60 protein-coding genes and 1 pseudogene (1 of these 61 running past the window's edge) are annotated in these 55,118 nt (G+C 62.7%); 20 read left to right on the top strand and 41 right to left on the bottom strand.

All coding sequences use genetic code 11. The features are described 5' to 3' along the window. Positions 1-230: the end of a PLP-dependent aminotransferase family protein gene (locus IVB50_RS28920; RefSeq protein ID WP_247298646.1), read on the top strand. The gene continues 1,003 nt to the left of window position 1, outside the view; the window shows 230 of its 1,233 coding nt (coding positions 1,004-1,233); the start codon falls outside the window, past its left edge; the stop codon is at positions 228-230. Between the two features lie 4 nt (positions 231-234). On the opposite strand, the gene IVB50_RS28915 is transcribed toward IVB50_RS28920, so the two are convergent. Beyond that, the gene (locus IVB50_RS28915) at positions 235-507 is read right to left on the bottom strand and encodes a helix-turn-helix domain-containing protein (protein WP_018456224.1); all 273 of its coding nucleotides are present in this window, start codon (positions 505-507) and stop codon (positions 235-237) included. Positions 508-664: 157 nt separating this feature from the next. Between IVB50_RS28915 and IVB50_RS28910 the strand changes: the two genes are divergently transcribed. Next, positions 665-1,117: a hypothetical protein gene (locus tag IVB50_RS28910; protein WP_247298644.1), complete on the top strand. Its 453-nt coding sequence runs from the start codon at positions 665-667 to the stop codon at positions 1,115-1,117. A 96-nt stretch (positions 1,118-1,213) separates the two neighbouring features. Then, positions 1,214-1,441 (top strand): hypothetical protein, encoded by a 228-nt coding sequence (locus tag IVB50_RS28905; protein WP_026233110.1) that lies wholly within the window; start codon positions 1,214-1,216, stop codon positions 1,439-1,441. A gap of 346 nt (positions 1,442-1,787) precedes the next feature. On the opposite strand, the gene IVB50_RS28900 is transcribed toward IVB50_RS28905, so the two are convergent. The 18 genes from IVB50_RS28900 to IVB50_RS28815 all read right to left on the bottom strand — a co-directional run bounded on the left by IVB50_RS28900 (position 1,788) and on the right by IVB50_RS28815 (position 20,657). Then, positions 1,788-3,755, bottom strand: a complete 1,968-nt coding sequence (locus IVB50_RS28900; RefSeq protein ID WP_247298641.1) for an Mbeg1-like protein — start codon at positions 3,753-3,755, stop codon at positions 1,788-1,790. A 568-nt stretch (positions 3,756-4,323) separates the two neighbouring features. Next, a complete protein-coding gene (locus tag IVB50_RS28895; protein WP_247298640.1) occupies positions 4,324-4,575 on the bottom strand; it encodes a hypothetical protein in 252 nt (83 codons plus the stop codon). Next, positions 4,575-4,898, bottom strand: a complete 324-nt coding sequence (locus IVB50_RS28890; RefSeq protein WP_247298637.1) for a transposase — start codon at positions 4,896-4,898, stop codon at positions 4,575-4,577. Before IVB50_RS28890 ends, IVB50_RS28895 begins: the two co-directional genes overlap by 1 nt. A 6-nt stretch (positions 4,899-4,904) precedes the next feature. Then, the gene (locus tag IVB50_RS28885) at positions 4,905-5,996 is read right to left on the bottom strand and encodes a phage major capsid protein (RefSeq protein WP_247298634.1); all 1,092 of its coding nucleotides are present in this window, start codon (positions 5,994-5,996) and stop codon (positions 4,905-4,907) included. A gap of 334 nt (positions 5,997-6,330) precedes the next feature. Then, positions 6,331-7,371 (bottom strand): ParA family protein, encoded by a 1,041-nt coding sequence (locus tag IVB50_RS28880; RefSeq protein WP_247298631.1) that lies wholly within the window; start codon positions 7,369-7,371, stop codon positions 6,331-6,333. Between the two features lie 338 nt (positions 7,372-7,709). Next, complete coding sequence (locus IVB50_RS28875; RefSeq protein ID WP_247298629.1) at positions 7,710-8,012, bottom strand: hypothetical protein; 303 nt, start codon at positions 8,010-8,012, stop codon at positions 7,710-7,712. A gap of 276 nt (positions 8,013-8,288) precedes the next feature. After that, positions 8,289-10,529, bottom strand: a complete 2,241-nt coding sequence (locus IVB50_RS28870; protein ID WP_247298626.1) for a phage/plasmid primase, P4 family — start codon at positions 10,527-10,529, stop codon at positions 8,289-8,291. 40 nt (positions 10,530-10,569) lie between these two features. Then, complete coding sequence (locus tag IVB50_RS28865) at positions 10,570-10,815, bottom strand: hypothetical protein (RefSeq protein WP_247298624.1); 246 nt, start codon at positions 10,813-10,815, stop codon at positions 10,570-10,572. Between the two features lie 86 nt (positions 10,816-10,901). Next, on the bottom strand, positions 10,902-11,111 hold the full coding sequence (locus tag IVB50_RS28860) for a hypothetical protein (protein ID WP_247298621.1): 210 nt from the start codon (positions 11,109-11,111) through the stop codon (positions 10,902-10,904). A 238-nt stretch (positions 11,112-11,349) separates the two neighbouring features. Continuing rightward, complete coding sequence (locus IVB50_RS28855; RefSeq protein ID WP_247298618.1) at positions 11,350-12,537, bottom strand: site-specific integrase; 1,188 nt, start codon at positions 12,535-12,537, stop codon at positions 11,350-11,352. Between the two features lie 309 nt (positions 12,538-12,846). After that, on the bottom strand, positions 12,847-13,665 hold the full coding sequence (locus IVB50_RS28850; RefSeq protein ID WP_247298616.1) for an aldo/keto reductase: 819 nt from the start codon (positions 13,663-13,665) through the stop codon (positions 12,847-12,849). A gap of 145 nt (positions 13,666-13,810) precedes the next feature. Next, positions 13,811-15,376, bottom strand: coding sequence for an alkaline phosphatase D family protein (locus IVB50_RS28845; RefSeq protein ID WP_247298613.1), 1,566 nt, complete (start codon positions 15,374-15,376; stop codon positions 13,811-13,813). Positions 15,377-15,493: 117 nt separating this feature from the next. Continuing rightward, the gene (locus IVB50_RS28840; RefSeq protein ID WP_026233109.1) at positions 15,494-15,913 is read right to left on the bottom strand and encodes a hypothetical protein; all 420 of its coding nucleotides are present in this window, start codon (positions 15,911-15,913) and stop codon (positions 15,494-15,496) included. A 107-nt stretch (positions 15,914-16,020) separates the two neighbouring features. Next, positions 16,021-17,022 carry a nitronate monooxygenase family protein gene (locus tag IVB50_RS28835; RefSeq protein ID WP_247298610.1) on the bottom strand — a complete coding sequence of 334 codons (1,002 nt, stop codon included), beginning with the start codon at positions 17,020-17,022 and terminating at the stop codon, positions 16,021-16,023. Between the two features lie 107 nt (positions 17,023-17,129). Next, positions 17,130-18,749 (bottom strand): DHA2 family efflux MFS transporter permease subunit, encoded by a 1,620-nt coding sequence (locus IVB50_RS28830; protein WP_247298607.1) that lies wholly within the window; start codon positions 18,747-18,749, stop codon positions 17,130-17,132. Continuing rightward, complete coding sequence (locus tag IVB50_RS28825; protein WP_026233108.1) at positions 18,746-19,900, bottom strand: HlyD family secretion protein; 1,155 nt, start codon at positions 19,898-19,900, stop codon at positions 18,746-18,748. Before IVB50_RS28825 ends, IVB50_RS28830 begins: the two co-directional genes overlap by 4 nt. 199 nt (positions 19,901-20,099) lie before the next feature. Further along, on the bottom strand, positions 20,100-20,258 hold the full coding sequence (locus IVB50_RS28820; RefSeq protein WP_204513880.1) for a hypothetical protein: 159 nt from the start codon (positions 20,256-20,258) through the stop codon (positions 20,100-20,102). A gap of 24 nt (positions 20,259-20,282) precedes the next feature. Beyond that, on the bottom strand, positions 20,283-20,657 hold the full coding sequence (locus IVB50_RS28815) for a PRC-barrel domain-containing protein (RefSeq protein WP_007594753.1): 375 nt from the start codon (positions 20,655-20,657) through the stop codon (positions 20,283-20,285). Between the two features lie 157 nt (positions 20,658-20,814). Between IVB50_RS28815 and IVB50_RS28810 the strand changes: the two genes are divergently transcribed. The 7 genes and pseudogenes from IVB50_RS28810 to IVB50_RS28780 all read left to right on the top strand — a co-directional run bounded on the left by IVB50_RS28810 (position 20,815) and on the right by IVB50_RS28780 (position 25,315). After that, the gene (locus IVB50_RS28810) at positions 20,815-22,602 is read left to right on the top strand and encodes a thiamine pyrophosphate-requiring protein (protein ID WP_018456213.1); all 1,788 of its coding nucleotides are present in this window, start codon (positions 20,815-20,817) and stop codon (positions 22,600-22,602) included. A gap of 8 nt (positions 22,603-22,610) precedes the next feature. Beyond that, complete coding sequence (locus tag IVB50_RS28805) at positions 22,611-22,838, top strand: hypothetical protein (protein ID WP_018456212.1); 228 nt, start codon at positions 22,611-22,613, stop codon at positions 22,836-22,838. Positions 22,839-22,925: 87 nt separating this feature from the next. Beyond that, a complete protein-coding gene (locus IVB50_RS28800) occupies positions 22,926-23,477 on the top strand; it encodes a DUF4142 domain-containing protein (RefSeq protein WP_247298604.1) in 552 nt (183 codons plus the stop codon). Positions 23,478-23,665: 188 nt separating this feature from the next. Continuing rightward, a pseudogene (locus IVB50_RS28795) lies at positions 23,666-23,764 on the top strand (NAD(P)-dependent oxidoreductase); the annotation flags it as partial. 134 nt (positions 23,765-23,898) lie between these two features. Then, positions 23,899-24,483 (top strand): phosphatase PAP2 family protein, encoded by a 585-nt coding sequence (locus tag IVB50_RS28790; RefSeq protein ID WP_247298602.1) that lies wholly within the window; start codon positions 23,899-23,901, stop codon positions 24,481-24,483. After that, positions 24,480-24,827 carry a DUF3147 family protein gene (locus IVB50_RS28785; RefSeq protein ID WP_018456208.1) on the top strand — a complete coding sequence of 116 codons (348 nt, stop codon included), beginning with the start codon at positions 24,480-24,482 and terminating at the stop codon, positions 24,825-24,827. Before IVB50_RS28790 ends, IVB50_RS28785 begins: the two co-directional genes overlap by 4 nt. Further along, positions 24,827-25,315: a DUF3147 family protein gene (locus tag IVB50_RS28780; RefSeq protein ID WP_247298599.1), complete on the top strand. Its 489-nt coding sequence runs from the start codon at positions 24,827-24,829 to the stop codon at positions 25,313-25,315. The genes IVB50_RS28785 and IVB50_RS28780 overlap by 1 nt, the downstream gene beginning before the upstream one ends. On the opposite strand, the gene IVB50_RS28775 is transcribed toward IVB50_RS28780, so the two are convergent. Then, positions 25,312-25,479 carry a hypothetical protein gene (locus tag IVB50_RS28775; protein WP_162847273.1) on the bottom strand — a complete coding sequence of 56 codons (168 nt, stop codon included), beginning with the start codon at positions 25,477-25,479 and terminating at the stop codon, positions 25,312-25,314. The genes IVB50_RS28780 and IVB50_RS28775 overlap by 4 nt on opposite strands. A gap of 176 nt (positions 25,480-25,655) precedes the next feature. Here IVB50_RS28775 and IVB50_RS28770 point away from each other — a divergent pair, with 176 nt between their 5' ends. Then, positions 25,656-25,904: a hypothetical protein gene (locus IVB50_RS28770; RefSeq protein ID WP_018456205.1), complete on the top strand. Its 249-nt coding sequence runs from the start codon at positions 25,656-25,658 to the stop codon at positions 25,902-25,904. A gap of 137 nt (positions 25,905-26,041) precedes the next feature. On the opposite strand, the gene IVB50_RS28765 is transcribed toward IVB50_RS28770, so the two are convergent. Continuing rightward, positions 26,042-26,248 carry a hypothetical protein gene (locus tag IVB50_RS28765; RefSeq protein WP_007594775.1) on the bottom strand — a complete coding sequence of 69 codons (207 nt, stop codon included), beginning with the start codon at positions 26,246-26,248 and terminating at the stop codon, positions 26,042-26,044. 315 nt (positions 26,249-26,563) lie between these two features. Further along, complete coding sequence (locus IVB50_RS28760; RefSeq protein ID WP_026233106.1) at positions 26,564-26,758, bottom strand: hypothetical protein; 195 nt, start codon at positions 26,756-26,758, stop codon at positions 26,564-26,566. Between the two features lie 96 nt (positions 26,759-26,854). Between IVB50_RS28760 and IVB50_RS28755 the strand changes: the two genes are divergently transcribed. Then, positions 26,855-27,367 (top strand): DUF4142 domain-containing protein, encoded by a 513-nt coding sequence (locus tag IVB50_RS28755; RefSeq protein WP_085352567.1) that lies wholly within the window; start codon positions 26,855-26,857, stop codon positions 27,365-27,367. Between the two features lie 4 nt (positions 27,368-27,371). Here the strand turns inward: IVB50_RS28755 and IVB50_RS28750 are convergent, their stop codons facing one another. Next, the gene (locus tag IVB50_RS28750; RefSeq protein ID WP_247298596.1) at positions 27,372-27,668 is read right to left on the bottom strand and encodes a hypothetical protein; all 297 of its coding nucleotides are present in this window, start codon (positions 27,666-27,668) and stop codon (positions 27,372-27,374) included. 282 nt (positions 27,669-27,950) lie between these two features. Here IVB50_RS28750 and IVB50_RS28745 point away from each other — a divergent pair, with 282 nt between their 5' ends. Continuing rightward, the gene (locus IVB50_RS28745) at positions 27,951-34,238 is read left to right on the top strand and encodes a HAMP domain-containing protein (RefSeq protein WP_247298593.1); all 6,288 of its coding nucleotides are present in this window, start codon (positions 27,951-27,953) and stop codon (positions 34,236-34,238) included. Positions 34,239-34,251: 13 nt separating this feature from the next. Next, entirely contained in the window at positions 34,252-35,742 is a 1,491-nt protein-coding gene (locus tag IVB50_RS28740; RefSeq protein WP_085352570.1) for an HWE histidine kinase domain-containing protein, read from the top strand. Here IVB50_RS28740 and IVB50_RS28735 read toward each other — a convergent pair. Further along, positions 35,739-35,960 (bottom strand): hypothetical protein, encoded by a 222-nt coding sequence (locus tag IVB50_RS28735; RefSeq protein WP_018456200.1) that lies wholly within the window; start codon positions 35,958-35,960, stop codon positions 35,739-35,741. The genes IVB50_RS28740 and IVB50_RS28735 overlap by 4 nt on opposite strands. A gap of 138 nt (positions 35,961-36,098) precedes the next feature. On the opposite strand from IVB50_RS28735, the gene IVB50_RS28730 reads away from it, so the two are divergent. Both IVB50_RS28730 and IVB50_RS28725 read left to right on the top strand, forming a co-directional pair. Continuing rightward, entirely contained in the window at positions 36,099-36,356 is a 258-nt protein-coding gene (locus IVB50_RS28730; RefSeq protein WP_247298590.1) for a hypothetical protein, read from the top strand. Positions 36,357-36,451: 95 nt separating this feature from the next. Continuing rightward, entirely contained in the window at positions 36,452-36,700 is a 249-nt protein-coding gene (locus IVB50_RS28725) for a hypothetical protein (protein ID WP_085352571.1), read from the top strand. Between the two features lie 130 nt (positions 36,701-36,830). Here the strand turns inward: IVB50_RS28725 and IVB50_RS28720 are convergent, their stop codons facing one another. Both IVB50_RS28720 and IVB50_RS28715 read right to left on the bottom strand, forming a co-directional pair. After that, positions 36,831-37,040: a hypothetical protein gene (locus tag IVB50_RS28720; protein WP_247298587.1), complete on the bottom strand. Its 210-nt coding sequence runs from the start codon at positions 37,038-37,040 to the stop codon at positions 36,831-36,833. Positions 37,041-37,058: 18 nt separating this feature from the next. Beyond that, positions 37,059-37,280, bottom strand: a complete 222-nt coding sequence (locus IVB50_RS28715) for a hypothetical protein (protein WP_085352573.1) — start codon at positions 37,278-37,280, stop codon at positions 37,059-37,061. 115 nt (positions 37,281-37,395) lie between these two features. Between IVB50_RS28715 and IVB50_RS28710 the strand changes: the two genes are divergently transcribed. Continuing rightward, the gene (locus IVB50_RS28710; RefSeq protein WP_018456195.1) at positions 37,396-37,590 is read left to right on the top strand and encodes a DUF3072 domain-containing protein; all 195 of its coding nucleotides are present in this window, start codon (positions 37,396-37,398) and stop codon (positions 37,588-37,590) included. Between the two features lie 85 nt (positions 37,591-37,675). Then, the gene (locus IVB50_RS28705) at positions 37,676-37,993 is read left to right on the top strand and encodes a DUF6496 domain-containing protein (protein ID WP_247298584.1); all 318 of its coding nucleotides are present in this window, start codon (positions 37,676-37,678) and stop codon (positions 37,991-37,993) included. Positions 37,994-37,999: 6 nt separating this feature from the next. On the opposite strand, the gene IVB50_RS28700 is transcribed toward IVB50_RS28705, so the two are convergent. Both IVB50_RS28700 and IVB50_RS28695 read right to left on the bottom strand, forming a co-directional pair. Further along, the gene (locus IVB50_RS28700; RefSeq protein WP_026233103.1) at positions 38,000-38,374 is read right to left on the bottom strand and encodes a hypothetical protein; all 375 of its coding nucleotides are present in this window, start codon (positions 38,372-38,374) and stop codon (positions 38,000-38,002) included. Positions 38,375-38,641: 267 nt separating this feature from the next. Beyond that, the gene (locus tag IVB50_RS28695) at positions 38,642-40,180 is read right to left on the bottom strand and encodes a Do family serine endopeptidase (protein WP_247298582.1); all 1,539 of its coding nucleotides are present in this window, start codon (positions 40,178-40,180) and stop codon (positions 38,642-38,644) included. A gap of 209 nt (positions 40,181-40,389) precedes the next feature. Between IVB50_RS28695 and IVB50_RS28690 the strand changes: the two genes are divergently transcribed. Further along, positions 40,390-41,226: a universal stress protein gene (locus IVB50_RS28690; protein WP_247298579.1), complete on the top strand. Its 837-nt coding sequence runs from the start codon at positions 40,390-40,392 to the stop codon at positions 41,224-41,226. Between the two features lie 114 nt (positions 41,227-41,340). Here the strand turns inward: IVB50_RS28690 and IVB50_RS28685 are convergent, their stop codons facing one another. The 9 genes from IVB50_RS28685 to IVB50_RS28645 all read right to left on the bottom strand — a co-directional run bounded on the left by IVB50_RS28685 (position 41,341) and on the right by IVB50_RS28645 (position 50,576). Next, positions 41,341-41,553: a hypothetical protein gene (locus tag IVB50_RS28685; RefSeq protein ID WP_018456190.1), complete on the bottom strand. Its 213-nt coding sequence runs from the start codon at positions 41,551-41,553 to the stop codon at positions 41,341-41,343. A 279-nt stretch (positions 41,554-41,832) separates the two neighbouring features. Continuing rightward, positions 41,833-42,570 (bottom strand): ribulose-phosphate 3-epimerase, encoded by a 738-nt coding sequence (rpe, locus tag IVB50_RS28680; protein ID WP_018456189.1) that lies wholly within the window; start codon positions 42,568-42,570, stop codon positions 41,833-41,835. Beyond that, positions 42,567-43,502: a CbbX protein gene (cbbX, locus tag IVB50_RS28675; protein ID WP_018456188.1), complete on the bottom strand. Its 936-nt coding sequence runs from the start codon at positions 43,500-43,502 to the stop codon at positions 42,567-42,569. The genes rpe and cbbX overlap by 4 nt, the downstream gene beginning before the upstream one ends. A 98-nt stretch (positions 43,503-43,600) precedes the next feature. Beyond that, positions 43,601-44,008 (bottom strand): ribulose bisphosphate carboxylase small subunit, encoded by a 408-nt coding sequence (locus tag IVB50_RS28670; protein WP_018456187.1) that lies wholly within the window; start codon positions 44,006-44,008, stop codon positions 43,601-43,603. Positions 44,009-44,019: 11 nt separating this feature from the next. Next, on the bottom strand, positions 44,020-45,480 hold the full coding sequence (locus tag IVB50_RS28665; protein ID WP_085352576.1) for a form I ribulose bisphosphate carboxylase large subunit: 1,461 nt from the start codon (positions 45,478-45,480) through the stop codon (positions 44,020-44,022). Positions 45,481-45,511: 31 nt separating this feature from the next. Further along, entirely contained in the window at positions 45,512-46,597 is a 1,086-nt protein-coding gene (fba, locus tag IVB50_RS28660; protein WP_018456185.1) for a class II fructose-bisphosphate aldolase, read from the bottom strand. Positions 46,598-46,611: 14 nt separating this feature from the next. After that, positions 46,612-48,633 (bottom strand): transketolase, encoded by a 2,022-nt coding sequence (gene tkt / locus IVB50_RS28655; protein ID WP_247298576.1) that lies wholly within the window; start codon positions 48,631-48,633, stop codon positions 46,612-46,614. 16 nt (positions 48,634-48,649) lie between these two features. Beyond that, positions 48,650-49,525 (bottom strand): phosphoribulokinase, encoded by an 876-nt coding sequence (locus IVB50_RS28650; RefSeq protein WP_063993396.1) that lies wholly within the window; start codon positions 49,523-49,525, stop codon positions 48,650-48,652. Between the two features lie 13 nt (positions 49,526-49,538). After that, positions 49,539-50,576 carry a class 1 fructose-bisphosphatase gene (locus IVB50_RS28645; protein WP_085352578.1) on the bottom strand — a complete coding sequence of 346 codons (1,038 nt, stop codon included), beginning with the start codon at positions 50,574-50,576 and terminating at the stop codon, positions 49,539-49,541. 120 nt (positions 50,577-50,696) lie between these two features. Between IVB50_RS28645 and IVB50_RS28640 the strand changes: the two genes are divergently transcribed. Further along, complete coding sequence (locus IVB50_RS28640) at positions 50,697-51,668, top strand: LysR family transcriptional regulator (RefSeq protein ID WP_247298573.1); 972 nt, start codon at positions 50,697-50,699, stop codon at positions 51,666-51,668. A 257-nt stretch (positions 51,669-51,925) separates the two neighbouring features. Here the strand turns inward: IVB50_RS28640 and IVB50_RS28635 are convergent, their stop codons facing one another. From IVB50_RS28635 to IVB50_RS28620, 4 genes are all read right to left on the bottom strand, one after another. Beyond that, complete coding sequence (locus IVB50_RS28635; RefSeq protein WP_018456179.1) at positions 51,926-52,135, bottom strand: hypothetical protein; 210 nt, start codon at positions 52,133-52,135, stop codon at positions 51,926-51,928. Positions 52,136-52,273: 138 nt separating this feature from the next. Beyond that, the gene (locus IVB50_RS28630; RefSeq protein ID WP_026233102.1) at positions 52,274-52,684 is read right to left on the bottom strand and encodes a hypothetical protein; all 411 of its coding nucleotides are present in this window, start codon (positions 52,682-52,684) and stop codon (positions 52,274-52,276) included. A gap of 136 nt (positions 52,685-52,820) precedes the next feature. After that, positions 52,821-54,014: an MFS transporter gene (locus IVB50_RS28625; protein WP_247298570.1), complete on the bottom strand. Its 1,194-nt coding sequence runs from the start codon at positions 54,012-54,014 to the stop codon at positions 52,821-52,823. Between the two features lie 50 nt (positions 54,015-54,064). After that, positions 54,065-54,685: a TetR/AcrR family transcriptional regulator gene (locus IVB50_RS28620; protein WP_345946471.1), complete on the bottom strand. Its 621-nt coding sequence runs from the start codon at positions 54,683-54,685 to the stop codon at positions 54,065-54,067. Positions 54,686-55,118: the final 433 nt, after the last annotated feature.

Here is a 55,118-nt window from a genome sequence, read left to right as displayed (position 1 = left end):
ATCAGGTGGATACGCTGAAGCTGTATCAGGCCGCGCTTGCCGCCGGCGTATCGATCAATCCGGGGCCGGAATGGTCGACTGACAAAAACCACTCCAGATCGCGACTGCGGCTGTGCTTTGCGAGCCCCTCGCATCAGCAGATCCGCGAGGGCGTGGCCGTGCTGGCCGAGGTCTGCCGCAAGGAGTTCGGCGTGCCGGCCCGCAGTGCCAATGTGGAGAATCGAGCTTGAGCCTTCAGACGATCTGGGGCTGGCTGCCGTGGATCGCGGAGGCCAGCCGCAGCAGCAGCACAATCGAGACGTTGCCCTTTCCGGCCTCGATCTGGGCGATGTAGCGCTCGGATATCCCGGAGCGGCGGGCGAGCTCCCGCCGCGACAGGACGCAGCGCATGCGCGAGGACTTCAAGCGGTCGCCCAGCTCGGCCAGAAACGCGCTCTCGGAATAAGGCGGCACGGCGCAGCTCCCCGGCAGCACCTCGCCTGCGAAATCCCTGACTTGATTCAGCATCGGTTTATCCAATTTCCCTTCGGGAGCGCCATCCTACCGGGGAAACGGGCTGCCTCATTGACGCGGATCAAATTCGCGCGCGAATGGCGGTCAGCGTGGACGATGGCGCGCGGGATGCTACACTTCGGAATTCTTTGCAGGTGGGGCCTTTCAGGACATGAGACGTTGTTTGTGCCGCTCTATCGCGGCAGCAGTGCTGTGGGTTGCGTTCACGCCCGCGGCCGGTGCCGAGTCGCTTGCGGCGACCGTCGAGCAATGGGGCCTGCTCGGCTCATGGGCGGTCGATTGCGCCGGCCGGCCCGACCGCGAGAACGGCGCGCTCTTGACTTACGAGATCCGGAAGGACGGAAGGGTGATGTACCGGCGCAATTTCGGCGAGGCCAAGGACGAAAACGAAGTGGTATCGGCGATGGTCAACGCCGACGGCCTGCTCAATGTGATGGTGTACTTCCCCTTGCTGCAGCAGACGCGCGAGTTCGGTCTGCTACTCTCGAAGCAAGGCAGCTTGCGCGCAATCTACAATCGCAGTGAGCGCGGCGAGTACACGATCAGGGACGGCAAATACGTCGCGACCGGCGCGCCAACACCTTCACAACAGCGCTGCGATTAACCCACCTGAACAGGCGTTCAGAAATCTCCTGCGATTCCTCCGGAACGTTCCCGCGAATGCGCCGTTTAGATTTGCATTCCATTGGAGGAGGACATCATGAAGAAGATTGGTTATGTGCTTGCCGCTGTCGGCGCGCTCGCGGTTGCAATGCCGACGCTCGCCAGCGCGGAGACGGTAGTGATCAAGCGCGGTGGTCATCATCACGGCATGTATGGCGCCCGCGCCGAATACGGCATGCATCGCGATCACGGCTGGCATCGCGGCTGGCGCCATCGCGACCGCGTCGTCGTGATCAAGCGTGGTCACCGTCATCATTGGGACTAATGCGCAACGCAATATGGAAATGGCCCTTCACGGGGCCATTTTCTTTGCGTGCCTTCTTCCTTCTCCCCTTGTGGGAGAAGGTGGTTCTGTATAACCTATTGAGATAGCGCGGGAAACGGAAACCGGTGTCTGTATAGTGTCCCTGGCACGAGGTTCCCTGCGCCTCTCAATGTCTATTGCTCGCCAGCCGGCGCGCACTTCGGAATGTGCGAGGGGGTCGCCGCCGCACCGCCAAAAAAAGTGTGTAATGCCCAGCTCCGGCGCAAGCGGCCCGGTCAGCATATCGCAGGCCGGGTCTTGAGCAAGACGGTGCCGACCGAAGCCAGCACCGGGAGAGTGTGCCGTCCTAAACGATCAGATCGTGAATCTGAAGTGTGTCCACCGCAAAGCCAATCTGCACAAAGGTCCTATCAACACCACCACTTATGTCTTTGATTTCCAGAGCATGAGTGGAGCCCGCGACTCCGGTGTCAAAAACAAACTCGACGGTGCTGAACTTATTGTAGCCAACACCATGAGTCCCTACGACCACAGTTTGTTGTTGGACGCCGTCAACCGTAAATTGGAGGGCTTCAATATTATTATCAGTCGCGTACTGCGTTCCGTTAAAATTGAAATTTTGAGCAGCAATGTCCATGCTTACTAGAACTTGGCCACCAGTAGGATCGACAAACGTGTGTGAGATATCCAGATTTGGGAGTGTCGTCTTGTTATTATTGAAATCAATTCCAATGGTCTCAAGATAATCAGTTCCGGAAGTAGCAATGATGTTGGTAGGGAAGCTGGAGAGAGTCTGAATAGGATCGATTGTCCCAGTCCAGCCATGCGTAAGCATTGTCGTTGCATCGTCGAAGTTCTCAGAGAACAGAACGTTCCCGGCATGATGAGCAACGTCCGGGAAATCGCGGATCTGAATATTGTCGACGGCAAACCCAGTCGGCATAACGGTGTTCACTGGAAGGATGCTGCGATCCCAAATAACCAACGTATGTTCGTTATTGGCAAGACTCGGATCGGGAGACCGAACGCTTGTATCGATGACGATATCCACATGCTGCCATCCGCTTGGCTGACCCGCAGCAGGAATAATATCTACAATGTTAGCAGCCTCATCACCGTCAAGCATGATTTCGAGCTTGCTGTCTACATACGTACCCGGTTGAACCATGAAATCAAAGCTCACCAAGGCTTTGCCGCCAGTCGGGTCTACAAAGTTGTGAAAGATTGTCATCTCGTGGCCGTCAATGTCTCGGGTGTTCCAATAAAAATCCAGCGGGCCTTGAGTGCCACCCGGCTGTAGTACGGTTTTAGTAGCATCTGTAATCCCTATCCAAGAATACCATGCGTCCGCAGTAAGATCGACCGCAACAGGAAGCGGCAATGTCTGATGACCAAGCGTATTAAAGTCTTCAAAGAGCAAAGACTCTCCAGCATGCGGTGGTGGCGGAAGACTGGCTATGTAATTGGTTATGTCAGTTTCGTATCGACCTATCAGATGAAAATCCACGAGAGTTAAGATCGCGTCGTGATTTTGTTTGAAGCCGGAAAGAATATGATCAATTTTGTCTACTTCCTTAAGCAACTGAAAAAGGTCTTTCGGATGGGGGTTGCGATCTAGCGCGACCAAAGCCGATGCCTCAATTTGCGAAGTTTGCGCTTTGAGAGCAGGATTTCCCAACGGCGTCACCTGCCCATAATGGCCACCAAAATTGCCGACTGGATCGCCGAAATCGACAAAGTTGGTAAAAGTGTCCAGCGGTTTGTCCGGCGCAAAAGCCCCAAGAATTCCAGGCGCGGCAAAAGTATCGCCATGGACCCGATTGGCGTAGTGCGGATCGAGAGCGAGTTGCGAGGCAGCATATTCGGCTTCGGCCCCGCCTAGAGAATGCCCGGTGAGATAGATGGTGGCATTCGGATTTGCGTCCATAACTTGCTTGGTGAAAGCCAATGCGTCTTTAAACGCATTTGGAGTACCACCCGTCATAATAGAGACATCAGCATCCTGCGAGGCTTTGGCCCATTTAGATACGAAATCGTGTTTATCATAGCGGGCAACCACATCATCAATAAGCGAACCGTTGCGGATAAAGTCCGGCTTGAGAATGCTGCCCTGAAACGCGATGATGATCGTGTGCTTGTCGGTTGAAATAAACGCTTCGGCGAAAAATCCGTCAGCGTCCTTTATGCGTTGATCTATAATTTTCCAGTCTGTCGGCGTCGAAAGACTGCCTTGAAAGTGCAGGCTGGTATTATCACCATAGACAACGTTACTAAGAGCTAGTTCAGCTGACAAAATTTGAGATGGGGTGGTCATAAATTCCTCCTCTTAAATAAAACGGCATCGTTGCGACATCGCTCGTTCACTCTGATGCTCTCCCGCCTCTTCGGCTCGCCAACGGATATGGTGCTCTCATTGGTTTTGACTTTGGTATCGTGCCTCGTTGCGCGACGGGTCAGCCTCGGCAATCATTTTGAGTTTGCGATATCGCACAAGGATGGCGCAGCATTAGGCTCGGGTTGACGTCACGACGCAAGGCTTAAGCTTCCGCACTGCAATTAATGCGGGACAATGTTGCTGTCGTAAGCTGGACCCAATCGTTAGATAGCAACATCTCGCTTCACCCTGTTAAGACTCCTCAAATCAAAAGCGGCGAGCATGGCTGCACGATCAACGGCATTGGTGTTGCAGGATCGTTGTCCCGCACGCTTGCACGCCAAGGCGTGAGTCCGCAATTTGTCCGCGAGGTGTCCGTGGAAGAAGCGGCGCGCCAGTTGCAGAGGCAGCTTTCTGACAAAGAATGCCCATAAGGCGTGGCCCGCGATCTGAGGATTCACCTCGTCTACGCGATCGACCGCAGGCGATCTCTCGTGTCTTTGCGCGGTCATTGCTGCACCAGTCGCTTGCCCGAAAAGAAATGTTCGTACGCGACAGCATCGAAGGTCGCGGCATCCCACGGCCATTCGAAGCTGGAGGCATGGCCGCCGCCGGCCCAGCTATAGTAGGCAAAGACCGTGTTGCCGCCGCCGTCTTCAGCGTCAATGTGCAGGTCCCATTCGCCGACATCGGCAAGCGACATGTCGAGCGTGGCCAGATGTTCGATGATTTTGCGCTTTGCCTCGGCTGCGGTTCTCATCAGCGTACCCCTGATTTGATCGCCAGAGTCCATGCCGATGAGCTGCCGGGCTTGTCGCGCGTCGAGTCGGCATTGCAGTGGAAAACGCCGCCGTCGAAAGTCACCCAAGCGCCCCGCGAATATGAGCGTGGCGCTTGCCACACACCTTCATAGCGGACGCCGCCGCCCTTCTCTAATTCCAGGATGCGCGCCCTCAGCGGTTTCAGTTGTGCCGCTACGCATTCGGCAATGGTCGGCGCAATCGCTGCCATCAGCCCCGGCAGGTCGCCAGTGTGCAGCGGCTTTGCGAGTTGTTCCGGTGTTAGCTCGGCTGGTTTTTCCATCGGCATTTATCCGGCGTAATTGCAGTTAGTGATGCGAGCGACCGCGCCAGCGCGCCGCATTTTCCAGTTCGCAGGCTTGATGATTTTCCAGGCCGCGAGATTGTGCTGCCACAGGTTCACCATGGCGGTGCTGGCGGTGGGCGGCGAGTCCGGCAGACTGTCCATCTGTAGCGTCGCTTGCTCGGAACTATCGATCATCATGGTGTCGTCCGCCGCCACCAGCAATTCCGCAGCGTCGACCAAAACGATGTCGCTGGTCGTGACCGGCGGCGAGTTGGTATCGGTCGACGACGACGATGACGATGACGAGATGATCGGGACGCCTGCCAACATGCCGCCGTTCACCGTGACGTCGCGGGTAAATTCCTGGTCCATCAGCGCCAACGCAATGCACTGTTGGCGGGACGTGATCAGGTAGGGCGCTGTCATTTCGACCCCGGCATCGAAGACCGCATTGAACAGCCGCCGCAGGTCGTCCCGCAGAGCCGCGCCAGTCGTTCCGCTCGCGGCAAAACTTAAAGCGGCGTTGGCAATCGATGCCGGCGAAATATCGGTTTCCGCTGCGGCCGGATCGAGCAGCGCGGTATCGAGCATTTTGATCGTCGCGCTGGCGAGATCGGACCGAATGACGCCTTCAGCCTCCGGGGTCGAAAGCCGCGCCAGCTCTTTCGTCGTGACGCAAATTCCGCTCACCTTGAATTGCGCGAACGTGACGGTATCGAACGTTAGCCCGCTGACCGGTGCCGGTCGCGATTCGCCAATCCAGCCGATGGTCGCGCCCGCCGTTTGCCGTGGCGCGCGGGTGAGGAACGGAAGCTTCCGCGTGCCGCTCAATTTCCCGAGCACGGTCATCGGATAGACCATGGCGATGAAGTCGCTAGCCGCCGTTCGATATTCCGCCAGCGCGGCAAAGTTCGGGTTGGACAACCCGCCTGGCGTAACCGCCGACTTGAGCGCAAGCGCCGGAATCGATGCCGGCCCCCAGAGATCGTTCGCGATGGCCGCAGCTTCCGGACCGGCGCCGGTGCCGCTCTTGGCGATGGCAAGCGCCATCCGGGTAAAATGAGTCCCGCGAGGGAGGATGCTGACGCCAGCCATGGGGCAATCCGTTGTTTGTTTCGCTGCCATGTTGATGGGCAACGTCACAGACAATCGATCCGCTTAAGCTGGGTTAGTCCGGTATTTTAGCGCAGACGCACAAGGCAGAACGTCGGCAATCCGTGGTTCAAGGCAGAGACGCTCACCCAGAGCTGTCATAGACACCCTACGGCGGTCGGCGGTGCCCATGACGACGCGGGAGATATCGGACGCGCTACTAGCTGGAAAGTAGCCTGAGGCTACGCGGCATCAAGCTATGGTGCTGCAGGCGGCTAAAGGCGTGGAGATTGTTGGAGTGGCGTCTGGCACCCCAATGAGGGGTGCCATTGCCCGTTCACAGAATATCGGTCAGATATTCTAATTCACGCTTATACTTGATCTGCGATTTGTTGACCTGCAAACGCTTGCCGTTGATGGTCTTGAATTGCCCCACCTGCAATTGCGGAATCGGGATGCACTCGGAACCACTTATTCTACCGGCCGACATGAAATCATCGGTGATGGCAAAGGCATCTGCTGGATCATCATAATCGAACAGGTGGGCATATTGAGCGGCAATTTTATATGCTCGCTCAACGTACATTCGCGAGGCTAAATCCTTCACACCCTTTTTGTGGCTTCGCGCACCGACCATCGTCATCACAATGGCTGCAACCTTTGGAGTTGGCATTCCTCCGGCGCGTTTTGCCCAAATGTTAAAGTCACTATCCTTGTCAGAAAGCATTTTGAGAGTCAGCTCAAGTGAATCTATGGAATGGACGTCGACCCGGACGGGGATGATGATCGCGTCGGATGCACACCAAGCGAGATGCGTTGCGCCTGCATAAAAAGGGCTACAGTCCATCAAGGCGGTTGAGCATTTCTTATCGTCCATTTCGTCTTCCAAAATCTCCTTCAGGCTAAACAGGATGTTTTTCACCGCCGAGGTGTTGTTGGCGATCACGGCCTGCTGCAACTGTTGATAAAGTGAGGATGGAAAAGCAAACAAACCGGAATCCCCGGCAATAAAATAACTCTTCTTTCCTCCCAAGAAATTTTGATTCACGCTCGCCAGCCGGTGGGAAATCTCCTCCGGCGGGACCCCGAATGCGGGACCGAGGACCTTAGGGCGCAATACGCTTCCGATATTAACCGGAGAATTCTGACCCCTCATAATCGATTCGGTAAGATTTCGTTGGGGGCATAAATCGACAACCAGAGTGCTGGAGCTGCGTGACAGCATGTAGCTTAGATTGAATGACAACGTCGATTTGCCAATTCCTCCCCGCAAATTTGAAACGCAATACCGGCTGTAGCGCCGTGACGAAGAGGCCATCCAATCGTCCGCTAGCGAGTGGTCATGGTTCTCGATGATTTTATCCAAACCCGAAGCCATAAGCTTTCCTCCGATGACGGAGGGAATCTCCGGCGGCTGCAGGTTATCCTAAAAAGCGCAGGTAGTCTACAGATACGCAGGTTTATACAAATAGTGCAGGTTATGAGATTATACGCAGGGTATCCTTTGAGCCGCAGACGATACTGTAACTATATGTTTTTATTGCGATATATTCCAATACCAATATCCTGTAAAGTCGGCAGACTTGCCACGCTTCATCGCCAAAGCGGCTACGCGGCTCACCTTATCCCCGTTGGAGACCCGGCGGTTATCTTCCCGCCATGACGAACTCCTGCGCATAGCGGCGCAGATAGTGGCGCTTCCGCCATAAAACCGGGTTAGTCCTCAACTTCGCGCCCCGCCTCAATCCACTGCGCAAGATCGTCAATCCGGTAGGAAATACGCGCGCCGCCGAACCCGCGACTGTAAGCAGCGGGACCGCTGCCCTGCGTTCGCTTCTTGGCGAGCGTGTCCGGGGCATAGCCGAGCAGTACAGCCGCGTCGCACTCTTTGATTCTCGAATCTCCGGTAATCGTCATTCCGGCGTCGCGCGCGGAAGCGAGCAGCGCTGCGGCGGTATCGGCGACCCGATTAGCTAGGTCTGCGGCGGGGGATGTGCCGCCGTCAGATGCGGTCAACATTGGCGTCACTTTCGGCCTAACCCCCATTTAGGAATTTGATCCCAGACCATGCGGACCACCCCGTGCGGTTCTCGGGACTTTGCAAGCCGATTTCGAGTCCACCCGCCGGGGGTGTCACCGGCTTTCGATCCGCTGCGCCGCGCGCGAGGGCGTACAGATGGGCGGACGGCGGCGTGACGACCGTGACAACCGTGACAGGCTTGTCCCTATAGTCCGCCACACGCGCGCGCGCGTGGAAGCTGATAATGGGAAAGCCTGTCACGGTTGTCACTGTCGTCACTCCCATGGCGCGCGCTCGACCGGCGCGCCCTCCGCCGGCGCACCCTTGGCTGCTTCGTCCTTGGCTTCGTCAAGCCCCCGCTTCGGCTTGAGTTGGATGCCGCAGAACTCGCGCGCTGTGTTCTTCTGGCGGTAAGTAAAACCAGCTCGCCGCATGCTTTCCTTGAAGTCAGCTTGCGTACCAGGCTTGGCCCCGAGCGACCGCGCATAGTCCGACCATGACCGGTACAGCACGCTGCTCGCCTCAGAGATGGTGCCTCCCGGATGCGTGATGCATTCCTCGTCCAGCCAGCGCGGAAACACCTCCTGGTCGCTGAAGTACTCTTCCGTCGCTTCGGTCACGCATGCGGGGCGGACCAGCCCATTCTTCTGCCAGTCAAGGCAGCCTTCGATCATCCATTGCAGGATCGCAGGCGCCTCGGCCATCAGCTTCTCGCCGAGCTTCCGGTCAGGCGTGGCGGGCTTGCTGATGAACGGCACGATGTTGAACCGGCGACGGGCCGCCGCATCGACGTTGGTCAACGTCGGCTTGTGATTGCCGATGATGGTCAGCTTGAACTGCGGCATGTAGGTGAAGAAGTCCTGCCGCATGAACCGGGCGCTGATGGGGTCGCCGCCCGTCATCTGCTTGATCCGCGCTTCGGCCCACGCCTTGCCTGCTTCGGTTTCGGACGCCGTCACCAGCCGCGCGCCGCAGAGCATAGCAAGGTCGGTCGGGTGCTTGTCGTTATTGGATGCCGTGAAGGTCTCCATGGCCGAGGTGGCCGCATAGTCCTTCAGGATTGACGTGAAGATGATGAGATAGACACTTTTGCCGTTGCCGCCGTCGCCGTAGACGAACAGCAACGCATGCTCGTTCGTGATGCCGGTCAGGCAGTAGCCGCACCACTGCTGCAAGAACCGGATCAGACATTTGTCCTCGCCGGTTGCCTCATTGAGAAACTTCAGCCAAAGCGGACAGCCGGTGTTGTCCGGCGTCACAGCGGTGGTCTTGGTGATACCGTCGCCAGGCGAGCTGGGCCGCAACATGCCGGTACGCAGATCGACCGTGCCGCCCGGCGTGCCGAGCAGCCACGGATCGCGATCCCAATAGTCGCTAGTGACAGCGACCACCGGGTCGTGTTTCGCGAACCGTTCGACGCCCGCCGCGAAGTTCGTCTTGCTGGCAATATAGCGCGTCTTGTTGTCTTCGTCTTCTGCGAGCCGCCGGGCCAGTTCGCGCGCCCAATGGAAGGCGCGGCCAGTGCCGTCCTGCTTCCAGTACACGCCGTTCCAGTGAAACCACGCGGCTCGCATATGGCAGTAGCGGAGTCGATCGCCGTGCAGCTCCACAAATTGCTGCGCGGCGCTGTCCTCGGTGACGATGTCATTGGACAGTTTCGCGGACGGCTGCCGCACCTCCTCGCTGCCGGCCGCAGCGGCTGCTTCCGGCTCGCTTTGGTCCGCCAGTTCTTCTGCACCAATGGGCTTGGCCTGCCGCGCGAGATCCACCAGCTCCTCGACCGTGCCGCCAGCCGCGAGCCAATCCGACACATCGCCCTTCGACGGCAAGCCAGGGAGGTTGATAATACGAATCTCGCGAGCGATGGGCAGCAGGTTGGCAGCAACGGACCGCGCATGCTCGGCACCAACGTCGTCGTTGTCCGGCAGGATGTAGACGTTCTTGCCGGCGAAGTAGCAGTTGAGATCAGAAGTCCACTTGCCCGCGCCACATGAATTGGTCGTCGCGGTGAATCCGTGCATGGCGAGGTTGTTGCAGTCCTTTTCGCCCTCGACAATGAAGGTGTCGTCGTGCTCAGCCTTGAGCAATTCAGGCAGGCGAAACGGAATTTTCGGACCTTTGGGCGCGCCTTTGTCCCAGCCGCGACCGTTCCAATGCAGTTGGAAAAAGCCCTTGTCGCTGGTGCGACAAACCTTCAGATACGCCGTGCCATCAGCCTGCCGATAGATGTACTCTTGGACGACCTTGCTCGCCTTTTCCGCTTTGCGCTGAGCCGTCCACCGTGGCAGGCCCAACTTCTCGCGCACCCAATCTTTGCACTCGATGTCGTCATCGCCCGCGTGGCTGTACACGATGAAGCCGTCCGGCGCGGTCGGGGCGATCGTGATAGACAGTGACGTGTCCTTCGCGCTGTGTCCGGGGCCGGGCACACTGCACTTGTCGGGGCCAGTGACCTGACCGCCGAGCTTGGCGACAATCTGATGAACGCTGAACGGAAAACGCGTTTGAACGTTCACGACTACGCTCCTTCCGGCTTGAGGATGGGGGCGTGCGCGCTCACGGTTGCACGCCGCGCGTTTCGCCGAGGCTGCGGACGTGCTCCTTGCAGGCTTCGATCAGGATGTCAGCTTGAGCCTCGGTGAGACCATATTCGCCCCTGTGCTGCTGCTCCTCGTTCCACCAAGTCCGGAGATCATCCGCGCTTTTGGCGAGCGGAATGACCGGCAGCGCCATGGCGACATAGGCGGCTGCCTGAAGCTGTTGCTTCGATGTTTGTGTGTGCGAAGGCACGATGGTATTCATCACAGACATTCTAAAACCGTGAGAGGATGATGGGAAAGGCGGCTGGCGGGCCGCCTTTTCAGCGACTACGCGACGCTGGCTGCCGGCTACGCCACATTCTCGCGAGCACGACGCCACGCTGCGGCAGCCTCGCGCGAGATCAGCACGCGCCTGCCGACGTTGAACGTCGCGGGCATCAGGCCCTTCGGCTTCAATTTATAGAAGAGCTGCGGGCTGAACCGATTACGCGTGCAAAACTCGTCAACACTGTAGGCGTCGGCGTCATCCGGACCGTTCGGTCGCATCGGAGAGTGCATCAGTATGCTCCTTATAATTTTCGGTGAAGCCAGGTGACCTCACCGCATGAGGAGCAGTATTAATAACGCCGCGTTGGCGGTTGTCTGCAAGAGCAAGGAACGTGCTGATGGAAAAGACATGTTTAAGATCAGGAACTGTTGGAAAAGACATGTTTCAGATCAGGGACTGTTGGAAAAGACGCAGGCTGGAGCGATAAGCGCGGATGGTCACAGCACGATGGTCATGAACAGAAGCGTCTCAAGCGGCACGGCACCTCGTGCTGGATGTGACGCTCGTCTCGAGATCGAGTAACGCCGCCCGCGTCAGCGATTCACTTGGATCGCCAATGATGTACCGGCTGTAGTTCTTCTCGATCATCGCGACCGACGTGTCATGATGCGCGGCAACAACGCGGGTCGGCACGCCTTTCAGCAGGTGCCGGACGATCGAACAGTGCCGCAGCGCATAGGGCGTCACCTCCGGGCCAAGCCCGAGACTTTCGACGACCGGACGGAAGCTCGCCGCCAAGTTCCACATCTTGGCGAACAGCGAATGATGCGCGGCCCGGCCAGCAACCTGCTTACGCAGCGCCTTAGCCAACCGTGTCGAGATCGGCAGCGGCCGATATTCGATCGTGCGGTTCTTGCCCTTGCGACTGGTCGGCATCATCAAGCGCGCCGCGTTCAGATGATCCTGCAAATCGGCTGGCGTCAGCTTGAACACCTGACTTTCACGAGCGCCGGTCTCGGCCAGAACGTCGATCAGCAAGCCGAAGTCACGATCCTCATCATACGACCCGGTAACCAGCGCGGCGACGGTTTGATCGGGCAGGATCGCGTTGCGAGCGACCTCGCTGTCGGGCAGCTTCCTGAGCCCATTCTTCCATGCGGCGGCATTGGTGACGCGCTTGTCGTTCCTGGCAGCCAGCGCCAGCGCGGCCTTGAGCGAACGCCCGATGCGATCGGCGGATGAGGGCTTCAGGCCGGCCTTCACCAGGCCGGCGCGCCAGTCGCGCAGCTCCCGCTCGGTCAGCAGTGCGACCGCCTTGCTCTTCAAGGCGTCGGTCAGATGCAGGCGAAGCTGGGTGGCGTTGTATTTGCGCCCGCCGCGAGTTTCGAGATCGGCTTCATATGCATTGATGGTCTCGGCGACACTGATCGGCTGCTCGGTGTTGCCTTCGCCGGCACGCGCCAACATCTTGGCGCGCTCCAGCGCTTGCCAATATGACATGACGCTTTCGCCGTTGGCGTCTTCGTGGTCGTCGGCGAGACCGAACCGCTTGAGCCAGCCATGGCACTTCACCGACCACGTGCCGGGACCAGTGTTGCGACGATATGCGAGAAAGATGCCGGGCGCGATCAGCGCAGTGTATGGCTTCTTACGTGTCGCGAGCTTCAAGCGCGCAGTACGGTTTTCCAGAAATGAAGAGCGGGTGCGGCGGGCCATGGTGTCCCTCGAAATGTCCCCAAAATGGGGGTGGGTCGGGATGGCACCCATCGTACCTGAATAGGAATAAGATAAGCAAACACAATGAGTTATGTGAGCTGTATGGGTCTGTATAGGTCGCTGTGGACTTCGGTTTCTCCCCTTGTGGGAGAAGGTGGCGCGAAGCGCCGGATGAGGGGTATCCCTCGGCGAATTCAAACTGACAAATGTGCGCGCGGAGAGAGACCCCGCACCCGTCTCGCCGCTGCGCGGCGAGCCACCCTCTCCCACAAGGGGAGAGGGTCCGGCGGTGCGGCCCAGCGTCGACTCTCAGTCCCATGCCGGTGCGAAGCCGGGATTGACGCAGCGCCTGTCCTTCGGCAGCGCGGCGATCTTGTTGCGGTCGGCATCGTCGAGCGTGATCTTCAGCGCGTCGAGATTGGCCTGCTGGCTCTCTCGGCGCGAGGCTTTCGGGATCGCGGCCACACCGTCCTGGTCCAGCAGCCATTTCAGCGCGACCTGCGCCGCAGTTGCATTATGCTTGGCGCCGATCTCGGCCAGCACCTCATCTGACGCGATGCGTCCCTGCGCCAGCGGGCAATAGGCGACCAGCGGGATCGACTTGGCGTTGAGATAGGCCAGCACCTTCGATTGATCGAGCAGGGCGTGGTATTCGATCTGATTGCATGCGATCGGCGCCTTGATGTCCTCGACCGCGATCTTCAGCAGCGCCGTGGTGAAGTTGGCGACCCCGATCGCCCGCGTCCGCCCCTCCTGCTTCAGCGTCATCAAGGTCTCGAACACAGCACCCCAGTTCGCCGCCTTGGACGGCCAGTGCACGAGATAGAGGTCGACATGGTCAAGCCTGAGCTTGGTCAGGCTGGCGTCGAAAGAGCGGCGGATGGCGTCGGGGCTGAGGTTCTCGTGCCAGACTTTCGTCGTGACGTGCAGCTCGCCCCGCGGCAGCCGGGCCGCGGCGAGCGCCGCGCCGATCGGTTCTTCATTGCCGTACATCTCGGCGGTATCGATATGGCGATAGCCGATCGACAGTGCGCTCTCGACCGCCGCGCGGCAGGTATCGCCCTGCATGCGGAAGGTCCCGAGGCCGAGCTTGGGCATGCTGATGCCCTGTGTCTTGAGATTATCCATGAACAAGTTCCTGACATCGTTCGGCCCGCCGGAGGCCAGCAGCGATGCTGCGTGAGCAGACTGTTCGGGGATGGAAAAGAGGTGGCGGGAGCGGACAGCATAGTGCGGCAGACGCACGGCGGCCAATCAAGATCGGGTTAGCGACCTAGGAATGCTGCGCCACCACGGCTGGACGCGTCTGCGGCTGCGGCTCGATATCGACCGACCAGAGATCCCGGTTGTCGACGTCCTTCAGCGTCACGGTCATCACGCCGGTTCGGCCATCGATGTCGACCTTGCCGAAGAACTGCAGTCCGAAACAGGGCGCGAGGTTTTCGCCCTGCGCCTCACTGCACCCGTTCTGGTACATCGCGACCGGACCAAAGGTATTGTCGAGCTCGCCCGGGCCCCAGGTTCCGGCGTGCAAGGGCCCCGAGACGAACTCCCAGAACGGTTCGAACTCCTGGAATTGCGCCCTGTTCGGATCGTAATAATGCGCGGCGGTGTAGTGCATGTCGGCGGTGAGCCAGACGATGTTGCGGATTCCGGCGCGCTTGATGGACGCGAGAAGATCGGCGATCTCGTGCTCGCGCCGGTCGGGCGGCCCATCACCCAGCGCGACCGCATCGAGACTGACCAGGCCGATCGGCAGATCGGCCGCGATCACCTTCCAGGTCGCGCGCGAGGCCGCGACTTCACGCTTCAGCCAGGCGAGCTGCTCGGCACCCAGGATCCAGCCGCGATGATCGTCGCCCTTGTTCCAGCTCTCGTCGCGATAGCTGCGCATGTCGATCATGAAGACGTCGAGCAGCGGACCATAGGCGATCTTGCGATAGACCCGCCCCTTTCGCGCGCCGATGTCGCGGATCGGCATGAAGTCGAAGAACGCGCGACGGGCGCGCGCGACCAGGCGCGGGGTGCCGTCATCCTCGTGGCCGGCGGCGTCATAGCTGCCGGTCGGCGACCAATCGTTGGTGACCTCGTGGTCGTCCCATTGTGCAAACATCGGCACCTCGGCGTGGAAGGCGCGGAAGTGCTCGTCGAGATGGTTGTATTTGTAATTGCCGCGGAACTGCGCCAGCGTGTACGCGACCTCTGATTTCTCCTCGGTCACGACATTGCGCCAGATCTCGCCGTTCGGCAGCTTCTGCTCGGAGGGGATCGTGCAGTCGGCGTAGATGTGATCGCCCGAGTGGATGAAGAAGTCTGGGCGATTGTCGAGCATGGTGCGATAGCTGCGGTAGCCGCCGCGCGATGTGTCGATGCCCCAACCCTGCCCCGCGGTATCGCCGGACCACAGGAACGAGATCGACTGGCCGGCAGCCGGCGCAGTGCGGAAATGGCCGATGCGACTTTCACCGGCGATGCCGGTCGCGATATCGTCGAAGCGCACACGATAGAAGATGTCCTGCCCGGGCGGCAGATCGTCCAGCAGCAGTTTCGAGGTGAAGTCGTCATCGGGCGACGCATCGCCCGAAGCCGACGCGATCACGGTCTTGAAGCTTTCCACGGATGAATAATCCACCCGCATCCGCGCCTGCCTGTCGGCGCGCGCCCAGATCACGGCGGAGCCATCCGAGACGTCGCCGGACTGGATGCCGCCTGCGATCTGCGGACGATCCGCGGCGCGGCTGAGATGCGGCGTTGCGAGCGCGGCAACGGCGAGGCTCGAGGTGGAACGGACCAGGAATTGCCGCCGGGTCCAGGCGCGCGAGGCGCGGAGCGCTACCATTCAGGAAACCTTCGTCGACTAGCGACGGAAGGTGCCTGCGTCGTTTGACCCCGGCTTACGGTTTCTTGACCTCGGGCCTACGGTTTTACGACGTGCGGATGACGGCTCGAAACTGACCTAATGCTTCCAGTTGCAGATGCCGCCGCTGCGGCACGGCCAGGTCTGGATGCGGGTGTCCATCGCCTGCGCGTCGAGCGGATTGCCGTGGCGATGCGCGAGCTTGGTGCGTGCCGCGCCGCGTGGCTGCGCGGGCTTGACGTGCGCGACCTTCGGCTCCGACACGCGCACGCGTTCGGCGGCGACCTTCTTCGGCACGTCGACCGGCTCGGCGCGCGCCTGCGCCTCGTTGCCACCGCGCGCCTCCAGCGCGACAGGCGCGAACCGGGTTTCGGGCCCGAGCCGCTTGGGCGACAACACCGCCTTCGAAAGATCGAGGCCGAGATAGTCGTCGGGCTTGTAGTCGTCAGCGCGCGCGACGCCGCCCCATGCGAGCACGAGGGCAACGGCCATTGCAAAAGGAGCGCTCTTCAGAATCACGGACGCCTCCTGAAATTGATTGTTAAGAGGTAATTTACCTCTATTTAGGAGGCGTCGCGCGCAATTCCAGCGGTCAGCTGCCGCCGTGGTTAAGAAGTTTGGCGGTGTCAGGCGACCTTTCGCGGTGCACCCGTCTCTTCAAGAAACCCCATTAGACGGGTACGGATGATGGTTTCCGCCTCAGCCATGATCCTGTCGACGAGTTCCTTGCAGGTGGGGATGTCGTGGATGAGGCCTGCGACCATTCCGCAGCTCCAGGCGCCGGCGTCCATCTGCCCGTCCAGCATGATCCTGGGATAGACGCCCGCGACCTGGTCGTGGATGTCGTCGATCTTCAGCTTGTCGCCCTTCTCGCGTTCAATCTCGAGCAGGCGGTCGACATTGGCGTTCTTCAGCACGCGCTCGGTGTTGCGCAGGCTCCGCATGATGAGGCGGGTGTCGAGCTCGGTCGCGGCGACCAGTGCATTCTTGACGTTCTGATGCACCGGCGCTTCCTTGGTGGCGATGAAGCGCGTGCCCATGTTCATGCCCGCCGCACCCAGCGACAGCGCCGCGACGAGGCTGCGGCCGTCGGCCATGCCGCCGGATGCGACGAACGGAATCTTCAATTCCTCCGCCGCGCGCGGCAGCAGAATCATGTTGGGAATGTCGTCCTCGCCGGGATGGCCGCCGCACTCAAAGCCGTCGACGCTGACCGCGTCGCATCCGATGCGCTCGGCTTTCAAGGAGTGGCGCACCGAGGTGCATTTGTGGATGACCGTGATCCCGGCGGCCTTCAGCGCCGGCATGTAGGCTTCCGGGCTGCGGCCGGCGGTCTCCACGGACTTGATGCCGCCTTCGACGATGGCGGCGATGTATTCCGGATAAGGCGGCGCGGCGAAGGTCGGCAGGAAAGTGAGGTTCACGCCGAACGGCTTGTCGGTCATATCGCGGCAGCGTGCGATCTCTTTTGCCAGCAGCTCCGGCGTCTTCTGCGTGAGACCGGTGATGATGCCGAGTCCGCCGGCATTGGAGACGGCAGCCGCCAGCTCGGCAAAGCCGACGAAATGCATGCCGCCCTGGATGATGGGGTGCTCGATGCCGAACAGTTCGGTGATCGCGGTCTTCACTTAAATTACCTCCCGGGCTTTTGCTTGACGTTCGCGCCAGTCTAGCCGGACTTTTGCGCCGCGGTCATCCTTTCTCTCTCGCCATTTCTCTCAGAACGGCCGTAGGCTCAATGCCCCCGCGCGGGAGCGCCAAGCTTGATCGGGCGCAGCACCGCGGCGGTCGGGATCATCAGCACCGCGATGATCGCGAGCGTCCAGAACACGTCGATATAAGCGAGCAAATCGACCTGCTGCTGCAAGGTGCGCCCAACCCAGGCGACCGCCTGCGAGGCTGCATCACTCGCGTTCGAGCCCTGAGCCTGGAAGAAGCGGGTCATCGTCTCGATGGTCTGCTGATAGCCGAGGTCCGATGGCGCGGCGTGCTCGATCAGGCGGCTCTGGTGGAATTGCTGGCGCTGCGCCAGAATTGTCTGCGCCAGCGCGACGCCCATGGAGCCGCCGATATTGCGGGCGACGTTGATCAGCGCCGACGCCTGGTTGGTCTTGTCGGGCGGCACACCGTCATAGGACGCGGTCGTGACCGGCAGGAACAGGAAAGGAAGACCGAGCGCGAGGAAGATCCGCGACATCGCGGCATAGCCGTAGGTGATATCGCCGGTAAGGCCCGTGAGATGCCACATCGAGAAGGCGACGATGGCGGCACCGAACATGATGAGATATTTCGGCTGCACGCTGCTGACGAGGCGGCCGACCACTGGCATCAGCACCAGGGTCGCGACGCCGCCGGGCGACAAAGCGAGACCGGCCAGCATGGCGGTGTAGTTCAAATCGCTCTGGAGCAGTTGCGGCAAAAGCTGTGTCGTTGAGATCAGCACCGCGCCGGTCGCAAGCATGACCATGAAGCAGGCGGCGAACTGGCGACGGCCCAGCAGGCGGAGATCGACGATGGGATCCTCCCGCGTCAGCTCCCACGGGATCAGCGCAAGCAGTGACATGGCCGAAAGTACCGCGAAGAACAAGATCATGTTCGAGCCGAACCAGTCGTTGCGCTGGCCCTCGTCCAGCACGTATTCGAGCGAGCCGAGCCCGATCGCGACCAGCAGGAAGCCGACATAGTCGACGCGCAGGCCCTTGCTCAGCAGCTTCTCCCTCTCCTCCTCCGCGCCCGAGGGCTCCTTGACCAGCGTGCCGACCAGGAACAGCGACAGCAATCCCATGGGGACGTTGATCAGAAACACCCAGTGCCAGGTGTAGGTGTCGGTGATCCAGCCGCCGAGCGTCGGACCGACCACGGGCGCGACCACGACCGCGACGCCATAGATCGCGAACGCCTGGCCGCGCTTGTGCGGCGGGAAGGAGTCGGCGAGGATCGCCTGCTCGCTGGTCGCCATGCCGCCGCCACCAAGGCCCTGAAGGATTCGGAACAGCACCAGCGCCTGCAGATTCCAGGCGAAGCCGCACAAAAGCGAGGAGACCGTGAAGATCGCAACGCACATCATGTAGAAGCGCTTGCGGCCGATCACGGTCGACAGCCAGCCCGAGATCGACAGCACGATGGCGTTGGCGACGAGATAGCTGGTGATGACGTAGGTGCTCTCGTCGATGCCGACGGCAAGCCCACCGGCGATGTGGCGCAAGGCAACGTTGGCAATGGTGGTGTCGAGCACCTCCATGAAGGTCGCGATCGAGACGACGAACGCGATGAGATAGGGATTATGACCGCCCGCCGCCGAGCGCTCCGGCGACCAGCCGCCCGCGGATGCACTGCCCTGCGCCGTGTCGGTCATCGCACCCTGGTCCAGGGCACGACCGACATGCCGGGACCAACGGGCAGATCGGCCGGCCAGCTGTCGACCACGATCTTCACCGGCACGCGCTGCACCACCTTGACGTAATTTCCGGTGGCGTTCTCCGCCGGCAACAGGCTGAACGCGGTGCCGGAGCCCGGCTGCACGGAGTCGACATGGCCGGTGAGCTTGCGCGCGGGATAGGCATCGATGCGGATCTCGACCGGCTGACCCGGCCGCATGTCGTTGAGCTGCGTCTCCTTGTAGTTGGCGACGATCCAGACCTCGTCAGGCACGAACATCATCAGGCTCTGTCCGGCTGTCACGAAAGTGCCCTTGGCGCCGCTGAGCTTGACGACGCGGCCGGACTGCGCCGCAACCACGCTGGTATATTGCAGGTTCAGCTTGGCCTGATCGAGCTGCGCCTGCGACTGCTGGAGCTGCGCCCGGGCGCCCTCGAGCTGCGCCTGCAGCGTCTTGATGCCGACCTGCGCGGCCGTCACAGCGGTCTTCGCGCGTTCCGTGTTGGCCTGCTGCGCCTGAAGATCGGAGCGGGTCTGCTGCTGGCGCTGCACGGTGCCGGCGCCCTTCTCGACCAGATCCTGGGCGCGCGCGAATTCTTCCTGCGAGAACTGAAGCTGGGCCTGGGCCTGTTCGAGCTGCGCCTCCGCCTGCTTGATCTGCTCCTGCTGGGAGACGATCTGCGCCTCGACATTGGCGATGTTCGCCCTGGCGACCGCGACCTGCGCATTGGCCTGATCGATGGCGATGCGATAGTCGCGCTCGTCGATCTTGGCGAGAAGGTCCCCGGCTTTGACATGCTGGTTGTCCGTCACGGGTATGTCGGTCACGTAGCCGCCAACCTTGGAGGCCACGGAAAAGCTGCGCGCGGCGACGAAGGCATCGTCGGTGGATTCATAGTGGCGCACCTGGAGCCAATAGAGCACTCCGCCGATAAGGGCCGCGAGCAAGACGATGGTGCCAACGCTTGCCAGCAACCAATGCTCGCGAATCCGCTCTCGCAGCGACGGCGCCTTGGCCGGCTTCGAGTCCGTGGCGTCACGGGCCTGATCAGGAGATATCTTCGGAGCTTCCTTCGCCCTCTGCGGCTGCTCCGCGGACGGTCCACGCTCCCGTGTTTGAGCATCCACGGTGAACACCTTTCTCGGGGATCAAACTGGCGGCAGAGCCGCCAAGGCCGGCACACGCGCCGCGAGCCCAACTGCAACTCCTGATCATGGTTCCGCTTGTTGCGAGCACCATCGCGTTCGTGAACGCCTGCCCAAAAAGCGAGCGCGGCACAGTGCATGCCGCGCTCGCCTCGATATCTCATGGGAAGCGCACCCGGTCTCAGTGCGTCTTCGTCGCGTGCCATTTCTCGAGATCGGGTTTCACCTCGTCCGATCCCTGCTCCTTTTCCGGAGTGCCCTTCCAGGGCTTGTCCGTCTGCTTGTGCGAACCCCAGTCGCTCTGCTGCCGGGGATCGTCGTTAGGCCATTCCTTGCTCATCGAGCTTCCTTTCGTTGGAAACGCTTACGCGAAGGGGACACCGTAATAGGAGTTGATCCCGCGAACCGCGGCGTCATCACCCCAGTTCCAATCACTCCGTTCGCCGTATTTGGGCGCGCCTTCCAGTTCCTTGGTGGTGATGCCGGTGACGTAACCGCCGAGCTCCGTGTCGTATTTCAGCGACTGCCACGGCAGCGGATAGTGGTCGTTGCCGAGGCCCAGAAATCCGCCGAAGCCGAGCACGGCGTAGGACACCTTGCCGCTGATCTTGTCGATCATCACGCGTTCGATCGAGCCGATTTTGTTGCGATCGGCACCGTAGACCGATGTTCCCTCGACCTTGTCGCTGCCGATCAACCGACCCATCTCGTTTTGGTCCAGTTCACCCTGATTCAACATCTCAATTCTCCACTCAGCCAGTTGTGGAGACAACCCGAAGAGGTGCGCGATCGTTCCGGCATGTTCCGTCAGACTTGAGGAACATCGCCGGAAACGGGTGGTTCTCTCAACTTCAAATCCCGGAAACCAAATACCGGAAAACGAAGGGCCGCCCTTGATGTCCCAGACCGTCTCCGACTTCATCGTTCAACGTCTGCATCAATGGGGCGTGCGCCACCTCTTTGGCTATCCTGGCGATGGCATCAACGGCGTGTTCGGAGCCCTTCAGCGTGCTGAGGGCAAGATCGGCTTTGTTCAGACCCGGCATGAGGAGATGGCCGCTTTCATGGCGAGCGCCTATGCGAAGTTCTCTGGCCAACTCGGGGTCTGTATCGCAACTTCGGGCCCCGGCGCCTCGCATCTGATCACCGGGCTCTACGATGCCCTGCTGGATCACCAGCCCGTGCTCGCGATCGTCGGCCAGCAGGCACGCAATGCGCTGGGCGGGCAATATCAGCAGGAACTCGATCTCGTCTCGATGTTCAAGGATGTGGCTGGCGCCTACGTCATGCAGGCCTCCTCGCCGGCGCAGATCCGGCATCTGATCGATCGATCGATCCGGATCGCGCTGGCCCGGCGGACGCCAACGGTGATCATCCTGCCCAACGATATCCAGGAGGAGCCCTACGAGGACCCGCCGCGCGCTCACGGCACTCTGCACTCCGGCATTGGCTATAGCGCTCCAAGCATCAAGCCTCGTGACGCTGACCTCGACCGTGCCGCCGAGGTGCTCAATGCCGGCAAGAAGGTCGCGATGCTCATCGGCGCCGGCGCGCTCCACGCCACCGAGGAGGTGATCGCGGTCGCCGACCGCTTGTCCGCCGGCTGCGCCAAGGCGCTGCTCGGCAAGGCGGCGCTCCCCGACGATCTGCCGTGGGTCACCGGCTCGATCGGCCTGCTCGGCACCGAACCCAGCTACAACATGATGATGGAATGCGACACACTGCTGATGGTCGGCTCCGCCTTTCCCTATGCCGAATTCCTGCCGAAGGAAGGCGCGGCGCGCGGCGTGCAGATCGACATCGACGCCAGCATGATGTCGATCCGCTTTCCCATGGAGGTCGGCCTCGTCGGCGATGCCGCCGAGACGCTGCGCGCCCTGCTGCCGCGACTGAAACCCAAGAGCGATGGCGCCTGGCGCCAGGGTATCCAGGACGACGTCGCGAAATGGTGGAAGACGCTCGATGATCGGGCACATCAGCCCGCAGCACCGGTCAATCCGCAGCTCGTCGCCTGGGAGCTGTCTCCGCGCCTGCCCGACCGCGCCATCGTCACCAGCGATTCCGGCTCCTGCGCCAACTGGTTCGCGCGCGACCTGAAGATGCGCCGCGGCATGACGGCCTCGCTCTCAGGCGGGCTCGCCTCGATGGGTGCCGCGGTGCCCTATGCGCTCGCCGCGAAATACGCCCATTCCGACCGCCCGGTGATCGCACTCGTCGGCGACGGCGCGATGCAGATGAACAACATGGCCGAGCTGATCACCGCCGCCAAGTATTGGCGCGACTGGAAGGATCCGCGCTTCATCGTCTGCGTCTTCAACAACGAAGACCTCAACCAGGTGACCTGGGAGCAGCGCGTCATCAACGGCGATCCGAAATTCGAGGCATCGCAGCGCATACCAAACGTGTCCTATTCGCGCTTTGCCGAACTGATCGGCCTCTCCGGCATCTATGTCGACAGCCCGCGGCTGCTGGGCTCGGCCTGGGAGCAGGCGCTGGCGAGCGAGATGCCGGTGGTGCTGGAGGTGAAGACCGATCCCGAAGTGCCGCCGCTGCCGCCGCACATCACCTTGCAGCAGGCCAAGAACTTCTCGCTTGCGCTGCTGAAGGGCGATCCCAACGAGAGCGGAGTGATCAAGGGGGCGGCGCGGCAGGTGCTGGAAAAGATCCTACCTGGAAACGAATGAGGTGAAGCATGAGCGATTTCCGCGATATCCAGCACGGCGTCAACGATCCCGTGGATGGCCTCGACGTGAAGCGGCAGATCAACGACAACCGGACGCCGCATGAACGGGCACAACGCCATGCAGACGTGCGTGCCGAGGCCACTGCCACGCCGAGCGAGCCATTTCTGCCCGAACGGCTTCGGCGCAAGCCTACCGATCCAATCAACCCGCGGAGCGGGCGGAGACCGACGGATTAGCCGTTAGGAACTCCGGCCGCTGCAGTGTGTTGGTGGGCGCAACGTCGCGCGGCGAGAGGCTGCGCGCCCATTCGGAGGGATCGGACCATGAAACGAATGATTATCGCAGCTGCTTGCGTGCTGCTCGCAGGCCCCGCACTCGCCCAGTCGCTCGGCGAGAAAACCGGCGTCAACTCGGCGCTCGGCGTCGCGCCCGCCACCGCCGACTTCGTCAAGGAAGTCGCCATCAGCGATATGTTCGAGATCGAGTCGAGCAAGCTCGCCGAGCAGAAAGGCAACAGGCAGGAGAAGACCTTTGCGCAACAGATGCTGACCGACCACACCAAGACCAGCAGCGAACTTAAGGGCCTTGTCAGCGGCGGCAAGGTGCAGGCGACGCTGCCGACAGCACTCGACAGCTCGCATCAGAGCGAACTCGACAAGCTCAAGAGCGCGAATGGCAAGGACTTCAGTTCGGATTACAATTCGTACCAGGTCAGCGCCCATGAGGACGCGGTCTCGCTGTTCGAGCGTTACGCCAAGGGCGGCGACAATTCCGACCTGAAGGATTGGGCCGGCAAGACGCTGCCGGCGCTCAAGCACCATCTCGACATGGCCAAGGAGCTCGGCAAGGCGCCGAGCGTCGGTCAGACCAAGTAAACATCTTACGAGGACGCCGGCCCTACCGGCGTCCTCTCGTTTTGCAACGATGCCTGTCTCCGCGCAGTGAGATCGAAGATCGCGGAGATCGTCATGACACATCACGACAAGACTTCAGTATCCCGCCGGCACGTCGTCCAAGCGGCGAGCGCAACGCTCGCTGCTGCTTCGCTGGCCTCTTCGACAGCGGAGGCATGACGCCGCTCGGCCGTTCCGGCCAGCCCGCCGAACTGGCCTCGATTTATGTGCAGCGTGCCGCGGCCGACGCGAGCAATGCGACCGGCTAGGTGTATGGGTCCGCTGGTGGATCGGGACAGCCGTAGTCGGCGCGGCAGACTTATGCCACGAGGCAGAGCCCAGGAACCTTCTTTGTCTCCGGGCTTTACAAAACTGTCATGAAGGACATCACGCTTGCAGACCGATGGCATTAGTAGAGGTTAAACCTAGCCGGATCGACACCGCGATCGCGGATACGATCGCTGATCACACCAATTCAGGCATCGAACACACGGCGCAGACATTGACCTGGGCTGCCGACGAGCACGTGCTGCTCGCGCTGGCCGCGGCAGGGTGGCTCTACACTCATATTTGGCAGCCCCAACAGCGCCCCGTTGCAAATCACGTTGTGGCCGTGTCGCTGGCGACTGCCGTCCTCCCGCATGTCCTGAAATCCATATTCGATCAGACCAGGCCAGACCGGCTGACCATACGCGGACACCGACATGGAGTACCCATCTCAGGACAGGCGCGCGACGCCTTCCCGTCCGGTCACGCGGTCCATATGGGCGCACTTGCCTCGGCGGCGGGCCTGCTGCCGAAAACGCCGCGTCGGTTGGTGCGTGCGATTGCGGTCGCACTTTCGCTGACACGGATTGCGGTACTCGCGCATTGGGCAAGCGACGTCGTCGCAGGCTTTGCGCTGGGCGCGGCTGTAGAGAGACTCTTGCGGCCATGGACACTGACGCAATCGTTGCGCAAGCAGCTCACTTGGCGGAAACGGCCATGACCGAATATGTCGTGCGCTTCATCGCCGGTGGCATCATCGTCTCCGCTTTTGCGATCTTGGGCGATATGCTCAAACCCAAAAGCTTTGCGGGGTTGCTCGGCGCAGCACCGTCAGTTGCACTGGCGACGCTCGGCATCGCCGTCGTCCAGCACGGCCCGCAATACGCCGCGGCAGAAAGCTGGACGATGATCTATGGCGCGGTCGCGCTCGGCTGCTACAGCGTCGTCGTCTGCCATCTGCTGATCAGATACTGTGTGTCCGCGCTGCCGGCGACCGTCCTTGCTGGTATCGTGTGGCTTGCGGTCGCCTTCGGCCTGCTCGCCGGCTTTGGAGGTGCGGCCTGATGCCGGTCAAGCTGTCGCTCTCCGCGCTGAAGCAGACGCGCTGGTACGAATACGGCATTCGTTTCCTGCTCGGTGGCCTGGCGACCGTGCTCACGGGGGTTCTGGGAGCGCGCTTCGGTGTTTCCGTCGGCGGACTTTTCCTTGCGCTTCCCGCCATCTTCTGCGCGAGCGCAACGCTGGTCGAAAGCCATGAACGCCGCACCAAGGAGAAGGCCGGCCTCAGCGGCACGCGCCGCGGACAAGAGGCCGCCGGGCTCGACGCGGCTGGTGCCGCCTGGGGAAGCATCGGTCTCCTGGCATTCGCCGCCGTCTTTCATGTTACCGTGGCCGCAAGCGTTCCGGGCGCTTTCGCCGCCGCGTTGATAGCTTGGGCCGTGGTTTCGGTATTGGCCTGGGGGCTCAGGCGCAAGCTGCGCATCGTCTCCCGCAAACCGCCCCGGTCAGCCCATTCGCCATCAGCAAAGGATTCTCCCCTTACGAAGCGTTAGCCCGCTTTGGCATGCATTGACGGCTGCAATCTCGGCGGTTGAAGGCCCGGGCTGTTGGCCCAGCGCTCGACCTGCTCGATGACCTTCTGGTGGCTGGGGCGCACCGGCCTGGGTGCTTCGCTCTCTTCGACATGTGTGCGGGGCAATCTGACTTCGTTCGTCATGACGTCTCTCCCATTTGCCGGGAGTATACACCTGTCAAAGGATCCCTGCATCACATAAGTTGTTGATTTCGTTATATTTTTTGGCTAACTTGGCGTCATAGCCGCATCTTGTGGAACCGCGGCCGAATGAGTTCGTTGAGTAAACTACTCAACTTGCTCATTTTGGGTGATTGATCATGAACGACCTTCGCGCCGAGCGGCTCCAGGTCATGCTGTCACCGGAAGAACTGGCCGCGGTGGACGACTTCCGGTTCAAACATCGCATGCCGACGCGAGCCGCGGCCGTGCGCGAGCTCCTGAAGCTCGGACTGGCCACCGCCGCAGTCGATGCAGGGGCGAATGTCAAATCGAGCAGGTTCGGAGTTTTCGGGCGCGGCCCGGACGGCCATACGCAACCGCATCCCGAGCGCGGCTCCGAGGATTAGTCCAGCCTGATGCTCAAGCAAACGGCCCCGGCACGGGGTGCCAGGGCCGTCCTTGGAGATTACTTCCGGATCACCGGGGGCATGACAACCGGAAGCAATCCCTCGACTCTTCGCGTGCGAATTCGTTCCTGAAGGAATTAGCCGCTCGGCGCGTCGCCGGAATCATCGGGCGCCATGCCGGAACCGGGCGTCTTGCTGTTGTCGTTCAGCTTGGGATCGCGCGTGGCCTCACGAGAGGGCGAGCCCTTTGGCTCCGACTTGTGCACGGTCTGCGCACGCTGCTTGTCCCGCGGCTGCTGTTCACCACGCTGATCTCTGATGATGCCTTGGTCGGAATGGGCCATGATAGCTCTCGCCTCTTTGCTGTCTCGAAGCGCTTACGCGCCGGAGCGTCGAAGGTTCCGACCCGCGAGATCAGACTGCTAACTGTGCGCTGAGTGCACCGGGGTCGATGCATTTTCGTGATGCACCTGCCGCACTGTCGTCACGGTGGCGAACGCGACCGACACGCCAAAGGCGAGGATGAGCGAAAGAAGAGCCAGACGTGGAGCCATTGCAAAAACCTCCTGAAATAGGAAATCAACGCGATCGACTGTTACGAATGATCCTGCTTGTTGTCCGTGCGCAGTCTCACACGCAGATCCACGAACACGACAGAATTACGCATCCTGCTTTTGAGGCCTGCGCGTTGGAACGGGCGGCACCTCGCCGTCGAGCCAATCCTGCTCGTCGGCAAGTGCCGTCCACGCATTCGCCATGCGCAGAAAACGATTGTGTGCCGGCTGTGCTTCGGCCCTCTCGGCGAGCTGGAGGCAGTTGTCGGCGTTATCCCTGAAGATCTCGGACTGTTTCATCAACATGAATTGGGGACGGAACCGACGCGTCGCAACCGCCCTTACCGGATCGTAACATCTGCGGAACTTTCGACCGCCGTCCGCCATTGGACGTCCATGCGGATTCTTCTCGCGATGGTTTTGGCGTTCATCAGCACTGCACCGCTTGCCGACAGCACCGGAGAGCGACGGCCGACCGGCCGCACGCCGACCGCAACCGAGACCATCAGCGACCTCTACACTTTCAGCCGCTTTCAGCAGGGCTTGCTGGAGAGCACCGACCTGAAGGGCAATGCCGAGGTCAAGAACCTCGCCGCCCTGCGCGCCGAAGAAGCAGCCCGGCGCGACAAGGCCCTGAAACAGATTCAGGAGACGATCGGCACCGAACCGCGCGTCGCCAAGACGACCTCGGCGAGCGCGAGCCTGGTCGAGCCCGAAACTTCGGACGGACCGACTTTCGTCAGAAGCTTCTATGCCGCGCAGATTCCCGAGTATGAATCGGTGATCGACCTGCTCGAGCGCTATCTGAAGGCGCCCGACAATGCCGCGCTTGCAACATTCGCGCGCGAGCAGCTCCCACTGTTGCGCTCACAGGTCAAAGACGCCGAGCGCACCATGGCAGACAAGTAGCCGTTTATTTAGTGTTCGGATGACTTTGCTGGCTCGCCGGCCGCACGGTGCGGTCGCTCTCCGGCATCCGGTCCCGGCCGGCATCCCCATTGTCATCCTTGCCGCCCGAAGTCGAGGTGCCGCTACCGCTGGGATTGGACCGGGTCGACGCACCCGTAGTTGGTGTGTCCGCGCGTGGGGTGGCGGAGCTTGCGGCGGGGTCGCCGGTCACCGCACCACGGCCGCTGGGCGCGCCGCCTTGTGCGAACGCCGATCCAGCCAACAACATCACGGTGCCGATCACGGCAAATCCTGCTTTCATGTGCGCTCTCCCTGTATTCGAGGCTAACAGCAGGACCAGCGGTCCGTTCCGGAAGCGATGACCGAGGCCCGAAACGGGCCCCCAAGGTGTCTTCCCTCGGCAGAAATCAGGAACCCAATGGAACCATTCCGAGGTATCGCTATTATGTTAATCGGGCTGAGCAAAGCAGGTTCCACGTCCTGGCGCCTTAACGTTGGCGCTTGATTTCGAATTTGGCTGACGCTCTATTTTGATAATCCGCGTCTTGCCTGGGAATCGGCTGACGCCTGCGGGGGACAAATTATGAGCGACCTCGATCCCGGATCTGCATCACGTTCCGGTCGTCGCGTTCCAAAGCCAAAAACCAACGGCATGTCGGAGCCCGATTCCCGGGCAGAATTGCTGCTCGCCCTGCAGGCCATGCGCAACGGCGATTTCTCCGTGCGCATGAGCGGCGACTATCTCGGCATCGACGGCAAGCTCGCCGACACTTTCAATGACATCATCGCCGCCAATCAGCGCATGGCGCAGCAGCTCGAACTGGTCGGCCAGGTGGTGGGCCGCGAGGGCAAGACCCGCCAGCGCGTGAAGTTTGGGCTGGCCTCCGGCTCCTGGGCCGACATGGAAGGCTCGGTCAATACGCTGATCGACGATTTGCTGTGGCCGACGCGCGAGGTGACGCGCGCGGTCGCAGCCGTGGCGCAGGGCGACCTGCTCCAGACCGTCAAGCTCGACGTCGATGGACGCCCCCTGCGCGGCGAATTCCTGCAGTCGGCGACCATCGTCAACACCATGATCAAGCAGCTCGGCGTGTTCACCTCCGAGGTGACGCGCGTGGCGCGCGAGGTCGGCACCGAAGGCAAGCTCGGCGGCCAGGCCCAGGTGCCTGAGGTGACCGGCGTCTGGAAGGATCTGACCGAGAGCGTCAACTCGATGGCGAACAACCTGACCAACCAGGTTCGCAACATCGCCGAGGTGACGATCGCAGTTGCGAACGGCGACCTCTCGAAGAAGATCACGGTCGACGTCCGCGGCGAGATCCTTCAGCTCAAGGAAGCCATCAACACGATGGTGGACCAGCTCCGCTCCTTTGCGTCGGAAGTGACGCGCGTGGCGCGCGAGGTCGGCACCGACGGCAAGCTTGGCGGCCAAGCCATCGTGCCAGGCGTCGCCGGCACCTGGAAGGATCTCACCGACAGCGTCAACGCGATGTGCGGCAATCTCACCGCACAGGTGCGCAACATCGCCAACGTCACCACCGCCGTGGCCCGCGGCGACCTGTCGCGCAAGATCACGGTGGACGTGCGCGGCGAAATCCTGGAGCTGAAGGACACCATCAACACCATGGTGGACCAGCTCAACTCGTTCGCCTCGGAAGTGACGCGCGTCGCGCGCGAGGTCGGCACCGAAGGCAAGCTCGGCGGCCAGGCCCAGGTGCCGGGCGTCGCCGGCACCTGGAAGGACCTCACCGACAACGTCAACTTCATGGCGTCGAACCTCACCGCGCAGGTCCGCAACATCGCCGACGTTGCCACCGCCATCGCGAGCGGCGACCTCTCCAAGAAGATCACGGTGAACGTCTCGGGCGAAATCCTTCAGTTGAAGGAAACGCTCAACACGATGGTCGACCAGCTCAACGCCTTCGCCGGCGAAGTCACGCGCGTCGCGCGCGAGGTCGGCACCGAGGGCCGGCTCGGCGGCCAGGCCAACGTGCTCGGCGTCGCCGGCACCTGGAAGGACCTGACCGAGAGCGTCAACTCGATGGCCTCGAACCTCACCGCGCAGGTCCGTAACATCGCCGAGGTGACGACCGCGGTCGCGGGCGGCGATTTGTCGAAAAAGATCACCGTCGATGTCCGGGGCGAGATCCTCGAGCTGAAAGACACCATCAACACCATGGTGGACCAGCTCAACGCCTTTGCCGGCGAAGTCACGCGCGTTGCCCGCGAGGTCGGCACCGAAGGCAAGCTCGGCGGCCAGGCCCAGGTGCGCGGCGTCGCCGGCACCTGGAAGGATCTCACCGACAGCGTCAACTCGATGGCCTCGAACCTGACCGGGCAGGTCCGCAACATCGCCGAAGTCGCGACCGCGGTGGCCAAGGGCGATTTGTCGAAGAAGATTACCGTCAACGTGTCAGGCGAAATCCTTCAGCTGAAGGAAACGCTCAACACCATGGTGGACCAGCTCAACGCCTTCGCCGGCGAAGTCACGCGCGTCGCGCGCGAAGTCGGCACCGAAGGCAAGCTCGGCGGCCAGGCCGAAGTCCCCGGCGTCGCCGGCACCTGGAAGGACCTCACCGACAGCGTCAACTCGATGGCGGGCAACCTCACCGCCCAGGTCCGCAACATCGCCGAAGTTGCGACCGCGATCGCCGGCGGCGACTTGTCGCGCAAGATCACCGTGGACGTGCGCGGCGAGATCCTTCAGCTCAAGGACACGCTGAACACGATGGTCGACCAGCTCAACCGCTTCGCGGGCGAGGTGACGCGCGTGGCGCGCGAGGTCGGCACTGAAGGTCGGCTCGGCGGCCAGGCCAACGTGCCCGGCGTCGCCGGCACCTGGAAGGACCTCACCGACAGCGTCAACTCGATGGCGGGCAACCTCACCGCCCAGGTCCGCAATATCGCCGAAGTCACCACTGCCGTGGCGCGCGGCGACCTCTCGCGCAAGATCACCGTCGACGTCCGTGGCGAGATTTTGGAGCTGAAGAATACCATCAACACCATGGTGGACCAGCTCAACGGCTTTGCCGGTGAAGTGACGCGCGTCGCGCGCGAAGTCGGCACCGAAGGCAAGCTCGGCGGCCAGGCCGAGGTGCCCGGAGTTGCCGGCACGTGGAAGGATCTCACCGACAACGTCAACTTCATGGCCTCGAACCTCACGGCTCAGGTCCGCAACATCGCCGAGGTCGCGACCGCGATCGCCGGCGGCGACCTCTCAAAGAAGATCACGGTGGACGTGCGTGGCGAGATTCTGCTGCTCAAGGACACCTTGAACACCATGGTCGAGCAGCTCCGCTCCTTCGCCGCCGAAGTGACGCGCGTCGCGCGCGAGGTCGGCACCGAGGGCCGGCTCGGCGGCCAGGCCATCGTGCCCGGCGTCGGCGGCACCTGGAAGGACCTCACCGACAACGTCAACCTGCTGGCCGCGAACCTCACCACCCAGGTCCGCAACATCGCCGAAGTCACCACCGCCGTCGCGCGCGGCGACCTGTCGCGCAAGATCACCGTCGACGTGAAGGGCGAAATTCTCGAGCTCAAGAACACCATCAACACCATGGTGGACCAGCTCAATGCCTTCGCCGGCGAAGTCACGCGCGTTGCCCGCGAGGTCGGCACCGAAGGCGAACTCGGTGGCCAGGCCCAGGTGCCCGGCGTCGCCGGCACCTGGAAGGATCTCACCGACACGGTCAACTTCATGGCGGCGAACCTGACCGAGCAGGTCCGCGGCATCGTCAAGGTGGTGACCGCGGTCGCCAACGGCGATCTCAAGCAGAACCTCACCGTGAAATCGAAGGGCGAGGTCGCGGCGCTCGCCGACACCATCAACAACATGACCGAGACGCTCGCGACTTTCGCCGACCAGGTGACGTCGGTGGCGCGCGAGGTCGGCGTCGAGGGCAGGCTCGGTGGTCAGGCCGACGTGCCCGGCGCCGCGGGCACCTGGAAGGACCTCACCGGCAACGTCAATTTGCTGGCAGCCAACCTCACCTCGCAGGTGCGTGCGATTGCGGAAGTGGCGACCGCCGTGACCAAGGGCGACCTGACGCGGTCGATCCAGGTCGACGCCCGCGGCGAGGTCGCAGAGCTGAAAGACAACATCAACACGATGATCACGAACCTCCGTCTCACGACGGACGTGAACACCGAGCAGGATTGGCTGAAGACCAATCTGGCGAAATTCACCAACATGCTTCAGGGCCAGCGCGACCTCACCACCGTCGGTCGCCTGCTGCTGACCGAATTGTCGCCGCTGGTGAACGCGCATACCGGCGTGATCTACCAGGTCGAGAATGAAGAGAATCCGCGGCTCCTGCTGCTTGCCTCCTATGCCGGCGACGGCGTCTATCCGTATCCGCGCGTGCTGCCATTCGGCGACGGCCTGATCGGCCAATGCGCGCTCGACCGGCGCCCACGCGTGATCGCGGACATTCCGCCCGACGTGGTGCCGATCAATTCCGCGCTGCTTCGCGTCGCGCCGAAGAACCTCGTGGTGCTGCCGGTGCTGTTCGAAGGCCAGGTCAAGGCGGTCATCGAGCTCGCCTCGCTCACCTCCTTCACGACCTCGCAGATGACCTTCCTGGAGCAGCTCACGGACTCGATCGGCATCGTGCTCAACTCGATCGAGGCGACGATGCAGACCGAAGGCCTGCTCAAGCAGTCGCAGCAGCTCGCCGGCGAGCTCCAGACCCAGCAGCGCGAATTGCAGCAGACCAACGACCAGCTCGAACAGAAGGCGCAGCAGCTCGCCGAGCGCAACGTCGAAGTCGAGCGCAAGAACCAGGAGATCGAGCAGGCCCGCCGCGCACTGGAGGAAAAGGCAACCGAGCTCGCGCTGACCTCGAAGTACAAGTCCGAATTCCTCGCCAATATGAGCCACGAGCTGCGCACGCCGCTGAACTCGATCCTGATCCTGGGCCAGCAGCTCACCGACAATCCGGACGGCAATCTTACCGGCAAGCAGGTCGAATTCGCCCGCACCATCCATGGCGCCGGCACCGACCTGCTCAATCTCATCAGCGACATTCTCGATCTCTCCAAGATCGAGTCCGGTACGGTGACGGTCGACGCCGAGGAAATCCTGACCGCGAATCTGCTCGAGACGGTCGGGCGGCCGTTCCGTCACGAGGCGGAGAACCGCAATTTGTCGTTCAAGATCGACGTCGATCCGAATCTTGCGCGCAGCCTCGTCACCGATTCCAAGCGCCTGCAGCAGGTTTTGAAGAACCTGCTCTCCAACGCCTTCAAGTTCACCGCCGAAGGCGAGGTGCGCCTGAAGGTCGCCGCCGCGGTCGGCGGCTGGGGCACGGATCATCCCGTGCTGAACTCGGCGCCGGCCGTGATCGCATTCGAAGTGTCCGATACCGGCATCGGCATTCCGCTGGAGAAGCAGAAGCTGATCTTCGAGGCGTTCCAGCAAGCGGATGCCGGCACCAGCCGCAAATATGGCGGTACCGGCCTCGGCCTTGCGATCAGCCGTGAACTCGCAAGCCTGCTCGGCGGCGAGATCCACCTGCGCAGCTTGCCGGGCAAGGGCTCGTGCTTCACGCTTTACCTGCCGCTGAAATATTCCGGCCCGACGCTCGCGCCCCGCGCAACGCCCCAACAGAGCCAGCCGCCGGCGCTGCAGCCCGCGACAGCCGAACCGCAGCGCGTGATCGAGCAGCTTCCCGACGACCGGCTCAACCTCGAACCCGGCGATAGCATCCTCCTGATCGTCGAGGACGACCCGCACTACGCGCGCGTGTTGGTCGACCTCGCCCGCGACAAGGGATTCAAGGTGCTGGTCGCGGCCCGCGGCGCGGAGGCGCTGGAGCTTGCAAAGCAGTACCAGCCGAGGGCTGTCTCGCTCGACGTATTCCTGCCGGATATGCTCGGCTGGACCGTGTTGAGCCAGCTCAAGCACAATCCGCTGACCCGCCACATCCCCGTGCAGATCATCACGCTCGACGAGGACCGCCAGCATGCGCTGGCGCGCGGCGCCTTCTCCTTCGTCAACAAGCCGACGACGACCGAGGGTGTCTCGGCCGCGCTGACCCAGATCAAGGAATATGCGCGACCGCGGCGCAAGCGGCTGCTCATCGTCGAGGACAACGAGGCCGAGCAGCTGTCGATCCGCGAGCTCCTGCATCACGACGACATCGAGATCGTGACGACCGGCACCGGTGCCGACGCGCTCTCGATGCTGCGTGAGAACCCCTGTGATTGCGTCGTGCTCGACCTGCGCCTGCCCGACATGACCGGCTTCGAGGTGCTGGACCAGATCCGCAATGACGAGGCGCTCTCGAACGTTCCGGTGGTCGTCTTCACCGGCCGCGAGCTGTCGGCCGAGGAAGATGCGGAGCTCCACACCATGGCGCGGAGCATCGTGGTCAAGGGCGTGGAATCGCCGGAGCGCCTGCTCGACGAGACCGCGCTGTTCCTGCACCGCGTGATCACGGAGTTGCCGATCGAGAAGCAGCGCATGCTCGAGAAGCTGAACAGTTCCGACGAAGACCTGATCGGCAAGACCGCCCTGCTCGTCGACGACGACGCCCGCAATATCTTCGCGCTGTCGAGCGTGCTGGAGCGGCGCGGCATGAAGGTGCTGACGGCCACGACCGGCAACGAGGCGGTGGCCCTGGTCGAATCCAACCCGGAGATCGCCATCGTGCTGATGGACATCATGATGCCGCAGATGGATGGCTATCAGACCATCGGCGTCATTCGTGAAAACCCCACCTTCGCCCGTCTTCCGATCATCGCGTTGACGGCCAAGGCCATGAAGGGCGACCGCGAGAAATGCCTCGAGGCCGGCGCGTCCGACTATCTCGCCAAACCCGTCAACACCGATCAATTGCTGCTTGCAATCCGCATGTGGCTGCACCGCTGAGTTGGATGCCCGTATGGACCACGAAAAGGTCAACATCCTCCTCGTCGACGACCAGCCGGCCAAGCTGCTCGCCTATGAGGTGATCCTGAAGGATCTCGGCCAGAACCTCGTGATCGCCTCGTCCGGTCGCGAGGCTCTGGAGGTGCTGCTCAAGACCGAGATCGCGGTGATCCTGGTCGACGTCTGCATGCCCGAGCTCGACGGCTTCGAGCTCGCCGCGATGATCCGCGAGCATCCGCGCTTCCAGAAGACCGCGATGATCTTCATCTCGGCCATTCAAGTCAGCGACATCGACCGCCTGCGCGGCTACGAGATGGGCGCCGTCGACTACGTCCCGGTGCCGGTCGTGCCGGAGGTGCTGCGCGCCAAGGTCAAGGTGTTTGCAGAGCTCTATCGCAAGACGCGCGAGCTCGAACGGCTGAACCAGGATCTCGAGGACCGCGTGCGTGCACGCACCGCCGAGCTGGAGAATTCGACCGCAAAGCTGCGCGAGAGCGAAGAGCGGCGCAGCATGGCGATCGCCGCCGGCAAGATGGGCTCCTGGGACTGGGACTGGATCACCGGCGACTGGATGTGGGACGAGGGACAATACCGCATCTTTGGTGTTGGCCCGGAGAGCTTCGAGGTGAATCCGGCCAACGTTCAGGCGCTGTTGCATCCGGATGACGTCGATCAGTTGCGCAAGGCGATCGCCGAATTCAACAAGGGCACGCGCTCCTATGAAACGGAGTTCCGCATCGTGCGGCCCGACGGCGATGTGCGCTGGTGTGTCGGCACGGCCGCCGCCACGGTTGACGATAGCGGTCGGGTCATGCGCGTCAGCGGCGTGACGGTGGACATCACCGAACGCAAGCGCGCCGAGGAACGGCAGACTCTCCTGGCGCGGGAAGTCGATCATCGCGCCAAGAATGCGCTGGCGCTGGCGCAATCGATCGTGCGCCTCACCCGCGCCGACGAGGTCAAAGCCTATGTCAGCGCCGTCGAGGGACGCATCAATGCACTGGCGCGCGTGCACACGATCCTGTCGCTATCGAGCTGGCAGGGCGCCGAACTCTCGAAGCTGATCGACGAGGAGCTTGCGCCCTATTCCCTCGGCGGCCAGATCAAATTGGCGGGGTCGGAAGTTCAGTTGCTGCCGGCAACCGCCCAGACGCTGGCGCTGGCGCTGCATGAGCTTTTCACCAACTCGGCGAAATATGGCGCGCTCTCGACGCGGACGGGACGGCTCGCAATCGGCTGGCAGGTCGAGGACGAGCTGCTCACGCTGACCTGGGAGGAATCCGGCGGCCCGCTCGTCATGACGCCAAAATCCCGCGGCTTTGGTACGCGTAGCCTGCTTGCGAGCGTCGAGTCCCAGCTCGGCGGGCAGGCGCGATTCGATTGGCGCGCCGAGGGTCTGCTGTGTCGGCTCGAGGTGCCGTTGGTCCGCAAGACTGCCGCGACGACCGCGCCCGGCAACTTCGAAGCCGCCAGCTCCGCCGAATTGCAGCGCGCTTCCGGCTAACCGGAGGCCGCACTCTTCCTGCGCTGCGTCGTTTGCGGCTCGCGCGCGACCCGTCCTTCGAGCCAGGCTTCTGTTTGGGCGAGATCGCGCAGAGCCTTGGCATAGCGGCACGCCGCGCTTCGCTCCGCGCCGCGGGGCAGCTTGCGCGCTTTGCGGAGGATGTCCGCAGCGGCGTTACGATAAGCCAGAGAGCGATAGAGAAAGACCACCTTACCCATATCGAATGTTCCCGTGTTGCGCGGTCATTCTCGCCCACCCGGCATGAACGTCGGATGAAGCGGATGATGACAATTCCTTCATGCGGGTGGAACCGGCGCGTGTCGCAGGCGTTGCATGCGAGATTGGGATAGAGTTCCATGCGCGCGAAGAAGTCGTCTGACCTGATCTCTCCCAGCGGGCTCGTCAAGCTGATGACGCACGCGATGATGGGCGCAGCCTTAGGACTCGCTTTCAGCCTCTTGCTCGTGCTGTCCAATTCCGGCGTCGCCAATTTGCTGAGTCACGGCGGAAGGCAGGCCGTGGTCGTTTTCGCCCTCACCTTGGTGACGACGTTCGCGATCGGCGCGACACTGACCGGCGTCGTATTCATCCTCGCCGAGGACAAGCAATCTTGAACTATGCGTGCTTTACCGGAATTTCTTCGTTCGGAACTCCTGCGACGAATGGCAGTTTGCTGCCTGCGTCAATTCAACTCAGGGAGTTCCCGCAGATGAAGACCACCAAGCTCGCTCTTGCCGTGATGTTGGCAACCGGCCTCGCCGCCGCACCGTTCGCAGTGCAGGCCAAGTCGCATAAGGCAAAACACGGATCATCGATGTCGACGTCGCAGACCACCACGGGCGCCAACACCAAGTCCTCCAAGGGTGCTGATCCCTCCGGTCAGGGCGGCTCCGGCCCCGGCTCCGACCAGGGCGGCACCATGACGAACAACAAGGCCGGTATGAGCAACACCAAGTAGGCGTTCGGCGAAAACACGAAGGCCCCGCGATCGCGGGGCCTTTTGCTTTCGGATTCGAACAGACTTCTCTCGGGCCGCTTCGTCAACATGCGGTATCGACGAGCCCCGCACCTCGCGTTGCGCGCAGGCTTCAGCTACGATGGCTGCCCAGGATGTCAGGATGAACGCCTGCAGGATCTGACTTCACCAGATGGTCGAGTCGTGCGCGCTTGCGCGCGATCAAGAGCTGGGCCGCGGCGTCGTCGAGCCCCTCGCGTTGCAGCTGCCGGATGGCAGAGCCCAGTTCGAGAATCTCGGCGCGCAGCTTTAGAATCCGGTATGCATCCGGGACATCCTCCACCGTGCGCTCCCAAGGCTCTCAGCGGCTCGCGATCACGCGCAGAGGACTACCTGATGTCTTCGCGGAACGAAGGCGCATCCTATCGCGGACATTCGGCAGGACATCGCCGCCACCTGCAGCCTTCCATTCGCCGATCAGCAGATTGATTTTCCGGCGCAGATCCATTTGCGCCAGGGCCTTCTCCGTGCAGTCCCGATCGCGCTCGACGAGCTCGCGTACGGCCGCCTCGACATCGGCCATTTCCAGCCTCAAGGCGCTGATTTTACGTCGAATTTCATTAATTCTGTTGTCCATGGCTTGTTAGAACAAAATAAGAACATATAGTCAAGTCACGATTTCAGAAGGGAGAAGCGACATGCAGGTTCAAGGTAAATACGATGCCAAGTCTTTCCTCACCGAGCAGATGACGCGGGCGCAGGGCCTCCGGCTGAAACGGCTGAGCGAAGAGGCGTATCAGCCCGCGCAATACGCGCGGGATCTGTCCTCCAGCGAGGCAGCACGGCGCATTCAGGTGCTGGAAGCGGAGATCGAGCTGGCGGATTCGTTCTAGGCTAGGTCGCCTATCCGGAACGTTGCTTGCACTTTCGGAACCATGCCTGTCCCGGATTGTTTTCCCAGGCCAAGGGAGAACATGCATGGCACGCAAGGCAAAGAAGCGCCGCTACTCGCGCAGGTCCGGCAGCGATGTCGAAGGCGAGATGAAGCGCTACAAGAAGCGGACCGCGAAAAGCGGACCGGGCGGTCGAGGCGGACGCGTGAAGAGCCGCAAGCAGGCAATCGCGATCGGCCTGTCGAAAGCGCGCAAGAAGGGCAAGAAGGTCCCGAAGAAGGCCGCGAAACGAAAGACGTCCAAGAAGACGTCAAAGAAGACATCTCGGAAAACATCCAAGAAGACTTCGAGAAAGAGTTCGAAGAAGACGTCGAAGCGCAAATCCTCCAAACGGTCGCGCTGACCTCAGTCAGATCATGCTGCCCGGCATGAAGCAGCGGATCGAAACGCCGAACGCGGTCTTCACCGGCCACACCATGGTGCGGCCGGCCCGGTTCGGCTCGGTGATCACGGCTTCGTCCGGTACCTCGACCCACTCGCCGTCGAGCCGCACGCGGTAATGTCCATTGTGCGAGTCCCAATCGGGATCGGCGACCGCAAACCCATCCGCATCCGAGCAGCACGGACCGAGATGGCTGCGCAGGCCGTCGAACCACGGCTTGAGAGGTGAGTCCGCGTAGCGGCCGTCGTCGCGCCCGAGAGCGTTTCCACCCCATAGCACGAGTGGCGCTACCAACGGCGCCACAAGCAGCGCACTTCTCAGCGAGAGCTTCAATCGATCCATGTCGGCACCGATCAAATACGAATTGCCGGCCGGCTCAGCGGCGGCAAGTTCGAAGTTCCACGCTTGCAATCGTCGGCGGCTTCATTGCCGCCGAGTCTGTACGAGATCCGCAATTGTGATGAGCGAACACGGCTTTTTCGGACGAAACCGGGTCATCCTCCCTGCCGTTAACGAGAATGTTATCGGCGATCTGCGGAAATCCTGAAGGCGAACGGGAAAGGCGGCCAGAAGGCCGCCTTTTTGGAGTTGCGCCGATCGACGTTCGCCTTATGCGAGCGGCACCGCGACGAACCGGGTCGCCTGTGCGCTTCGGACCTGCAGCAGCACGCTGCGCTTGCCGGACGATTTCGCCTGCGCCAGTTCCGAACGGACATCGCCGATATTGGCGACGGCCTTGCCGCCCACATTGAGGATGACGTCGCCGGTCTGGATGCCGCGTTGCGCGGCCGGCCCTTGCGGATCGACTTCAGTGACGACGACGCCCTTCTGGCCGGCGCCCTGCACGTCGCCGGCCGGAGCCAGGCTGAGCCCCAGACGCGGCGGCATGCCGGCATCTGGCTGCGACTTGCCCTCGTCGGCCCTAGCCTGCCGCTCGTTCGGCAACTCGCCAAGCGCCAGTGTCACCGTCTTGCTGTCGCCTTTGTGGACGACATCGAGCTTCACGGACGTGCCGGGCGCCAGGGTGGCGATGGTGCGGGCGAGATCGCGGGAATCCTTGATCGCGGTGCCGTTGACGGCGGTGATGACGTCGCCCGCCTCGATGCCCGCCTTCGCCGCCGGGCTGCCGTCCTGCGGATTGTCGACGATCGCGCCGCGCGCCTCCTTGAGGCCCAGACTGTCGGCGATATCCGACGTCACCGGCTGCACCTGGACGCCGAGCCAGCCGCGTGTGACCGCGCCCTTGTCCTTCAACTGTGCGACGACGAGCTTTGCGGTCGAAGCCGGAATGTCGAAGCCGATGCCGACCGAGCCGCCGGAGGGCGAGAAGATCGCAGTGTTCACGCCGATCACGTTGCCATTCATGTCGAAGGCCGGGCCGCCGGAATTGCCCTTGTTGATCGGCGCGTCGATCTGGATGAAGTCGTCATAGGGACCATTGCCGATGTCGCGGCCGCTGGCCGAGACGATGCCGGCGGTCACGGTGCCGCCGAGGCCGAAGGGATTGCCGACCGCGACCACCCAGTCGCCGATACGCGGCTTCTGGTCGGAGAATCTGACGAACGGAAAATCCTTCTTGCCCTCGACCTTGATCAGCGCGAGATCCGTTTTCGGATCGGTGCCGACCACTTTCGCGCTGTAGATGGTGCCGTCGTCCATCGTCACTTGCACCGATTCGGCGTGATCGACGACGTGGTTGTTGGTCACGGCATAGCCGTCGGCGGAGATGAAGAAGCCGGAGCCCTCACCCGTGATCATCTGGCGGCGCTGGCGCGGCATGCCCTCCATGCCACCCGGGCCGCGGAAGCCGAATTGCCGCGAGAACTGGTCGAACGGCGTCGCCTCGTCCGAATCCATCCGGTTCTGTTGCAGCATCGCGCTCTTATCATTGTTCTGGTCGATCCTGACCCGCACCGAAATGACGGCGGGTTTGACCATGCTGACGAGGTCGCCGAAGCCCGGCGGTGTCGCGGCGGTCTCCGCGGCCTGGGCGGGCGCAATGAAGGAGGTCGCGCTGAACGGCGAAGAGCCGGGAGCAGTCGCCAGCACGGCCACGCCAAGCGCGGCCACGGTGCCGAGCAGCGCGAGCCGGCGCGGCCTCAGGACCTTGCGGGACGTTGTGGTGTCGGAATTGACGTGATCGCTCATGTCGATATGTCCATGTTGGGTAAGTCGCCTTGCACCCAACATGGTGGCCGCCACCTTACAGCGTCCCGTCCACGCGATTAAATCTTGGCAAAGTAGCCGGGCCGGCGATACGGCCAAAGGTCAAGGCTGCACGTTTGATGCAGCTCAACGCGGGCCATGCGCACCGTGGAAGACTGCGGCCACCGGATGATGTCCATCGGAGGCACGTCATGTACAAAGACATTCTCGTCCACATCCCCACCGAGCGGCCGATCCGCCCGGTGATCGACGGCTCGATCTCGCTCGCAGCGGGCCTCAACGCCCATCTCGATGCAGTTGCGGTTGGCTATGTGGCAACCAGTGCGGCCTATATCGTGGAGGGCGGCGCTGCGGTGGCGGCGGTGTTCGAGATGGAGCGCGAGAGTGCAGTGGAGCGGGCCGAGGCGGCGCTCGCGGTATTCAAGAGCAAAGCGATGAACGCCGGCATTTCCTACACATGCCACCCACTCGGGGCGATGCCGGGGGATGCGGTCGGCTTGCTCGGCGAGATGGCGCGGCTGCACGATCTCAGCATCGTGCTCCAGCCGGATCCGGCGCAAGGCTCACTCGACAACGATGTGCCCGGCGAGATCCTGTTCCAGGCGGGTGGCCCGGTGCTTTTCCTGCCCTACACCTTCCATGGAGCGTTCAAGGCGAAACGGATCGGCATCTGCTGGGATGGCAGCCGCCTCGCCGCGCGCGCTATGCGCGACGCCTCACCATTCCTGGCCCGCGCCGAGGAGATCGTGATCATTGCGATCAACGAAACAGATATGGTTCCCGAGGAAGTCTCGACGCGCAATCTGGCAAGGCATCTCGGCCGGCGCGGACTGTCGACCCGCACGGTCAACCTGTCGGCGGCGCGCTCTGACATTCAGCCGACCATGCTGTCGCTGGCAGCCGATGAGAACCTGGATCTTCTGATCATGGGCGGCTACGGCCATTCGCGTTTGCAAGAACGGTTCCTCGGCGGCGTCACCCGCGCCATGCTGGAAGCCATGACCGTCCCGACGCTGATGTCGCATTAATCGAGGGCTTATCCAGGTCGGGCCGGTCACAAGCCTTGTCGTTCGGGCTGACAACCGCGTCTTGAGCGGTGCCGGCGTTGGCAAGTTCAGGTCATATTCGAACAAGTTGGACCGTCACGCCGCGGCGGGTCTCTCCCACGCCGTGGCCTCGACGCCGTCCTCGTCTTGTTGCGCATTGCACGCGTCGAAATGCGCCTTGAGTTCGACTTCGGCGAGATGTTCGAAATGTTCGGCCTGGCCGAGCAGTTCCCAGCTCTGGAGCGGCCGGTAGGCGGCCTGCTGACGACAGAGGGACGCTAGCGCGCGGTAGCGACGTACGTTGTCCATGAGACCCTCCCTCGCATTCACAGAGCTTATTGCCCTTATTTGCGTCAGGGCGATGGCGGTTGTGCAAAAGATTTGCTGCGCCCGCCGCGCGCTTGACTCGCTTGTTTCTAGGCAAACGCGTATCGAGGCGAAAGTTCCAATCAGCGCGGACTCAACGCTTCGGACCTTACCGCAGGCCAAGGCTAGGGTTGTGGGTCATCCTCGTATATCTGCAGTGCAAAGGGGCACGCCCTGGCACACCCCATTACGGTGCCGGCTCGCCCGCCTGTATCCGGCAGTCTACCGGATGAGCGCGGGCTCACCGGCACGCATTGTCTGCGCCGAACTATGTTGCAGCATCGGAACCCTGCCGGCTTCCGCAGCGGCGCGGATGGCCGCGATGTTGCCGGCATAGTCCGCACTGCTCTTGCCGCGAAACACGGCGGAGCCCGCTACAAGCGTATCGGCGCCCGCAGCGGCCACGGCGGCGGCATTGTCGCGCGTGATGCCACCGTCAACCTCGAGTCGGATCGGCCGGTCGCCTATCATGCTTCGAATACGCCCGATCTTCTCGAGTTGGGATTCGAGGAAGGACTGGCCGCCAAAGCCCGGATTGACCGTCATCACCAGGACGAGGTCGAGGCGATCGAGCACATATTCGATCGTGCTTTCGGGAGTCGCGGGACACAGGCTGACGCCGGCTTTCTTGCCGAGCGCGCGGATGGCCTGGAGCGAGCGATCGAGGTGCGGACCGGCTTCGGCATGCACCGTGATGACATCCGCGCCGGCCTTCGCGAACGCTTCGAGATAGGGATCGGCGGGCGCGATCATGAGATGCACGTCGAACATTTTCTTCGTCAGCGGCCGGATCGCCCTGATGACGTCCGCGCCATAACTGATGTTCGGGACGAAATGCCCGTCCATGACGTCGCAGTGAATCCAGTCGGCACCCGCCGCATCGATCGCCACGATCTCCTCGCCGAGGCGGGCGAAATTCGCAGCCAGGATTGACGGCGCGATGAGGATTTCTCTCGTCATGGCTTCGCACTCCCCTGCGCGTCCGCACCGCCGCTGAAGACGCGGCTCGCCAGGACGTCCATGGGATCGATCGTTTCGAGGTCGGCGATATCGAGCATGCGGTCGAGATCGGACACCAGCCGATCGGCCTGCCGCAGGCGGATGCGGTCGACGGCGTTGCGGATCGAGCGCGCATTGGAGAAGAACGGCTGGGTCCGACGTAGCGCGATGTATTTCTCGAACGCCTCGCGCGCCGCCGCCGAGAGGCGATAACCCCGTTCCTTCAGCATCAGCTCGGCGATGACGAGCAGCTCGGCTTCCGCATAGTCCGGAAAGTCGATGTGATGCGCGATCCGCGAACGGAAGCCGGGATTAGAGGCAAAGAAGCTCGTCATCCGCTCGCCATAGCCGGCAAGGATCACGACGAGGTCCTCGCGCTGGTTTTCCATCACCTGGAGCAGGATCTCGATCGCCTCCTGGCCGTAGTCGCGCTCGTTGTCGGGACGGTGCAGATAATAGGCCTCGTCGATGAACAGCACGCCGCCCATCGCCTTCTTCAGGATCTCCTTGGTCTTCGGCGCGGTGTGGCCGATATACTGGCCGACCAAATCGTCGCGCGTCACCGAGATCACCTGCCCGCGCCGCACGAAACCGAGGCCGTGCAGGATCTTTGCCATGCGCAGCGCGACCGTCGTCTTGCCGGTGCCGGGATTGCCGGTAAACGACATATGCAGCGTCGGTGGCGACGAAGCCAATCCCGCACGCTGCCGGATACGTTCGATCAGCAAGAGCGACGCGATCTGGCGCACGCGGCTCTTCACCGGCTTCAATCCGATCAGCTCCTGCTCGAGCTGCTGCAGCGTGCCCGTGATTCCAGCCTCTTCGGCCTCCTTGCGGAGATCGAAACTGGTCTCGCCGGGCTCAGTGGTCATGGCGTGGGGAACATCCAGCATCGGCACCTCGAAGAAAAGGGCTTCGCCGCGGGGGAGCGGCGAAGCAGTGGTCCGCCAAGGAAACGGAGCAGGGAGTGCTCCGCGCGGAGGAGAATGACTTAGGTTGGTGCGTGCGCGAGCTGCCGGCGCACGGTGGTGTAGCGGATCGCGCGTCCGCTCACCTCCTGCCGCACCAGCTCGAACTCGGCTTCCTGCGGCGGGCGGTTGACGATGAACGAGATCCGCACCGATTCCCAGCCATGGCTGGAGTCGAAGCCGCTGAGGCGGATGTATCGGTCGCCATACACTCTGCGGCATTCGGCGAGCTCCATCATCACGCCGGCGGCGTCCTGGAGATCGAACATCGGCAGGCCCCACATCTCCCAATAGGTGTTGCGGGGATGCGGATCGTCGGTGAACTCGATGTTCACCGCCCAGCCGTTGGTCAGGCAATACTGCACCTGCTTGGTGATCTGGTCGTCGGTCAGATCGGGCAGGAATGAGAAGCAGCCTTGGGTCAGCTTCATGTCAAATCTCCTCAAACGGTTTCGAGCGCGGTCGGCACGAAGTCCGGCGTGTCGGTGGATTCATAATTGAAGGAGACGTCCTTCCAAACCTCAAGTGCAGCTTTCAGCGGCGTACAGGTCTCGGCCGCCCTGGCCAGGATCTCCGGTCCTTCGTGGACGTAGTCGCGGCCCTCGTTGCGGGCGAGGATCATCGCTTCCAGCGCCACACGGTTGGCGATCGCGCCGGCCGCGATGCCCATGGGATGGCCGATGGTGCCGCCGCCGAACTGGAGCACGACGTCCTCGCCGAGCAGGTCGAGCAGCTGGTGCATCTGGCCGGCATGGATGCCGCCGGAGGCGACCGGCATCATCTTGTTCAGGCTCGCCCATGACTGGTCGAAGAACAGGCCGTGTTCGAGCTTGGCCGGGTTGAAGTCTTCGCGACAGACATCGTAATAGCCGCGCGTGGTGTTGGGATCGCCTTCGAGCTTGCCGACCACGGTGCCGGCATGGATGTGATCGACGCCGGCGAGCCGCATCCACTTGGCGATGACGCGGAACGACACCCCATGGCTTTTCTGCCGCGTGTAGGTCGAGTGACCGGCGCGATGCAGATGCAGGATCATGTCGTTGCGGCGCGCCCATTTCGCCATCGACTGGATTGCGGTGTAGCCGATCACGAGATCGATCATGACGATGCAGGACCCGAGCTCCTTCGCGAACTCGGCGCGCTCGTACATATCCTCCATGGTTCCCGCGGTGATATTCAGGTAGGTCCCCTTGGCCTCACCGGAGGCCGCCTGCGCCCGGTTCACCGCCTCCATGCAATAAAGGAAGCGGTCGCGCCAGTGCATGAACGGCTGCGAGTTGATGTTCTCGTCATCCTTGGTGAAGTCGAGCCCGCCCTTCAGCGCCTCGTAGACCACGCGACCGTAATTGCGGCCCGAGAGGCCGAGCTTAGGCTTGACGGTCGCGCCGAGCAGCGGCCTGCCGAACTTGTCGAGCCGCTCGCGCTCGACCACGATGCCGGTGGCCGGTCCCTGGAACGTCTTCACATACGCGACCGGGAAACGCATGTCCTCCAGCCGCAGCGCCTTCAGTGGCTTGAAGCCAAATACGTTGCCGATGATCGAGGCCGAGAGGTTGGCGATCGAGCCCGGCTCGAACAGGTCGAGGTCATAGGCGATGTAGGCGAAGTACGAGCCCGGCGTGCCCGGCACCGGATCGACGCGGTAGCATTTCGCGCGATACTTCTCGGCGGCGGTCAACCGATCGGTCCACACCACCGTCCAGGTCGCGGTCGAGGATTCGCCGGCGACTGCGGCTGACGCCTCGATCGGATCGACGCCCTCTTGCGGCGTGACGCGGAACAGCGCGATGACGTCGGTGTCCTTGGGCACGTAGTCGGGCTCCCAATAGCCCATGCGCTTGTATTCCATCACGCCCGATCGATATCTTTCCTTGCCGCGGACGGTTCCTGCATGTGCATTCATGGCTCTCTCCTGCTCTTCTCTCTCTGAATGATTAGGCCGCGACGGGCTCGCGGGCGTCGACGCGCGGATCGAGATCGCCGGCGCGGTAGCGCCGCGCCATCTCGCTCAAGGGAACGACCTTGATACCGCTGGCGTGGCCTGCGGTGCCGAACTGCTCGAAGCGCTCGCGGCAGAGCTCGCGCATCGCATCCATGGCGGGCTTGAGAAATTTGCGCGGATCGAACTCGGAGCGCGTTTGCGCGGCCACTTTCCGGAACACCGCGGTCATTGCCAGCCGGCAGTCGGTGTCGATATTGACCTTGCGCACGCCGCTCGTGATGCCGCGGACGATCTCCTCGACCGGCACGCCCCAGGTCTGCGGCATCTCGCCGCCAAACTGGTTGAACATGTCCTGGAGCGGCTGAGGCACCGAGGAAGAGCCGTGCATCACGAGATGCGTGTTCGGCAGCCGGCGATGAATCTCCTCGACCACCCGCATCGCCAGAATGTCGCCGTCCGGCTTGCGGCTGAACTTGTAGGCGCCGTGCGAGGTGCCCATCGCGATCGCGAGCGCATCGACTTTGGTAGCGCGGACGAAGTCGACCGCCTGGTCGGGATCCGTGAGCAACTGATCATGGCTGACCGTGCCTTCGACGCCGTGACCGTCCTCCTGCTCGCCGCCCCCATGCTCGAGCGAGCCGAGCACGCCGAGCTCGCCTTCGACGGAGGCACCGACCCAATGCGCGAGATCGACGACGCGGCGGGTGATCGCAACGTTGTAGTCGTAGTCGGCCGCGGTCTTGGCGTCGGCCTTGAGCGAGCCGTCCATCATCACCGAGGTGAAGCCATGGGCGATCGCGGACGCGCAGGTCGCCTCGTCATTGCCATGGTCCTGGTGCAGGCAGAGCGGGATGTCTGGATAGGTCCGCTCCAGCGCATCGATCATGTGCGAGAGCATGAGGTCGCCGGCATAGCTGCGCGCGCCGCGCGAAGCCTGGATGATGACGGGCGCGTCGACCTCGGCCGCCGCCTGCATGATCGCGATGCCCTGCTCCATGTTGTTGATGTTGAACGCCGGCACCGCGTAGCCGTGACTGGCGGCGTGGTCGAGCAGCTGACGAAGAGTGATACGGGCCACGACAAATCCTCCTGTTATTGCTTGCCGGCGCGGGCCATCGCCCGCCGGGCGGCTTCCGCAACGCCTTGCGGCGTGATGCCGAATTCGCGGTAGAGCACCGGGGCCGGCGCCGAAGCGCCGAAGCCGCGCATGCCGACGAATTCGCCCTCGGTTCCGATCCAGCGGTGCCAATCGCCGACGACTGCCGCCTCGATGCCAACCCGCGGCGCGGTGCCGAGCACAGCGGCGCGGTAATCCTCCGGCTGCTCCTCGAACAACGCGAAGCAGGGCGCGGAGACCACGGCCGCACGGACGTGCTCGGTAGCGAGCAGGCGGGCCGCCTCCAGCGCAATAGACACTTCCGAACCCGTTGCGATGAGCGTCACGTCGCGGCCACCGTCCGGCGAAACGATCAGATAGGCGCCGCGTGCGACGCGGTTCCTCCCGCGGACATCGCTGCGGAAGGTCGGCAGCGCCTGACGGGACAGGCACAGCACGGAGGGACGATTTTCAGCTTGGAGCGCGCAGTCCCATGCTTCCAGCGTCTCAACCGCGTCGGCCGGCCGGAAAACAAGCAGGTTCGGAATGACGCGGAGCGCTGCGAGATGCTCGACCGGTTGGTGCGTGGGGCCGTCCTCACCGAGGCCAATGGAGTCATGGGTCATCACATGAATGACGCGGATCCGCATCAAGGCCGCAAGGCGGATCGCCGGCCGGCTGTAATCGGAGAACGCGAGGAAGGTGCCGCCATAGGGAATGAAGCCCCCGTACAGCGCGAGGCCGTTCATCGCGGCCGCCATGCCATGCTCGCGGATGCCGTAATGGATGTAATCGCCGGCGAACGCGTCGCGCTTGACCGGGGTCTGCGCCTTGGCATGCGTCAGGTTCGAATGCGTGAGATCCGCCGAGCCGCCGACAAATCCGGGAATCGTCTCGGCGATGCCGTCGAGCACCTGTTGCGACGCCTGCCGCGTCGCGAGCTTCGGACGCTCGGTGGCAAAGCGCTCGCGCAATTTCGCCGAGGCCTGGGCATAGGCGTTCGGCAGGGCAACCGCCTTGCCCTCGATAAACAGGTCGCGCTGCTCGGGCGTCGCGCATTCATAGCGATCGAGCCAGGCGAGACGCTCGACCTGCCCGCGCTGCCCGATCATCCGCCATGCTTTCAGGATCGTGACAGGCACCACGAAGGGCTGATAGTCCCAGCCGAGCGTTCGCCGCGCCGCGGCCGTCTGCTCCGTGCCGAGCGGCGCGCCATGCGCCTTCTCGGTGCCCTGACGATCCGGCGCGCCGAAGCCGATGATGGTGCGGCAGGCGATCAGCGACGGTCTTGTGCTCTCACGCTCCTCGGCAATCGCCTGCGCAACTGCTTCGGGATCGTGCCCGTCAACACCGCGCACCGACCAGCCGGAGGCAGCGAAGCGCGCGAGCTGGTCATCGGAGGTCGCAAGCGAGGTCGGGCCGTCAATGGATATGCCGTTGTCGTCGAACAGCACGATCAGGCGGCCCAGCCCGAGATGCCCGGCGAGCGAGATCGCTTCCTGGCTGATGCCTTCCATCAGACAGCCGTCGCCGGCGATGACGTACGTGAAATGATCGACGAGGCCGTCGCCATGTTGCGCATTGGCCATGCGCTCGGCGAGTGCCATGCCGACCGCGGTCGCAATCCCCTGCCCCAGCGGACCGGTCGTCGTCTCGACGCCCGGCGTATGGCCATATTCCGGATGGCCCGGCGCCTTCGAGCCCCATTGCCGGAACGCCTTGATGTCATCGAGGCTGACGTCGCCGCCGGTGAGATGGAGCAATGCATAGAGCAGCATCGAGCCATGGCCCGCCGACAGCACGAAGCGATCGCGATCCGGCCAATGGGGGTGAGCCGAGTCGAATTTCAGGAAGCGCGAGAACAGCACGGTGGCGACATCGGCCATGCCCATGGGCAGTCCGGGGTGGCCGGACTGCGAAGTCTCGATGGCGTCGACCGCGAGGAAGCGGACGGCGTTGGCGAGATCGCTATGCGATACCGCCGTGAGGTCAGCGTCGGCGTGGACGGAGATGTTCATCGGATCCTCCCCTCGTTCACTTCAGGTTTCGCTTACGCTCGATCAGCTGCATGATCAGCGGCGTCAGGATCAGCTGCATCGCAAGATCGAGTTTCGCGCCGGGACACACGATCGAATTGGCACGCGACATCCAGCTTTGCGGCAGCATCGAGAGCAGATAGGGGAAGTCGATGCCGCGCGGGTTCTTGAAGCGGATCACGACCATCGACTCGTCCGGCGTCGGGATCCAGCGCGCGATGAACGGATTGGAGGTGTCCACCGTCGGCACACGCTGGAAGTTGATGTCGGTCTCGGAAAATTGCGGGCAGATGTAGTGGATGTAATCGGGCATCCGCCGCAGAACGGTGTCGGTAACGGCCTCGGTCGAATAGCCTCGCGCACTGCGGTCGCGGTGCAGCTTCTGGATCCATTCGAGATTGATAACGGGCACGACGCCGATCTTGAGGTCGGCATAACGCGCGACGTTGACCTTGTCGGTAACGACAGCACCGTGCAGGCCCTCGTAGAACAGAAGGTCGGAGCTCTCCGGCAGCCGTTTCCATTCGGTGAAGGTGCCGGGTGCGGCGCCATGCAGCGCGGATTCCTCGGCGTCGTGGACGTAGTGCCGCGTCGTCGCCGTGCCGGTCTCGCCATAGTCGCGGAACGCCCGCTCCAGCTCCTCGAACAGATTGGTCTCGGGGCTGAAATGGCTGAAATGCCTGTTGCCGCGATCGGCCTCCTTCGCCATCTGCGTGCGCATTTCCGCGCGATCGTAGCGATGGAAGGCGTCGCCTTCGATGTAGGCGGCGTTGACCTTCTCGCGGAAGAAGATCTGCTCAAAGGTCTTCTTGACCGACGTGGTGCCGGCGCCGGAAGAGCCGGTGATGGAGATGATCGGATGCTTCCTGGACATCGGGGCGCCTCGCTCAGAGCCGGAAGAAGCCGCGCCGCGCGAACAGCGGTGCGGAGACGCTGGCGACCAGCAAGGGATCGCAATGCAGTTCCTCGACGCGCTGCACCTCGTTGTTCGAACCCATGATCAGCGGCACGCGTTGATGCAGGCTCTGCGCCGAGAGTTCGAGGATACGCTCGCGCCCGGTCGAAGCCGAGCCGCCGGCCTGCTCGACGATGTAAGCCATCGGGTGCGCCTCGTAGACGAGGCGCAGGCGGCCATCGCCATAGCCGGGCCGTGAATCGGAGGGATAGAGGAACACGCCGCCGCGGGTAAGGATGCGATAGGCCTCGGCCACCAGCGAGCCGACCCAGCGCATGTTGAAATTGTGGTTGGCCTGCCCTTCCACACCGGCGAGGCATTCGTCGACGAAGGCGCGCACCGGCTGTTCCCAATGCCGGCGGTTCGAGGCGTTGATCGCGAACTCCTCGCAGGTCTCGGAGATTTGCACGGCGCTACGCGCGAGACGGAAGCAACCGGACCCGCGGTCAAGCGTGAAGATGTCGACGCCCTCGCCGAGCGTCAGCACCAGCGAGGTCTGCGGGCCGTAGGTGACGAATCCCGCCGCGAGCTGCGCCGAGCCGCGCTGATGGAAGGCGAGCGCGAGATCGTCGGGCGCGGGCAGGATCGAGAAGATCGTGCCCACGGTCATGTTGATGTCGATATTGGAGGAGCCGTCGAGCGGATCGATCGCGACGCAGATCTTCGCCGCGCGGTCACCGATCTGCGGTTCACGCATCTCCTCCGACGCCAGTGCCGCGATCGGCAGCTTGCCGAGACAGCGGCGCAGGATCGCATCCGCCTGCACGTCGAGATCGCGCTGCACGTCACCGTCGCTGTTGCGGCCGGTGGTCAGGCCCGACGCATCCGCAAGGTCTCCCGTGGCGATAAGATCGGCGATCTCGATCGCGGCCGCCGCGATGGCATCGACCGCGGCCGCTACGGCCAGCGCATGCGGCGCCGTCTCGGAATACCGCTGAAGGTGGTCGTCCAGCCTGAGTTGCCCGGTCATCTGCGTCCATCCCTTTGCAGGCGCCGCATCCAGTTCCCTCCTCGCTGGAGGTCGGTGCGGCCAGTGCCAACAACGACGAGATTGACAGGGGCGGCTTAATAAGGAAAATTTCTATTCATAATGAGCGCCAAAGAATTATCTTATAATGTCCATTCGACGGCACAGCTCCGGCATCTCACGATCCGGCAGCTTCGCTCGCTTGCGGCGCTCTCGGCAAAAGGCAGCGTCACGGCAGCCTCGACCCAGCTCGGCCTGACGCAGCCGGCCGTGACCCAGCAATTGCGTCAGCTGCAGGATCTCGCCGGACTGCCGCTGCTTCAGCGGACCGGCGACGGCATGCTGCTGACGGAAGCCGGCAAGGAGGTGCTGGCGCTCGCCGAGCGCGTCGAGGCCGCAATCGCGGACTGCCAGGGTTCGCTCGACCTGCTTGCGGGGCGAACCGGCGGCACGGTGCATCTCGGCGCGGTCTCGACCGCGAAATATTTTGTGCCGCACGCGATCGCGGCATTCTCGAAGCGGTATCCGAAGATCGAGATCAAGCTCACGGTCGGCAATCGCGAGGAGATCCGCGGGGCCATGCACGGCTACGACCTCGACTTCGCGGTGATGGGTCGGCCACCGGCCGATGTCAGCGTCGACGTCCGGCAGCTCGGGCGCAATCCGCACATCATCGTCGCGCGCAAGGGGCACTGGCTGGAGAAGGATTCCGGCCTCAACCTCACCGACCTCGTGCACGAGACCTTCCTCACCCGCGAGCCCGGCTCGGGGACGCGGACACTGATGGAAGGCATGTTCCAGAGGTCGGATCTTGAGCCGATCATCGGCATGGAGATGAGCAGCAACGAGACCATCAAGCAGGCGGTCATCGCCGGGCTCGGCATCGCCTTCATCTCGGCCCACACCGTGGCGCACGAGCTCACCGAGGGCCGGCTGATCGTGCTCGACGTCGCGGGCCTGCCGATCGTGCGGCAATGGTACGTGATCCGCCGCAGCGACAAGGTGCTGTTGCCGCCGGCGCAGGCGATGTTCGATTTCTTGGGATCGGAGGGGTCGAACTATCTTCCCGACGTGCCCGAATTCGGCGCGCGATAGCCCGTCGAAATTCAGCCCATCAGCTTCATCGCGACCGTAGCCGCGAGAATGACGATGATCTGGAGCAGGCGCTCGGTCGTGAAGATGCGGTTGAAGGTGGTCATCGCTTGCCCCGGCCGAATTGGGATGTCTCGGTCGGGACGTTGCTAGCACAGACGGGCGACGAGATAACTCCGTAATCGCCCCGTGTTTTCCGTGCACGACCCGACGACCGGCCCTTCGGCGGGCCTGCGCAAGGCCGCGCCGATGGTTAACGATCAGGCCGCGCGTGTAGGGGCGTAGTCCATCCGCGCGGCGAAATAGGCTTCCAGCTCCAGCAGCGCCCGCGCTTCCCAATCCTTCGCCTGCTCGAGCAGCGACCAGCTCTGGTCCGGGCGGAATGCAGCGGTCTGGCGATAGAGCGATGCGATACCGCGGTAGCGGCGCACGTTCTCCAAGATGGCGTGACCGGTGATTTGGCCGTTCATGTCCGAAAACTCCCTCGTCATTCCCGGGGGAGAAATTGCGGCCAAATCTTTTTCGAAAAGTTAGCGCCGCACAGCAAGCGCGCGAATGGTTTCCGGACTGTTGCCCGCGCGCAACGTGCGCGGCCGCACAAGGCCGATCTATTGCGAATTCGTCGCCGCGCTCTCGCCCCGCGGCTTCAACCCACCGCGGCTGATGATCTCGCGGCAGAGATCGGCAAGGCCGATCACCAGCACGGCGAGCAGGCAGAACAGCTTGATGGAATCGGCATGCGCGCTGGTCAGCGAATTGAACTCGAAGAAGGGCGGCATGAATGCCCACCATACCAGCGGAATGGTGAGTAGTGCGGCGAACGCCGCCGCCGGTGCGCCCGCAATAATGCCGAGCACGAACAGGCTGGGCAGGAACGCCGCGAAATAGAGTTTTGCGCCGAGCGCGACACAGCCGCCCTGGAGCGCAGCCGACATTGCGACAACGATGAATCCAAGCAGAAACGCCTGCCACGACCATGGTCGTACCCGCGGTACGCCAACCAGCCCCGCACGCCTCATCAGCCTCCCCCTGCCGCCCGTTAACCAGGCTCGCTTGCGACCAAAGTACTACAGCGGCAGGGAAACTGCGAGGTGGAAATTGCCGACCCGGCGGCCTTGGTAAACGGGCCGGATCGCTAATTGGAGCAACCAGCCCCTACTCGGTGGCCGCATAGACCAGGCCTGCGACGGGCAGCGCGAGCCCAAAGGCCGATGCGAGCGTCCAGCCGCCTTGTGCAAACGCCCACGCGCCGACCGCCGAGCCCGCCGCGCCCGCGGTGAAGAAGGTCGCCATGTAGAGACCGTTCAGGCGGCTGCGGTGCTCATGCCCCAGCGCGAAGATCGCGCGGAAGCCGAGCACGACGTTGCCCTGCACGCCGATGTCGATCGCGATCGCAGCCACGACCAGGCAGGCGAGGTTCAGCACCGATCCGGGCGCGCCGACATGCGTAATCAGGAATCCTACGGCCGCGAGTAGCAGCGCGACCAGCGTGGCCATGCGGCTATGGCCGCGATCGGCAAGCCGTCCCGCGATCGGGGCTGCGAACACGCCGGCGACACCGGCAAGCGCGAACAGCGCGATGCCGCGCTGGGTGAAGCCGAATTCGCTCGCGAGCAGCAGCGGCGTCACGGTCCAGAACAGGCTGAAGGCGCCGAACAGGCTGGCCTGGTACAGCGCGCGGCGGCGCAGCAGCGGCGTGGTCCGCACCAGATGCGGCATCGACAGCAGCAACTCGCCGTAATGCATCCGCGCGACCGGCCTGCGCTTCGGCAGCGTCATCCAGAGTACCGCTGCGAGCACGATCATCAACGCGGCCGAGCAGAAGAACACTGCATGCCACGACAGCATCGCCGTGACGAAACTCGACACCGGCCGCGCCAGCATGATGCCGAGCATCAGGCCGGTCGAGACGTTGCCGACGACGCGGCCGCGAATGGCTGCCGGCGCAAGATGCGCCGCATAGGGAATGATGATCTGCACCGCGACCGAGCCGAGTCCGATGAACAACGCGGCGATCAGGAAGGGCAGCGCGTGGGACGCGAACCCCGCGGCGAGCAGGGCTGCCGCGCCGAGCGTGATGACGGAGCAAATCAGGGTACGGTTCTCGACGAGGTCGCCGAGCGGCACGATGAAGAGAAGCCCCACGCCGTAGCCGATCTGCGTCATGGTGACGATCAGTCCCGCCGCTTCATGCGACAGGCCGAGCGCGGCGCTGATCGGGGCGATCAGCGGCTGGGCGTAATAGATGTTGGCGGCGACCATGCCACAGGCCGCGGCAAGCACGAAGGTCAGTCGCTGCGACACCGCATCCGGATCCGGCGCGGTCTCGATCGTGGCATTCATCGTCATTCACAGGCTCTCCAGATTCGGAAACGGTCGTTTCCTAATATGACAAAAATTCAGGCGAGCAGCTTCATCGCGACGGCGACCAGGCGCTTGCCGTCGAGCGAAAGGCCCGCCTTGCCGACCACGCGCAGGCCCTGCGTGATGCAGATCATCAGGCGCGCGGTGTCGGCGGCGGCGACATGGCGGGGAATCGAGCCGTCGGCCTGCCCCTCGCGAATGAGGCCGGCGATGAAGCCTTCGTTGGTCTCGAGCCGCGCGCTGACGAGGGCGGCGACCACCGGATCGACCGCGGACAATTCGACCGCGCTGCCGACCACGAGGCAGCCGCGCCGCCCCTCGCTGCCCTGGGAATGCTCTACATACGACAGCAGCATGTTGCGCAGCCGCTCGCGGCCATTGGCGCCTTTTGCCGCCGCGCTGCGCGTCTGCTCCTGGCGCAGCGCCGCGTAGCGCTCGAAGGCGGCGAGAAACACCGCATGCTTGTCGCGAAACGCCTTGTAGATGCTGCCGGTCGCCAGCCGCATCGCCGCGGTGAGATCGCCGATCGACGTGGCATGATAACCGCGCTCGGAAAACACGCGGACGGCCCTGTCGAGCGCGGTGTCCATGTCGAACTCCCGCGGACGGCCGGGCGAACGGGCGACGGAGCTGGATTTGCGGGCCGCTTTTTGCATTGCAGGATAATAGGGAATGTTTGTTTCCAAACAAAGACACTTGGTTGTGATTGGGGCGGTAGGGCCACTAACTCCGGCGTCGCCCCTGGCCAAGGCCAGGACCCATTATCCCAGGGAAGGGGTTGGGCGGACATTCGTTCGGTGGGATTGATACCGCCTTAAATCGATAGACCTCGCGGTATGGGTCCTGGCCTTCGCCACGACGACATTTGAGGTTGTTACGCCTGACTGCCGGGCATCGCCACGGCGCAGGCCACATCGCGGTCCTGCGCACATTACAACTTGCAGACATGCCTTCTCATCCTCGCGGCTGATTCCGCCCGAGCTTTGCTTCGTCGCTTCACCCTCTTGTCCAAGAGGGCGCAGGGAAGGCCGGGTGCCGGCTGGCACCCGCGGTCCGCTGCGCGAAAAGCACACGCAGGAAAACCGCACA

The organism is Bradyrhizobium sp. 87, assembly GCF_023073015.1.
Classification (GTDB): domain Bacteria; phylum Pseudomonadota; class Alphaproteobacteria; order Rhizobiales; family Xanthobacteraceae; genus Bradyrhizobium; species Bradyrhizobium canariense_D.
This window is presented reverse-complemented; position numbering and strand designations above follow the sequence as displayed.

Bases quoted from the DNA above. Each gene is read 5' to 3' on its own strand.
- IVB50_RS28915 (WP_018456224.1), bottom strand. From the start codon at position 507: ATGCTGAATCAAGTCAGGGATTTCGCAGGCGAGGTGCTGCCGGGGAGC.
- IVB50_RS28910 (WP_247298644.1), top strand. From the start codon at position 665: ATGAGACGTTGTTTGTGCCGCTCTATCGCGGCAGCAGTGCTGTGGGTT.
- IVB50_RS28905 (WP_026233110.1), top strand. From the start codon at position 1,214: ATGAAGAAGATTGGTTATGTGCTTGCCGCTGTCGGCGCGCTCGCGGTT.
- IVB50_RS28900 (WP_247298641.1), bottom strand. From the start codon at position 3,755: ATGACCACCCCATCTCAAATTTTGTCAGCTGAACTAGCTCTTAGTAAC.
- IVB50_RS28895 (WP_247298640.1), bottom strand. From the start codon at position 4,575: ATGAGAACCGCAGCCGAGGCAAAGCGCAAAATCATCGAACATCTGGCC.
- IVB50_RS28890 (WP_247298637.1), bottom strand. From the start codon at position 4,898: ATGGAAAAACCAGCCGAGCTAACACCGGAACAACTCGCAAAGCCGCTG.
- IVB50_RS28885 (WP_247298634.1), bottom strand. From the start codon at position 5,996: ATGGCTGGCGTCAGCATCCTCCCTCGCGGGACTCATTTTACCCGGATG.
- IVB50_RS28880 (WP_247298631.1), bottom strand. From the start codon at position 7,371: ATGGCTTCGGGTTTGGATAAAATCATCGAGAACCATGACCACTCGCTA.
- IVB50_RS28875 (WP_247298629.1), bottom strand. From the start codon at position 8,012: ATGTTGACCGCATCTGACGGCGGCACATCCCCCGCCGCAGACCTAGCT.
- IVB50_RS28865 (WP_247298624.1), bottom strand. From the start codon at position 10,815: ATGAATACCATCGTGCCTTCGCACACACAAACATCGAAGCAACAGCTT.
- IVB50_RS28860 (WP_247298621.1), bottom strand. From the start codon at position 11,111: ATGCACTCTCCGATGCGACCGAACGGTCCGGATGACGCCGACGCCTAC.
- IVB50_RS28855 (WP_247298618.1), bottom strand. From the start codon at position 12,537: ATGGCCCGCCGCACCCGCTCTTCATTTCTGGAAAACCGTACTGCGCGC.
- IVB50_RS28850 (WP_247298616.1), bottom strand. From the start codon at position 13,665: ATGGATAATCTCAAGACACAGGGCATCAGCATGCCCAAGCTCGGCCTC.
- IVB50_RS28845 (WP_247298613.1), bottom strand. From the start codon at position 15,376: ATGGTAGCGCTCCGCGCCTCGCGCGCCTGGACCCGGCGGCAATTCCTG.
- IVB50_RS28830 (WP_247298607.1), bottom strand. From the start codon at position 18,749: ATGACCGACACGGCGCAGGGCAGTGCATCCGCGGGCGGCTGGTCGCCG.
- IVB50_RS28820 (WP_204513880.1), bottom strand. From the start codon at position 20,258: ATGAGCAAGGAATGGCCTAACGACGATCCCCGGCAGCAGAGCGACTGG.
- IVB50_RS28815 (WP_007594753.1), bottom strand. From the start codon at position 20,657: ATGTTGAATCAGGGTGAACTGGACCAAAACGAGATGGGTCGGTTGATC.
- IVB50_RS28810 (WP_018456213.1), top strand. From the start codon at position 20,815: ATGTCCCAGACCGTCTCCGACTTCATCGTTCAACGTCTGCATCAATGG.
- IVB50_RS28805 (WP_018456212.1), top strand. From the start codon at position 22,611: ATGAGCGATTTCCGCGATATCCAGCACGGCGTCAACGATCCCGTGGAT.
- IVB50_RS28800 (WP_247298604.1), top strand. From the start codon at position 22,926: ATGAAACGAATGATTATCGCAGCTGCTTGCGTGCTGCTCGCAGGCCCC.
- IVB50_RS28790 (WP_247298602.1), top strand. From the start codon at position 23,899: ATGGCATTAGTAGAGGTTAAACCTAGCCGGATCGACACCGCGATCGCG.
- IVB50_RS28785 (WP_018456208.1), top strand. From the start codon at position 24,480: ATGACCGAATATGTCGTGCGCTTCATCGCCGGTGGCATCATCGTCTCC.
- IVB50_RS28780 (WP_247298599.1), top strand. From the start codon at position 24,827: ATGCCGGTCAAGCTGTCGCTCTCCGCGCTGAAGCAGACGCGCTGGTAC.
- IVB50_RS28775 (WP_162847273.1), bottom strand. From the start codon at position 25,479: ATGACGAACGAAGTCAGATTGCCCCGCACACATGTCGAAGAGAGCGAA.
- IVB50_RS28770 (WP_018456205.1), top strand. From the start codon at position 25,656: ATGAACGACCTTCGCGCCGAGCGGCTCCAGGTCATGCTGTCACCGGAA.
- IVB50_RS28765 (WP_007594775.1), bottom strand. From the start codon at position 26,248: ATGGCCCATTCCGACCAAGGCATCATCAGAGATCAGCGTGGTGAACAG.
- IVB50_RS28760 (WP_026233106.1), bottom strand. From the start codon at position 26,758: ATGAAACAGTCCGAGATCTTCAGGGATAACGCCGACAACTGCCTCCAG.
- IVB50_RS28755 (WP_085352567.1), top strand. From the start codon at position 26,855: ATGCGGATTCTTCTCGCGATGGTTTTGGCGTTCATCAGCACTGCACCG.
- IVB50_RS28750 (WP_247298596.1), bottom strand. From the start codon at position 27,668: ATGAAAGCAGGATTTGCCGTGATCGGCACCGTGATGTTGTTGGCTGGA.
- IVB50_RS28745 (WP_247298593.1), top strand. From the start codon at position 27,951: ATGAGCGACCTCGATCCCGGATCTGCATCACGTTCCGGTCGTCGCGTT.
- IVB50_RS28740 (WP_085352570.1), top strand. From the start codon at position 34,252: ATGGACCACGAAAAGGTCAACATCCTCCTCGTCGACGACCAGCCGGCC.
- IVB50_RS28735 (WP_018456200.1), bottom strand. From the start codon at position 35,960: ATGGGTAAGGTGGTCTTTCTCTATCGCTCTCTGGCTTATCGTAACGCC.
- IVB50_RS28730 (WP_247298590.1), top strand. From the start codon at position 36,099: ATGCGCGCGAAGAAGTCGTCTGACCTGATCTCTCCCAGCGGGCTCGTC.
- IVB50_RS28725 (WP_085352571.1), top strand. From the start codon at position 36,452: ATGAAGACCACCAAGCTCGCTCTTGCCGTGATGTTGGCAACCGGCCTC.
- IVB50_RS28715 (WP_085352573.1), bottom strand. From the start codon at position 37,280: ATGGCCGATGTCGAGGCGGCCGTACGCGAGCTCGTCGAGCGCGATCGG.
- IVB50_RS28710 (WP_018456195.1), top strand. From the start codon at position 37,396: ATGCAGGTTCAAGGTAAATACGATGCCAAGTCTTTCCTCACCGAGCAG.
- IVB50_RS28705 (WP_247298584.1), top strand. From the start codon at position 37,676: ATGGCACGCAAGGCAAAGAAGCGCCGCTACTCGCGCAGGTCCGGCAGC.
- IVB50_RS28700 (WP_026233103.1), bottom strand. From the start codon at position 38,374: ATGGATCGATTGAAGCTCTCGCTGAGAAGTGCGCTGCTTGTGGCGCCG.
- IVB50_RS28695 (WP_247298582.1), bottom strand. From the start codon at position 40,180: ATGAGCGATCACGTCAATTCCGACACCACAACGTCCCGCAAGGTCCTG.
- IVB50_RS28690 (WP_247298579.1), top strand. From the start codon at position 40,390: ATGTACAAAGACATTCTCGTCCACATCCCCACCGAGCGGCCGATCCGC.
- IVB50_RS28685 (WP_018456190.1), bottom strand. From the start codon at position 41,553: ATGGACAACGTACGTCGCTACCGCGCGCTAGCGTCCCTCTGTCGTCAG.
- rpe (WP_018456189.1), bottom strand. From the start codon at position 42,570: ATGACGAGAGAAATCCTCATCGCGCCGTCAATCCTGGCTGCGAATTTC.
- cbbX (WP_018456188.1), bottom strand. From the start codon at position 43,502: ATGCTGGATGTTCCCCACGCCATGACCACTGAGCCCGGCGAGACCAGT.
- IVB50_RS28670 (WP_018456187.1), bottom strand. From the start codon at position 44,008: ATGAAGCTGACCCAAGGCTGCTTCTCATTCCTGCCCGATCTGACCGAC.
- IVB50_RS28665 (WP_085352576.1), bottom strand. From the start codon at position 45,480: ATGAATGCACATGCAGGAACCGTCCGCGGCAAGGAAAGATATCGATCG.
- tkt (WP_247298576.1), bottom strand. From the start codon at position 48,633: ATGAACATCTCCGTCCACGCCGACGCTGACCTCACGGCGGTATCGCAT.
- IVB50_RS28650 (WP_063993396.1), bottom strand. From the start codon at position 49,525: ATGTCCAGGAAGCATCCGATCATCTCCATCACCGGCTCTTCCGGCGCC.
- IVB50_RS28645 (WP_085352578.1), bottom strand. From the start codon at position 50,576: ATGACCGGGCAACTCAGGCTGGACGACCACCTTCAGCGGTATTCCGAG.
- IVB50_RS28640 (WP_247298573.1), top strand. From the start codon at position 50,697: ATGAGCGCCAAAGAATTATCTTATAATGTCCATTCGACGGCACAGCTC.
- IVB50_RS28635 (WP_018456179.1), bottom strand. From the start codon at position 52,135: ATGAACGGCCAAATCACCGGTCACGCCATCTTGGAGAACGTGCGCCGC.
- IVB50_RS28630 (WP_026233102.1), bottom strand. From the start codon at position 52,684: ATGAGGCGTGCGGGGCTGGTTGGCGTACCGCGGGTACGACCATGGTCG.
- IVB50_RS28625 (WP_247298570.1), bottom strand. From the start codon at position 54,014: ATGACGATGAATGCCACGATCGAGACCGCGCCGGATCCGGATGCGGTG.
- IVB50_RS28620 (WP_345946471.1), bottom strand. From the start codon at position 54,685: ATGCAAAAAGCGGCCCGCAAATCCAGCTCCGTCGCCCGTTCGCCCGGC.